General features: G+C 68.0%; 53 protein-coding genes and 1 pseudogene. 18 read left to right on the top strand and 36 right to left on the bottom strand.

Going from position 1 to position 52,443, the window contains the following annotated elements; translation table 11 throughout:
- The first annotated feature begins 178 nt into the window (after nucleotides 1-178).
- Nucleotides 179-1,735, top strand: a complete 1,557-nt coding sequence (locus B2Y21_RS13185) for a L,D-transpeptidase family protein (RefSeq protein WP_292060305.1) — start codon at nucleotides 179-181, stop codon at nucleotides 1,733-1,735.
- A 42-nt stretch (nucleotides 1,736-1,777) separates the two neighbouring features.
- Here the strand turns inward: B2Y21_RS13185 and B2Y21_RS13180 are convergent, their stop codons facing one another.
- A complete protein-coding gene (locus B2Y21_RS13180) occupies nucleotides 1,778-2,284 on the bottom strand; it encodes a DUF1465 family protein (protein WP_409410811.1) in 507 nt (168 codons plus the stop codon).
- 106 nt (nucleotides 2,285-2,390) lie between these two features.
- Nucleotides 2,391-2,594 carry a DUF1192 domain-containing protein gene (locus B2Y21_RS13175; RefSeq protein ID WP_024353289.1) on the bottom strand — a complete coding sequence of 68 codons (204 nt, stop codon included), beginning with the start codon at nucleotides 2,592-2,594 and terminating at the stop codon, nucleotides 2,391-2,393.
- A 92-nt stretch (nucleotides 2,595-2,686) separates the two neighbouring features.
- Here B2Y21_RS13175 and B2Y21_RS13170 point away from each other — a divergent pair, with 92 nt between their 5' ends.
- Nucleotides 2,687-3,658: an NAD(P)H-quinone oxidoreductase gene (locus tag B2Y21_RS13170; RefSeq protein ID WP_292060315.1), complete on the top strand. Its 972-nt coding sequence runs from the start codon at nucleotides 2,687-2,689 to the stop codon at nucleotides 3,656-3,658.
- Nucleotides 3,659-3,715: 57 nt separating this feature from the next.
- On the opposite strand, the gene B2Y21_RS13165 is transcribed toward B2Y21_RS13170, so the two are convergent.
- Entirely contained in the window at nucleotides 3,716-4,378 is a 663-nt protein-coding gene (locus B2Y21_RS13165; protein WP_292060304.1) for a beta/gamma crystallin-related protein, read from the bottom strand.
- 216 nt (nucleotides 4,379-4,594) lie between these two features.
- Here B2Y21_RS13165 and B2Y21_RS13160 point away from each other — a divergent pair, with 216 nt between their 5' ends.
- Entirely contained in the window at nucleotides 4,595-5,260 is a 666-nt protein-coding gene (locus B2Y21_RS13160; RefSeq protein WP_125900051.1) for a DUF1013 domain-containing protein, read from the top strand.
- Between the two features lie 78 nt (nucleotides 5,261-5,338).
- On the opposite strand, the gene B2Y21_RS13155 is transcribed toward B2Y21_RS13160, so the two are convergent.
- Nucleotides 5,339-5,512, bottom strand: a complete 174-nt coding sequence (locus B2Y21_RS13155) for a YdcH family protein (protein WP_125900050.1) — start codon at nucleotides 5,510-5,512, stop codon at nucleotides 5,339-5,341.
- A gap of 127 nt (nucleotides 5,513-5,639) precedes the next feature.
- Here B2Y21_RS13155 and B2Y21_RS13150 point away from each other — a divergent pair, with 127 nt between their 5' ends.
- From B2Y21_RS13150 to B2Y21_RS13135, 4 genes are all read left to right on the top strand, one after another.
- Nucleotides 5,640-6,245, top strand: coding sequence for a UbiX family flavin prenyltransferase (locus B2Y21_RS13150; RefSeq protein WP_292060314.1), 606 nt, complete (start codon nucleotides 5,640-5,642; stop codon nucleotides 6,243-6,245).
- On the top strand, nucleotides 6,242-6,712 hold the full coding sequence (locus B2Y21_RS13145; RefSeq protein ID WP_292060303.1) for a TIGR02444 family protein: 471 nt from the start codon (nucleotides 6,242-6,244) through the stop codon (nucleotides 6,710-6,712). The genes B2Y21_RS13150 and B2Y21_RS13145 overlap by 4 nt, the downstream gene beginning before the upstream one ends.
- Nucleotides 6,713-6,752: 40 nt before the next feature.
- Nucleotides 6,753-6,977 carry a YdcH family protein gene (locus B2Y21_RS13140; protein WP_292060302.1) on the top strand — a complete coding sequence of 75 codons (225 nt, stop codon included), beginning with the start codon at nucleotides 6,753-6,755 and terminating at the stop codon, nucleotides 6,975-6,977.
- A 77-nt stretch (nucleotides 6,978-7,054) separates the two neighbouring features.
- Nucleotides 7,055-7,318: a hypothetical protein gene (locus B2Y21_RS13135; RefSeq protein ID WP_292060301.1), complete on the top strand. Its 264-nt coding sequence runs from the start codon at nucleotides 7,055-7,057 to the stop codon at nucleotides 7,316-7,318.
- Nucleotides 7,319-7,362: 44 nt separating this feature from the next.
- Here B2Y21_RS13135 and B2Y21_RS13130 read toward each other — a convergent pair whose 3' ends face one another.
- The 4 genes from B2Y21_RS13130 to B2Y21_RS13115 form a co-directional block, all read right to left on the bottom strand.
- Nucleotides 7,363-7,836 (bottom strand): Lrp/AsnC ligand binding domain-containing protein, encoded by a 474-nt coding sequence (locus tag B2Y21_RS13130; protein WP_003165692.1) that lies wholly within the window; start codon nucleotides 7,834-7,836, stop codon nucleotides 7,363-7,365.
- A 118-nt stretch (nucleotides 7,837-7,954) separates the two neighbouring features.
- Nucleotides 7,955-9,748 carry a DUF885 domain-containing protein gene (locus tag B2Y21_RS13125; protein WP_292060300.1) on the bottom strand — a complete coding sequence of 598 codons (1,794 nt, stop codon included), beginning with the start codon at nucleotides 9,746-9,748 and terminating at the stop codon, nucleotides 7,955-7,957.
- A gap of 87 nt (nucleotides 9,749-9,835) precedes the next feature.
- Nucleotides 9,836-12,790 carry a TonB-dependent receptor domain-containing protein gene (locus B2Y21_RS13120; protein WP_292060299.1) on the bottom strand — a complete coding sequence of 985 codons (2,955 nt, stop codon included), beginning with the start codon at nucleotides 12,788-12,790 and terminating at the stop codon, nucleotides 9,836-9,838.
- Nucleotides 12,791-12,866: 76 nt separating this feature from the next.
- Complete coding sequence (locus tag B2Y21_RS13115) at nucleotides 12,867-14,447, bottom strand: amidohydrolase family protein (RefSeq protein ID WP_292060298.1); 1,581 nt, start codon at nucleotides 14,445-14,447, stop codon at nucleotides 12,867-12,869.
- 481 nt (nucleotides 14,448-14,928) lie between these two features.
- Between B2Y21_RS13115 and B2Y21_RS13110 the strand changes: the two genes are divergently transcribed.
- Nucleotides 14,929-16,329, top strand: a complete 1,401-nt coding sequence (locus B2Y21_RS13110) for an amino acid permease (RefSeq protein ID WP_292060297.1) — start codon at nucleotides 14,929-14,931, stop codon at nucleotides 16,327-16,329.
- Nucleotides 16,330-16,372: 43 nt separating this feature from the next.
- Here the strand turns inward: B2Y21_RS13110 and B2Y21_RS13105 are convergent, their stop codons facing one another.
- The gene (locus B2Y21_RS13105; protein ID WP_292060296.1) at nucleotides 16,373-16,975 is read right to left on the bottom strand and encodes a GGDEF domain-containing protein; all 603 of its coding nucleotides are present in this window, start codon (nucleotides 16,973-16,975) and stop codon (nucleotides 16,373-16,375) included.
- Between the two features lie 126 nt (nucleotides 16,976-17,101).
- Between B2Y21_RS13105 and purE the strand changes: the two genes are divergently transcribed.
- Nucleotides 17,102-17,608, top strand: a complete 507-nt coding sequence (purE, locus tag B2Y21_RS13100) for a 5-(carboxyamino)imidazole ribonucleotide mutase (protein ID WP_292060295.1) — start codon at nucleotides 17,102-17,104, stop codon at nucleotides 17,606-17,608.
- Nucleotides 17,608-18,681 (top strand): 5-(carboxyamino)imidazole ribonucleotide synthase, encoded by a 1,074-nt coding sequence (locus tag B2Y21_RS13095; protein WP_292060294.1) that lies wholly within the window; start codon nucleotides 17,608-17,610, stop codon nucleotides 18,679-18,681. Before purE ends, B2Y21_RS13095 begins: the two co-directional genes overlap by 1 nt.
- 77 nt (nucleotides 18,682-18,758) lie before the next feature.
- On the opposite strand, the gene B2Y21_RS13090 is transcribed toward B2Y21_RS13095, so the two are convergent.
- Together B2Y21_RS13090 and B2Y21_RS13085 are read right to left on the bottom strand one after the other, a co-directional pair.
- The gene (locus B2Y21_RS13090) at nucleotides 18,759-19,112 is read right to left on the bottom strand and encodes an endonuclease domain-containing protein (RefSeq protein ID WP_292060293.1); all 354 of its coding nucleotides are present in this window, start codon (nucleotides 19,110-19,112) and stop codon (nucleotides 18,759-18,761) included.
- A 115-nt stretch (nucleotides 19,113-19,227) separates the two neighbouring features.
- Nucleotides 19,228-19,893, bottom strand: coding sequence for a COQ9 family protein (locus B2Y21_RS13085; RefSeq protein WP_292060292.1), 666 nt, complete (start codon nucleotides 19,891-19,893; stop codon nucleotides 19,228-19,230).
- Between the two features lie 189 nt (nucleotides 19,894-20,082).
- Here B2Y21_RS13085 and rpsU point away from each other — a divergent pair, with 189 nt between their 5' ends.
- Nucleotides 20,083-20,316 (top strand): 30S ribosomal protein S21, encoded by a 234-nt coding sequence (gene rpsU, locus B2Y21_RS13080; protein WP_087139870.1) that lies wholly within the window; start codon nucleotides 20,083-20,085, stop codon nucleotides 20,314-20,316.
- Between the two features lie 222 nt (nucleotides 20,317-20,538).
- On the opposite strand, the gene B2Y21_RS13075 is transcribed toward rpsU, so the two are convergent.
- The 7 genes and pseudogenes from B2Y21_RS13075 to B2Y21_RS13050 all read right to left on the bottom strand — a co-directional run bounded on the left by B2Y21_RS13075 (nucleotide 20,539) and on the right by B2Y21_RS13050 (nucleotide 28,293).
- Complete coding sequence (locus tag B2Y21_RS13075; RefSeq protein WP_292060291.1) at nucleotides 20,539-21,981, bottom strand: ABC transporter permease; 1,443 nt, start codon at nucleotides 21,979-21,981, stop codon at nucleotides 20,539-20,541.
- Complete coding sequence (locus B2Y21_RS13070; RefSeq protein ID WP_292060290.1) at nucleotides 21,981-22,943, bottom strand: ABC transporter ATP-binding protein; 963 nt, start codon at nucleotides 22,941-22,943, stop codon at nucleotides 21,981-21,983. The genes B2Y21_RS13075 and B2Y21_RS13070 overlap by 1 nt, the downstream gene beginning before the upstream one ends.
- A 109-nt stretch (nucleotides 22,944-23,052) precedes the next feature.
- Nucleotides 23,053-23,679, bottom strand: a complete 627-nt coding sequence (locus B2Y21_RS13065) for a M23 family metallopeptidase (RefSeq protein ID WP_292060289.1) — start codon at nucleotides 23,677-23,679, stop codon at nucleotides 23,053-23,055.
- 194 nt (nucleotides 23,680-23,873) lie between these two features.
- Entirely contained in the window at nucleotides 23,874-25,676 is a 1,803-nt protein-coding gene (locus B2Y21_RS13060; protein WP_292060288.1) for an autotransporter domain-containing protein, read from the bottom strand.
- Nucleotides 25,677-25,775: 99 nt separating this feature from the next.
- Nucleotides 25,776-27,005, bottom strand: coding sequence for a phosphoglycerate dehydrogenase (serA, locus tag B2Y21_RS13055; RefSeq protein ID WP_349679425.1), 1,230 nt, complete (start codon nucleotides 27,003-27,005; stop codon nucleotides 25,776-25,778).
- 135 nt (nucleotides 27,006-27,140) lie between these two features.
- A pseudogene (locus B2Y21_RS15895) lies at nucleotides 27,141-27,665 on the bottom strand (HAD family hydrolase); the annotation flags it as partial.
- Between the two features lie 97 nt (nucleotides 27,666-27,762).
- Entirely contained in the window at nucleotides 27,763-28,293 is a 531-nt protein-coding gene (locus B2Y21_RS13050) for a hypothetical protein (RefSeq protein ID WP_292060286.1), read from the bottom strand.
- A gap of 203 nt (nucleotides 28,294-28,496) precedes the next feature.
- Between B2Y21_RS13050 and B2Y21_RS13045 the strand changes: the two genes are divergently transcribed.
- Nucleotides 28,497-29,429 carry an Hsp33 family molecular chaperone gene (locus B2Y21_RS13045; protein ID WP_292060285.1) on the top strand — a complete coding sequence of 311 codons (933 nt, stop codon included), beginning with the start codon at nucleotides 28,497-28,499 and terminating at the stop codon, nucleotides 29,427-29,429.
- Between the two features lie 4 nt (nucleotides 29,430-29,433).
- Here the strand turns inward: B2Y21_RS13045 and B2Y21_RS13040 are convergent, their stop codons facing one another.
- The 7 genes from B2Y21_RS13040 to B2Y21_RS13010 form a co-directional block, all read right to left on the bottom strand.
- Entirely contained in the window at nucleotides 29,434-30,153 is a 720-nt protein-coding gene (locus B2Y21_RS13040; RefSeq protein WP_292060284.1) for a CPBP family intramembrane glutamic endopeptidase, BDIM_20840 family, read from the bottom strand.
- 312 nt (nucleotides 30,154-30,465) lie between these two features.
- Complete coding sequence (phoB, locus tag B2Y21_RS13035; RefSeq protein ID WP_003165711.1) at nucleotides 30,466-31,155, bottom strand: phosphate regulon transcriptional regulator PhoB; 690 nt, start codon at nucleotides 31,153-31,155, stop codon at nucleotides 30,466-30,468.
- A 43-nt stretch (nucleotides 31,156-31,198) separates the two neighbouring features.
- A complete protein-coding gene (gene phoU, locus B2Y21_RS13030) occupies nucleotides 31,199-31,945 on the bottom strand; it encodes a phosphate signaling complex protein PhoU (protein ID WP_087139817.1) in 747 nt (248 codons plus the stop codon).
- Nucleotides 31,946-31,955: 10 nt separating this feature from the next.
- Nucleotides 31,956-32,828 (bottom strand): phosphate ABC transporter ATP-binding protein PstB, encoded by an 873-nt coding sequence (gene pstB / locus B2Y21_RS13025; protein WP_128115911.1) that lies wholly within the window; start codon nucleotides 32,826-32,828, stop codon nucleotides 31,956-31,958.
- A gap of 5 nt (nucleotides 32,829-32,833) precedes the next feature.
- Nucleotides 32,834-34,129, bottom strand: a complete 1,296-nt coding sequence (gene pstA / locus B2Y21_RS13020; RefSeq protein WP_200215808.1) for a phosphate ABC transporter permease PstA — start codon at nucleotides 34,127-34,129, stop codon at nucleotides 32,834-32,836.
- Nucleotides 34,122-35,552 (bottom strand): phosphate ABC transporter permease subunit PstC, encoded by a 1,431-nt coding sequence (gene pstC / locus B2Y21_RS13015; RefSeq protein WP_292060283.1) that lies wholly within the window; start codon nucleotides 35,550-35,552, stop codon nucleotides 34,122-34,124. The genes pstA and pstC overlap by 8 nt, the downstream gene beginning before the upstream one ends.
- Nucleotides 35,553-35,715: 163 nt before the next feature.
- Nucleotides 35,716-37,113 (bottom strand): sensor histidine kinase, encoded by a 1,398-nt coding sequence (locus B2Y21_RS13010; protein WP_292060282.1) that lies wholly within the window; start codon nucleotides 37,111-37,113, stop codon nucleotides 35,716-35,718.
- 143 nt (nucleotides 37,114-37,256) lie between these two features.
- On the opposite strand from B2Y21_RS13010, the gene B2Y21_RS13005 reads away from it, so the two are divergent.
- The gene (locus B2Y21_RS13005; protein ID WP_422653069.1) at nucleotides 37,257-39,113 is read left to right on the top strand and encodes an MHYT domain-containing protein; all 1,857 of its coding nucleotides are present in this window, start codon (nucleotides 37,257-37,259) and stop codon (nucleotides 39,111-39,113) included.
- Nucleotides 39,040-39,750, top strand: coding sequence for an ATP-binding response regulator (locus B2Y21_RS13000; RefSeq protein WP_292060313.1), 711 nt, complete (start codon nucleotides 39,040-39,042; stop codon nucleotides 39,748-39,750). The genes B2Y21_RS13005 and B2Y21_RS13000 overlap by 74 nt, the downstream gene beginning before the upstream one ends.
- A 28-nt stretch (nucleotides 39,751-39,778) precedes the next feature.
- Here B2Y21_RS13000 and B2Y21_RS12995 read toward each other — a convergent pair whose 3' ends face one another.
- Together B2Y21_RS12995 and aceA are read right to left on the bottom strand one after the other, a co-directional pair.
- The gene (locus B2Y21_RS12995) at nucleotides 39,779-39,988 is read right to left on the bottom strand and encodes a hypothetical protein (protein WP_292060280.1); all 210 of its coding nucleotides are present in this window, start codon (nucleotides 39,986-39,988) and stop codon (nucleotides 39,779-39,781) included.
- A gap of 29 nt (nucleotides 39,989-40,017) precedes the next feature.
- The gene (gene aceA / locus B2Y21_RS12990; protein ID WP_292060279.1) at nucleotides 40,018-41,295 is read right to left on the bottom strand and encodes an isocitrate lyase; all 1,278 of its coding nucleotides are present in this window, start codon (nucleotides 41,293-41,295) and stop codon (nucleotides 40,018-40,020) included.
- A gap of 169 nt (nucleotides 41,296-41,464) precedes the next feature.
- Between aceA and B2Y21_RS12985 the strand changes: the two genes are divergently transcribed.
- Entirely contained in the window at nucleotides 41,465-42,895 is a 1,431-nt protein-coding gene (locus B2Y21_RS12985; protein WP_292060278.1) for a helix-turn-helix domain-containing protein, read from the top strand.
- Between the two features lie 33 nt (nucleotides 42,896-42,928).
- On the opposite strand, the gene B2Y21_RS12980 is transcribed toward B2Y21_RS12985, so the two are convergent.
- The 3 genes from B2Y21_RS12980 to B2Y21_RS12970 all read right to left on the bottom strand — a co-directional run bounded on the left by B2Y21_RS12980 (nucleotide 42,929) and on the right by B2Y21_RS12970 (nucleotide 46,464).
- Entirely contained in the window at nucleotides 42,929-43,762 is an 834-nt protein-coding gene (locus B2Y21_RS12980) for a universal stress protein (RefSeq protein ID WP_292060277.1), read from the bottom strand.
- Between the two features lie 79 nt (nucleotides 43,763-43,841).
- Nucleotides 43,842-45,278, bottom strand: coding sequence for a hypothetical protein (locus tag B2Y21_RS12975; protein WP_292060276.1), 1,437 nt, complete (start codon nucleotides 45,276-45,278; stop codon nucleotides 43,842-43,844).
- Nucleotides 45,279-45,480: 202 nt separating this feature from the next.
- The gene (locus B2Y21_RS12970) at nucleotides 45,481-46,464 is read right to left on the bottom strand and encodes a helix-turn-helix transcriptional regulator (RefSeq protein ID WP_292060275.1); all 984 of its coding nucleotides are present in this window, start codon (nucleotides 46,462-46,464) and stop codon (nucleotides 45,481-45,483) included.
- A 93-nt stretch (nucleotides 46,465-46,557) separates the two neighbouring features.
- On the opposite strand from B2Y21_RS12970, the gene B2Y21_RS12965 reads away from it, so the two are divergent.
- Both B2Y21_RS12965 and B2Y21_RS12960 read left to right on the top strand, forming a co-directional pair.
- Nucleotides 46,558-46,797, top strand: coding sequence for a hypothetical protein (locus tag B2Y21_RS12965; protein WP_191743326.1), 240 nt, complete (start codon nucleotides 46,558-46,560; stop codon nucleotides 46,795-46,797).
- Nucleotides 46,798-46,887: 90 nt separating this feature from the next.
- On the top strand, nucleotides 46,888-47,463 hold the full coding sequence (locus tag B2Y21_RS12960; protein WP_292060274.1) for an HdeD family acid-resistance protein: 576 nt from the start codon (nucleotides 46,888-46,890) through the stop codon (nucleotides 47,461-47,463).
- Here B2Y21_RS12960 and B2Y21_RS12955 read toward each other — a convergent pair.
- The 3 genes from B2Y21_RS12955 to B2Y21_RS12945 are packed head-to-tail and all read right to left on the bottom strand — an operon-like array spanning nucleotide 47,441 to nucleotide 49,746.
- Nucleotides 47,441-48,907, bottom strand: coding sequence for an amidohydrolase family protein (locus B2Y21_RS12955; RefSeq protein WP_292060273.1), 1,467 nt, complete (start codon nucleotides 48,905-48,907; stop codon nucleotides 47,441-47,443). The two genes, B2Y21_RS12960 and B2Y21_RS12955, sit on opposite strands and share 23 nt — an antisense overlap.
- A gap of 39 nt (nucleotides 48,908-48,946) precedes the next feature.
- A complete protein-coding gene (locus tag B2Y21_RS12950) occupies nucleotides 48,947-49,360 on the bottom strand; it encodes a DUF1801 domain-containing protein (protein WP_292060272.1) in 414 nt (137 codons plus the stop codon).
- 14 nt (nucleotides 49,361-49,374) lie between these two features.
- A complete protein-coding gene (locus B2Y21_RS12945) occupies nucleotides 49,375-49,746 on the bottom strand; it encodes a cupin domain-containing protein (protein ID WP_292060271.1) in 372 nt (123 codons plus the stop codon).
- A gap of 144 nt (nucleotides 49,747-49,890) precedes the next feature.
- Here B2Y21_RS12945 and B2Y21_RS12940 point away from each other — a divergent pair, with 144 nt between their 5' ends.
- Nucleotides 49,891-50,502 (top strand): hypothetical protein, encoded by a 612-nt coding sequence (locus tag B2Y21_RS12940; protein ID WP_292060270.1) that lies wholly within the window; start codon nucleotides 49,891-49,893, stop codon nucleotides 50,500-50,502.
- Here B2Y21_RS12940 and B2Y21_RS12935 read toward each other — a convergent pair.
- The 3 genes from B2Y21_RS12935 to B2Y21_RS12925 form a co-directional block, all read right to left on the bottom strand.
- Nucleotides 50,451-50,915, bottom strand: a complete 465-nt coding sequence (locus tag B2Y21_RS12935; protein ID WP_292060269.1) for a hypothetical protein — start codon at nucleotides 50,913-50,915, stop codon at nucleotides 50,451-50,453. The two genes, B2Y21_RS12940 and B2Y21_RS12935, sit on opposite strands and share 52 nt — an antisense overlap.
- Before the next feature lie 10 nt (nucleotides 50,916-50,925).
- Nucleotides 50,926-51,648: a hypothetical protein gene (locus B2Y21_RS12930; protein ID WP_292060268.1), complete on the bottom strand. Its 723-nt coding sequence runs from the start codon at nucleotides 51,646-51,648 to the stop codon at nucleotides 50,926-50,928.
- Between the two features lie 72 nt (nucleotides 51,649-51,720).
- On the bottom strand, nucleotides 51,721-52,443 hold a 723-nt coding region (locus tag B2Y21_RS12925), incomplete at its 5' end, for an NAD(P)(+) transhydrogenase (Re/Si-specific) subunit beta (protein WP_292060267.1).

The raw sequence follows: 52,443 nt of genomic DNA, 5'->3' as shown, positions 1-52,443 counted from the left end.
GTTCGGCGGCTTCATCAAGAAGTAAGCCACGCTTGGTGCGACAAGTTCGCCACAAAAGCGCCGGTCCCAGGACCGGCGCTTTTTTGTTGCCCGGAACACCGTTAACATGGGCGCGTTCGATTACTTGGGGCGTGGACGTTGGGTCCGGGCCGATATCGGACCACAAGAGTTACAGACGATGAACCGACGGGAATTGGGCCTTGGCGTCGCCACGACGAGCCTGACGCTGGCAGCCGCGAACGGGGCGCTGGCCCAGACGCGCACCACGGACCCGCAAATCTTCATCGCCGGCTTCGACGCCCAGGCCGGGCGCCTGCCCGCGGCCCAGCAGGCCGATGTCCGCGCTGTCTATCAACTGACCGGCGGCAAGCCGATCTGGACCGCCGACCGCCTTCGCGTGCTGCAGGAGGTCGCCGCCGGCGCCGAGCGCCACGGCCTGCCCGGCGGGGACTTCTTCGACTTCGTCGGCCTGGCCGCCGACCGCGAGACGGCTGAAATCCGCACCACCGCCGCCGCCCTGGCCTACGCCAAGGTTCTGTCCGAGGGCCGCGTCCGGCCCGAGACGGTCGAAGAGCTGTGGGAGATGCAGAAGAACAGCGTCGACCTGCCGCGCGGCCTGGTCGACGCCGTGGCCGCCAACAAGCTGAGCCAGTGGTTCGACGCCCTGCCCCCGACGGACCTGGGCTACACCAATCTGTCGGCCGGTTACGCCCGCTATCGCCGCATCGCCCGTCAGGGCGGCTGGCCCGCCTTCCGTATCGGCGGCACCATCGAGCCGGGAACCAGCGACCCGCGCATCCCGGCCCTGACCGCCCGCCTGGCCGCCGAGGGCGACCTGAGCGCCGCCGCCGCCGAACGCCTGAAGGGCAACCTGTCCTACGGCCCGGACCTCGAGCAGGCGGTCCGCAGCTTCCAGACCCGTCACGGCCTGGGCGCCGACGGCCGCATCGGCGGCGCCACCCAGCGCTCGCTGACCGCCACGGCCGAGGATCGCGCCCGTCAGATCGCCCTGAACCTGGAGCGCCGTCGCTGGCTGAAGCGCGACCTGAATCCCGAGCGGATCGAGGTCAACACCGCCGCCGCCATCATGGTCTACTGGAAGGACGGCAAGCCGGTTCACTCCAACCGCGTGGTCGTCGGCACCGCCGCCAACCAGACCCCCAGCCTTGAAAAGCCCTTCGCCTCGGTCGTAGCCAACCCGCCGTGGACCGTGCCCATGGGCATCGCGCGCCGCGAAATCCTGCCGAAGGGCCCCGGCTACCTGGCCGCCAACGACATGTACGTCAACGCCGACGGCTGGGTGGTGCAACGCGCCGGGCCGAAGTCGTCGCTGGGCAATGTGAAGTTCGAACTGCAGGACAGCTACGCCATCTTCCTGCACGACACGCCGGCGCGCGGCGCCTTCAACCTGTCGGTGCGCCAGCGCAGCCACGGCTGCGTGCGGGTGCAGGACGCCATCGGCTTCGCCCGCCTGCTGCTGTCGCCCGATCCCGAGCGTCTGGCCCTGTTCGATGCGGCCCAGGCCAGCGGCGAGACCAAGCGCGTGACCACCGGCCGCAACATCGGCGTGCGCCTGCTGTACTGGACCGCCTTCGTCGACGGTCAGGGCCGCGTCGCCTTCCGCGAGGACGTCTACAAGCGCGACGCCAAGCTGGCCGACGCCCTGGGCATCGCCGTCAACCTGCCCCAAGTCATCGCCGACGCGCCGATCGATCCGGATGAAGTGACGCCGTAGGGCGCCCTGCCTTCTCCTCCCCATGAAATGGGGAGGTGGAACTCAGCCGAAAGCGGCGCGCAGCAGGTCCATCTGGTTCAGGACGGGATTGGTGGGCGCCTCGGCGGGCTCGACGTACATCTGGCGGTCCAGATGCAGCACACGGTCGTACAGCTTCTCCGCCCGCACGGCGTATTCGATCAGGGCGATCGGCAGGTCGCCGCGACGCGGCTCGGCGTCCATGCGGCGATCGGCCAGGCGATAGCGGGGGTCGCCCGCCGCCTCGGCGCTCATGTCCTGCTCGCGCACGGCGCGCTGGACCAGAAGCCAGGACGCGATCTGCATCAGCCGCGTCGTCAGCTTCATGCTCTCGCCCGCATAGGACAGGGCGGCCGCGCGCGACAGCAGGCGCGAATCCTGCCGCCCGTCGCCGTCCAGATAGGCGGCGGTCTCCTCGACCAGCTCCATGCCTTCGCGGAAGGTGCGCTCGAACAGCTCCGAGCGTGCGAAGTCCAGCACTTCGGCGCTGGCGAGGCGCGTCGGGGTCAGATCGGCTTCGATGGCTGTCACGGGCGTCTATCCATGCATCTCATGCATCCGCTGGGTGCAATCGTCATGCCACGGAAGCTGATTCTGCGGGAGAGGGCCGTCGAAACCGTCCCCAACCGTCCGCCCCTCAGCGGAAGTTGAACAGCGCGTCGGCCGCGCTGCGCTGCGAGGACTTGCCGTCGATCGCCGCGCGGGACCGGGCGATCTCGGCCTCCAGGGCGGCGATCCGCTCCTGCAGTTCGTCCACGGCGTAGAGGTCCAGGTCTTCGCGCCCCAGGGCGGAGAGGGCCTCGCCGCGCTGCGGCCGGGGCTCCAGATCTTCGAAACTCATCCTCGCCTCCTTGGCCATTTCGAGCATGAACCCCTATGTGAACGCCGCATTGATCCGGAATGCAAGCCAGGGGAGCCGCCGTGTCCGCAACCATGAAGGCCATTGAGATCGAGAACGGGCGCGGCCCCGCCGACGCCCTGCGCCTGGCGACACGCCCCCTGCCCGCGCCTGGGCCCGGCGAGATCCGCATCCGCGTGCGGGCGGCGGGCGTGAACCGTCCCGACATCGTCCAGCGCGAGGGGCGCTATCCGCCCCCGCCGGGCGCTTCGGACATCCTGGGACTAGAGGTCGCGGGCGAGGTCGACGCCGTAGGCGATGGCGTGGCACGCTGGGCCGTCGGCGACCAGGTCTGCGCCCTGTTGGGCGGCGGAGGATACGCAGAGTACGCCGTGGTCGACGATCGCCCCGCCTTGCCGATCCCCGACGGCCTCGACTTCACCCAGGCCGCCGCCCTGCCCGAGACCGCCTTCACCGTCTTCGCCAACGTCTTCGAGGGCGGCGGGCTGAAGGCGGGCGAGACCCTGCTGATCCACGGCGCCACCAGCGGCATCGGCGTCATGGCCATACAGATGGCCAAGGCGGCGGGCGCCCGCGTCATCGCCACCTCACGCGGCGCCGCCAAGGCCGAGGCCGCCCGCGCCCTGGGCGCCGACGTCAGCCTGGACGCGACCGAACACGATCTGGCCGCCGCCATCCAGGAAGCGGGCGGCGCCGACGTGGTGCTGGACATGGTCGGCGCGGCCTATGCCGAACTGAACCTCAACGCCCTGAAGCCTGGCGGGCGCTGGGTGGTGATCGCGACCCTGACCGGAGCCAAGGCCGAGGTCGATCTGATGCGGATCATGCTGAAGCGGATCATCCTGACCGGCTCGACCCTGCGCAGCCGCCCGGCCGACGAAAAGGCCCGCCTGGCCGCGGCGGTCGAGGCGACGGTCTGGCCCTGGGTCGCGTCCGGCGCCGTCAAAGCTCAGGTCGAGGCGACCTTCCCCCTGGCCGAAGCCGCCGCCGCCCACGCCCATCTGGAAGCGGGCGCCCACGTCGGCAAGGTCGTTCTGCTGCCCTAAAAGAAAAGGGCGGGAAGCCGCAGCCTCCCGCCCTCACCTTCCGAACAGGCCGGTGTTTTACCAGCGACCGCCGCCGCGCGCCGGGCGCAGGGACGAAATCCGGTCGTTCATACCCGTGCTGGCCAGGTTCCGCATATCGCCGCGCACGATCTCGCAACGGCCGCGATAGTTGGCGTCCTCGCAGACTTCCCAGGTTCCGCGCGACAGGCGGATCGAGCTGATCGCGTCGTTCATGCCGACGTTGCGCAGGTTCGGCACCTCGCTACGGAAGCTCATCGACTGACCGCGGTAATCGGCGTCGCGATAAACGGTGATCGAGGACTGACCCCAGCCGCCGTTGCCGGGACGGCCATCATCCCAACCGCCGCCGGGGCGACCCGGACGACCGTCATCCCAGCCGCCGCCCGGACGGCCGGGACGGCCGCCGTTCTCGAAATCGCCCTGGAAACGGCCGCAGACCAGGCGTCCGTCGCGGTTGGCGATTTCTTCGCTGGAGCAGCGCGCCAGTTCAATCGAGGTTTCGCGCATATTGCCCCGCATGTCGCGGCAATCGGCATAAAGGCGCCCCTGGTTCACATACGACCCAGTGCAGCTCTGCGCATACGACCCACGCGGCGCGCCACGCTGCATCACCTGCGCTTCCGCCGTGCTCACGTTGATGACGGAGAAGCCCCCCGCCGTCATGGCCAATCCTGCCGCTGCAATCACGAACTTCTTCATGAAACGGTCTCCTTCGAGGTTTCTCTCGGCGCACAACGCGCCCTGGCCCCCAATGTTCATCACGACAGATGAACCTTCGCTGTATGACAACGACAGACGACGTTTTCATTTCGGCCAAGATCACCTATAAAGGCCTTCTCGCGCCCGGCCGAAAAGGTCGGGCGCCGTCGATTCAAACGCCCGTTTTTCGGGCCGCAACCGCCGGGATCCATGCCCATGACCGACATCCTGATGCCCAAGGCCACCGCGGTCTGGCTGGTGGACAACACCTCGCTCTCGTTCGAGCAGATCGCCGACTTCTGCGGCCTGCACCCGCTTGAGGTGCGCGGCATCGCCGACGGCGACGTGGCGCGCGACATCCGCGGCGCCGATCCCATCGTCAACGGCCAGCTGACCCGCGAAGAGCTGGACAAGGCCCAGAACGACGAGAACTACCGCATGAAGGCCGTGGTCAGCCGCCACGCCGAACTGCTGAAGCCCGCCAAGTCGGGCCCGAAATACACGCCGGTCTCGCGTCGTCAGGACCGCCCTGACGCCATCATGTGGTTCGTCCGCAACCACCCCGAAGTGACCGACGCCCAGATCGCCAAGCTGCTGGGCACCACCAAGGCCACCATCGAGAGCGTGCGCAACCGCACCCACTGGAACTCGGCCAACATCAAGCCGGTCGACCCGGTGACCCTGGGCCTGACCGGCCAGCTGCAGCTGGACGAAGTGGTGCGCAAGGCCGCCGACAAGAAGGCCAAGGACGACGCCAAGAACGGCGTCCTGCAACCCATCGAGCCCGAGGCCGAACCGGAAGTCGCCGTGGAAGAGCCCGAGGAAGAATACGGCCTGGGCGCCGAACCCACCGCCGAGTCGGTGTTCGGCTCGCGCGACTGATCCCAGCCAGCGCCTAGAGACAAAACGGCCCCGGAAGATTGCTCTTCCGGGGCCGTCGTTATTTCAGGTGGGAAACCGTCAGTGGCTTCGGGCTTCCAGACTGTTGATCTCTTCCTTAAGTCGCAGTTTTCGCTGCTTCAGCTCCCTGAGGTGTGTCGGGTCCGCGGTGGGGCGTCGCATCTCCTGCTGGATAGTGTCATCCAGCGACCGATGCCGATTACCCAGTTCGCGAATACGAGCCTCGATGGTCATGGCTTGCGCCTCCATGTCTAAGGGACCACTACACTGAGCGCCCGGTTCGGCGGGGTGTGGAATCACATTGCAGTGACCCCGCGCCGCTCCGGACACGGACAGGTTGGAGACGAATTTGGCCGATGTTGTGAACACGACCGTTCGGGCGCCGGCGCCCCTTCGGCTAGTCGTTGGAATCTCTGGCGCTTCGGGCGTCGTCTATGGCGCGCGCGTGCTGGACGCCCTGCGCGAACTGGGGGTTGAGAGCCACCTGGTCGTCACCCGCGCCGCCCTGCTTACTTTGTCGCAGGAGACGAATCTCACCCCTGACGACCTGACGGCCAAGGCGGATGTGGTCCATCGGCTGAACGACGTGGGGGCGACCATATCCTCCGGCTCCTTCCGCACCCTGGGCATGATCGTCGCGCCCTGCTCGGTGCGGACCATGAGCGAGATCGCCACCGGCGTGACCTCGACCCTGCTGACCCGCGCCGCCGATGTGACGCTGAAAGAGCGCCGCCCCCTGGTGCTGATGGTGCGCGAGACGCCGCTGCACCTGGGCCACCTGCGCACCATGACGGCGCTTGCCGAGATGGGCGCCGTCATCGCCCCGCCCCTGCCCGCCTTCTACGCCAAACCCGATAGTCTCGAGCAAATGATCGACCAATCGGTCGGGCGGGCGCTGGACGTCTTCGGCCTGGACTGGTCCGCCGTGCGCCGCTGGGAAGGCCTGAAGGGCGGAGCTGAGGCATGAGCGACGATCTGTGGACCTGGGCCTGCGCCGCCTACGCCGCGCCGGGCGTGGCTGACGCCTGCCTGTCGCTGCAGGACTATCACGAGCAGAACGTGCCCCTGCTGCTCTGGGCCGCCTGGACCGCCGCCACTGGCCGCCGCCCGGACGAAGAAACGATCGAGGCCGCCTGCGACACCGCCCGCGCCTGGCAAACCACGACCATCGCCCCCCTGCGCGCCGTGCGCCGCACGCTGAAGACGCCCGTGCCGGACCTGGAGACCGACGCCCGCCTGGCCGTGCGCGAACAGGTGAAGGCCGCCGAACTGGCCGCTGAGCGTCATCTGCTGGAAGGGCTTCAGGCCCTGTCTCCGGAATCTGCCGGGACGCCGCACCCGCCCATCGACGCCATGGCCGCCGCCGCCCGCCTGTGGGACCGCGTGGTGCCTCGTCCAGCACTGCGAACCCTGGCCGACCTGCTTCCGGCCTGACGCCAGCTCAGCTATAACGTCACCGCTGCGGGGCCTGACGATGAACGACGACGAACCTTACCTGTCCGAAGAAGACAAGGCGCTGCGTGCGCAGCTCTCCCTGCTGTTGCAGGAGCACGCGGACCTGGACGCCTCCATAGAGGCCCTGGCCCTGCTGCCCGCGCCCGATCAACTCATGATCGCCCGCCTGAAACGCAAGAAACTGGCCCTGCGTGATGACATCGTGAAGCTGCAGGATCGCATCCTGCCCGACATCATCGCATAATCACATAACGTCGGTCATTGACTCTTGTGTCGTTAACGGTGGAGATGACATCGTCACCCACTGGCAGGAGAGAACCGATGCGTTTGCGTAAGATTCGTAATGCCGTGCTTCTGGCGTCCGTGGCGGCGGCGACGTCATTGCTGTCCGTCGGAGCCGGAGCGCAGTCCCCCGGCGTCATGTACCATCGCACCTTCTACAGCGACGCCACACTGACGGTTCAGGTGGGCTGGTATATCGACCGCTGCGCGAACGGCCGCGTCGTCGCGGCGCCGGTTCACGGGACCACCTCGCCCTACTACACGCTAGAGGCGGTCGGCAGCTGCCCCGGCGGTTACTGGTGAACCTGCTGCGGGGGCGGCGCAAGGCCGCCTCCGCAACCTCTTCCCTACAGCGGCAGGACGGAGGTGTCCTTGACCTCTTCCATCACCGCGTAGGTACGGGTCTCGCGCACGCCCGGCATGACGATCAGGGTGTCGGCCAGGAAGATGCGGTAGGCCGCCATGTCCTTCATCCGCACCTTGACCAGATAGTCGAAGCCGCCCGCCACCATGTGGCACTCCAGCACCTCGGGCGAACGACGGATGCGCTCGGCGAACTGGTCGAAGATGTCCGAGGTCGTGCGGTCCAGCAGCACTTCGATGAAGATCAGCAGCTCACGCTCGGCGAACTTCGGATCGATCAGGGCGGTGTAGCCGGTGATCACCCCTCGCTCACGCAATCGCCGCACGCGCTCGAAACAGGATGACGCCGACATGTTGCAGGCGGCCGCCAGATCCTGATTGGTGATCCGCCCGTCCTGCTGCAGCACCCTCAGGATGCGGCGGTCGGCGTCGTCCAGCTTGTATTCCCCAGCGCTCATGCGCTCTTCCCCCTATACGCTTTACAGAATCCCGACACTGACAAAGCCGTCGGCGATCTGCAACGCGCGTCTGTCAGCGATGGAAGGCCGACGCCCTCCGACGTCGGCCCGGTGTCAATTACTGCCCAGATCGCTTCGCCGCGGCGGCTTGCTTGCTCTGGGAGATGAAGGCTTCCATCTCGGCGGTCATGGCCGGAATGGTGGCGACCCCGATGGCCAGCAGGTGATCGTGGAAGGCCTTGATGTCGAAGTCAGCCCCGAGCTCCGCCTCGGCCAGACGACGCAGGCGCACGATCTCGATCTCGCCCAGCTTGTAGGACAGGGCCTGCCCCGGCCAGGTGATGTAGCGGTCGATCTCGGTGCCGACTTCATGGTCCGACAGGGCGGTGTTCTCGCTCAGGAAGGCCACGGCCTGCTCGCGCGTCCAACCCTGCGAGTGGACGCCCGTGTCGATGACCAGACGCGCCGCCCGCCACATCTCATAGGTCAGGCGGCCGAAGTCCTCATAGGCGTCTTCATAGATGCCCATCTCGACCGCCAGCTTCTCGGTGTAGAGGGCCCAGCCCTCGCCGAAAGCCGAGATGTAGGTCTGGGCGCGATAGTCGGGCATGGGCTCATGCTCGCGGCGCAGATTGCCCTGCCAGGCGTGGCCGGGGTTGCACTCGTGCACCGTCAGCGCCGGGATGTTGTAGCGCGGCCGCGACGGCAGATCATAGGTGTTCAGCAGGCAGACGCCGTTGCCGCCTCGTCCAGCCGTATAGAAGGGCGCGATCGCGTCCGGCACGGGGATCAGGCTGAAGGTGTCGCGCGGCTTCAGGTTGAAATACTGACCGATCTTGCCGTCGACCTTCTTGATGACCCAGGCGCCGTGCCACAACAGGTGCTCGGGCTTCTCATAGTGGAACTGCGGGTCGGTCTTCAGGAAGTGGATGAACTCGGCGAAGGTGCCGGTCCAGCCCGTGCTGCGCATCACCGTTTCCATCTCGGCGCGAATGCGCGCGACTTCGCTGCGGCCGATGGCGTGGATCTGATCCGGGGTCAGGTTGACGCTGGTGTATTGGCGAATCTGCGTCTGATAGAAGTCGTCCCCGTCCGGCAGGCGGTTGGCGCCCAGGGTCTCGCGCGCGCCCGGCATGTATTCGTCGCGGATGAAGCTCAGCAGGGTGCGGTGCGCCGGCACGACCTGCTGCTGGATCGTCTGAACAGCCGCAGCTTGCAGGCGCTGCTTGTCCGCCTCGGCCATGGTCGCGGGCATGGTCAGGAAGGGCTTGTAAAAGGGGTTCTGGGTGACGTCCGTCGGTTCCGTCACCGCCAGGATCGACACGTCCCGACCGACCAGCGAGGCCTTGGGCTGGGTGAAGCCGCGCGCCAGGCCGGCGCGCATATTGGTGATCTGCTGGTCGAAATAGCGCGGCACGTCCCGCATCTGGGACAGATAGCGCTCATAGTCCTCGACCGAAGTGAAGGTCGCATTGCCCATGCCCGTCAACGACGACCAGAAGGCGCTGTCCGAGTTGAACGGCATCTCATACAGGCGGTGGCGCCCGTCATCGACGAAGTTGTCGATCTGATGCTTGTAGACGGCGTAGTTGGTGTGCTGGTTCGGCGACAACTGCTCGGGCGAAATGGCTTCAAGACGACGCTGAATGGCGGTCCAATATTCCAGACGACGCTGCTGGGTGGCGGCGCTGACGTCCGGCAGGGTGCTGGGCTTGGAGGCGCGCGAGGGCATCTCCTTCTGGCGCCAGGCCCATTCCTCGGCGGCGATGGCTTCGAACTGGGCGTCCAGCGCCGACGGCGCAGCGGCTGAAACGGCGCTCGCCGTGAGGGCGAAGGTCGGCGTCGGGGCGGCGGTGAAGGCCATCAGGCCGACGGCGGCGGCGATAGCGCTGTATGCGGTCAGGGTCTTCATCGTCTCTCCCCCAAAAATGAAGTCAGACGCCCCAGGGCGTCTCCAAGGTGAGAAGCCGCCCGAGACCGGACGGCTTCCCATTCTGGATTAGAACTGGGCGTTCACGCCAATGTACACGTAACGGCCAAGGTTGTTATAGATGCTGGCGTTGAAGCCGTTATATAACGACGTTCCAGTCCAGGTGAACGGCGTCTGCGGCGGATCCTCATCGGTGAAGTTGTTGACGCCGCCGAAGACAGAGAAGCGGTCGAACCGATACTCGGCGCGAAGGTCGTGGGTCGTCCACGACGGAGCCTTCCACACTTCATACGAGCCGACAGAGTCCTGATTGCTGCGCACGACGCTGCTCAGGTACCGGTTGGCGTAGGACAGCGACAGCTTGTCGTAGTCCCACGACACGCGGAAGTTGACCCGGCGCTTGGGATTGGGCGCCTCGCCAGCCTGTTCGTCACGCACGCTGGCGTCGCCCGGAACCGGATCATAGGTCAGCTCGTCCAGGAAGCCCGCCGCCACGTTGAACGACAGCGAGCCGTAGGGCGGCAGGCCCAGCGCTTCCAGGTCCGTGCGGTACGACGCCGTCACGTCCCAGCCCGAGTTGGTGTATTCGGCGACGTTCATCACCTGGTTGATGACGCGGCTGATGTTGCCGTCGGCGCCGCGCATGACATTGCCGCAGAACGGATTGTCCAGGGTCGGGCTGTCGACGCAGTTGTTGATGATCGTACGTGCGCCGAAGGAGGCGATGACGTCGCTGATCTTGATGTCGTAGTGGTCGACGGTGACCGCCAGGCCCGGCAGGAAGGTCGGCGTCAGGACGACGCCCAGGGTCAGGGTTTCGCCTTCTTCCGGGTTCAGGTCCGGGTTGCCCTTGCTGACGGACGGCTTGGTCGCGATCGACTGGGTGAACTCCGGCGACAGACCCAAGGCCGCGCAGTTCGCCTTACGGTTGGCGGGATAGTTGCCCAGGTTCAACCGCGTCGCGTCGCAGGGATCGTCGAACAGGGCGAAGCCTTCACTGCCGCCGTCGAACAGTTCGCTGATGTTCGGCGCACGCACAGCCTTGGCGTAGTTGGCCCGGAACCGGATGTTGCGGTCGACCGTCCACTCCATGCCCAGGCCATAGCTGCTGTCGCCGCCCGTGGTGGTGTAGTCCTGGAAGCGATAGGCCGCCGTCAGGTCCAGGTACTGGATGAAGGGCACGTCGGCCATCAGCGGCAGATTCACCTCGCCGAAGATTTCCTTCGACTCATAGGCGCCCTCGGTTCTCGCCTGGGTGTTCTGGAAGATCAGCGCCTTTTGCGAACGAATGTCCGGCACGGAGGTGCTTGCTTCCTTGCGCCATTCCACGCCCGCCGCGAAGGCGACCGGCAGGCTGGTGCCGCTGAACAGCGACGGATAGGAGAACAGTTCGCCGTTGACGCTGGCCACCGCGTTCCACTGACGGATGCGGTCGTTGCGGGTGGTGTAGATATAGGAGTAGTCGATCGCCTCCTGAGAACCGAGATAGGCCCCGAACAGGTTCAGCGGCTGACAGCCCCGCGCCCGCGCATCCGCGCTGCGGCAGACGATCTGGTTCGTCGACGGATCGCGCCAGGCGTCGATCGACTCATAGAACTCCTTCTGCAGGCGGTCGAAGTTGGTGAACTCCGATTCCGTCTGGCCGTAGTTGACGTAGGCCTCGAACCGCCAGCCGTTGCTGAAGGCGCCGTCCACCCCGGTCACGAACCGCGTGGTGTCGTAGACGCTTTCCGTGGTGCGGATGCCGATGTCGGTATCGATCCGGCTGATGTCGAAGAACGTCATATTGGCCTGCGCCAGCATGGTCTTCAGTTCATCGGGCAGGAAGGCGTTGTCCGCCTGGATGCGATAGGCGTTGCCCGTCGACATGCCCGGCGAACTGTCGGCGAAGGTGCCGTTCCGCGCCTGGCTGCTGGCCTCCATGTGGAAGTATTTGGCTTCAGCGAACAGGTTCAGTTCGCTGATGAAGTCGCCCGAGGGCTGGAACTGGTGGCGCAGCTGCAACTCGCCGCCGAAACGCTCGACCGGGGTGCGCAGCATGTCGTCGCGCAGCTTGAAGCCGTCGCCGCCGATCGACAGCTTCTGCTCGCGTCCGGCGCCGTCGTACAGGATCTGGCCACGGTCGAACGGGACCAGCTTGCCGTCCGGCGTGAAGGTCAGGGCGAAGGCCTTGTTGGCGCCGATCGGCGTGACGATGACCGGCGTGAAGAAGTCGTTCTGGGTGTTGGTGTAGACATCCCGCGCCATGATGAAGGACGGCAGGCCGTCGTTGGCGCTCTTCTTGTTCGGGTTCGGGATCTCGGCCAGGGAGCTCATGGCGTAGTCGCGCTCGTGGCGGAACAGCCCCTCGGACTTGTCATAGGTCAGCGCGCCCATGATGTTGGTCCGGTCGTCATTGAAGTTCCGACCCACGGCGACCGAGCCGTAGTAGGTGTTCGGACCATCGGCCGAGCCATACTGCGTCTGGATGGCGATGCCGTCGAAGTCCTGCTTGGTGATGAAGTTGACCACCCCGGCCACGGCGTCCGCGCCATAGACCGCCGAAGAGCCGCCCGTCACCGTGTCGATGCGCGCGATCGTCGTCTTCGAGATGGAGTTCACGTCCACCGCGCTGGTGCCCGCCGTGCCGGCGACGTGACGACGACCGTTGACCAGCACCAGGGTGCGGCTCGATCCGAGGTTACGCAGGTTCAGCGTGGCCAGCCCTTGCCCCGCGACCGAGTTGGTCGTGCTGGACGCCGAGGAGCCCAGGCCGACCTGCGGCTGGCGCGACATGGCGTCGATCAGGTTGGTGACGCCGGTGTTCTCGATCTCCTGGGCGTCGACGACGTTGACGGGCGTCGCCGCCTCGACGTTCGGACGGCGGATACGCGAACCCGTCACGACGATGTCGGCGACGGCGCTGGCTTCCGGATCGGAGGCCGGCGTTTCGGATTGGGCCCAGGCAGGCTGGGCGGCGGCGGCGGCCGTGACGGCCAGACCGGCGATAATCGTGCCGGTCTTCAGGTACGCAGACAGTCTCATTCGATCACCCCTCGTTTTTGATCTGAAACCCAGGCGGGCCGTCCCCATTCGGCGTCGCCTGCGTCACTGTTTTGGATCAGCGCCCTCCTTGCGCCTCCCCTCGTTCGGCTTTTTGCCGATCGACCATCGCCCGCACGTCGGCCAACAAGGCCGGCGCGTCGTAGGCGACCCCGCGCGCCACCGTCCAACGCACGCCGCCGACCGTCTCGATGCGGTTCTCGGGGCTCAGGCGCTCATGTCCGGTGCCGTACAAGGTCTTGAAATTCGCCAGCGGATTCTCGGTCGTGATGACCAGATCCGCGCTCATGCCCGGCCGCACGACGCCGAAGGTCGGCGCCTTGCCGGTCGGCTCAGCCAGGGTCGTCGCCCCGTCCATCGTCGCGGCGCGCACGATCTCCAGCGGGTGGAAGCCCGCCTCCTGCAGCAGCTCCAGCTCCTCGATGTAGCCGAAGCCGTACAGCTTCCAGATGAAGCCCGAGTCCGAGCCCACCGTCACCCGGCCGCCGACCTTCTTGTAGTCGTTCACCAGGCGCATGAACCGCTCGTAGAAGCGGCGCCACGCCACCTCGTTCGAGGTCGTCCAATCGAAGAAGTAGCTGCCGTGATTGTCGCGCGTGGACTGGAAATAGTCCGCCAGCGCCGGCAGCGTATAGGTCTGGTGCCAGGGCGCGTTGCGCGCCCGCATCAGGTCGCGCGACGCCGCATAGATGGTCATCGTCGGATCGAAGACGACGCCCGTCTTCTTCTGCGCTTCCAGATAGGCGTACCATTGCGCCGAACCCGGCTCGACCTCGTCCCAGATCTCGGCCGCTTCGCCGAAGCGCTTCTGCTCGTCGTAGAAGTTGTAGTCGGTCGGATAGTCCTGGATCGTCCGCCCGCCCAACAGCGACTCGAAGTGGCCGTAGAAGTGGGTGATGGTCCCCAGACCCGCCGCCGCCAGCTGTTCGGCGTTCAACTGGGCCACGCCCGGCTGGGCGATGTGGGCGACCGTGCCCATGTGGTTCTTCTTGGCCTCGTCGATGGCGGCCAGGACCACCTCGGGCGTCTCGTCGCCGCGCAGGAAGAATTTGATCCCGTCCACGCCGTTGGCCGCGCCCCAGCGCACCCATTCGCGCGCCATTTCCGGGTTGCGGATACGGCCGCGCGACCAGCCCGAGCCGAGGGTCTGGTAGTTGTAGATACGCGGCGCGACGATCTCGCCGCGCGCCGAACGAGCCTTCTCCGACACGGCGATGTCGTGCGGCGCCAGGCTGACGCCGCGCACGGTCGTCACGCCGTGCGCCAGCCACAGCTTGTAGACATACTCCAGGTCCGGCGCCTTCTGCGGGCTGCCGCCGTGGGCGTGGGCGTCGACGAAGCCGGGCATGACGTACATGCCGCGCGCGTCGATCTCATGCGCGGCGTTCAGCGGCCGGCGGTTCTCCTGCTCCGGCATCCCCGGCCATCCGGCCTGGATGACGTCGGTGATCTTGTCGTTCTCGATGACGATGTCGACCGGCCCCATGGGCGGCGCGCCCGTGCCGTCGATCAGCATGGCGCCGCGCACCACCATCAGCGGATATGGGCCGAACCCCTCGTCGGCGCGTCGCGGCGGCGCAGGGTTGAGCGTGGCGCGCGCCTGAGCCGCCTGCGCCTGGTTCTGGGGCGTTTGAGCCACAGCCGCGCTCGGCGCTCCCGTCGCCAATAACAGCGCCGCCGCACAGACAGCCCCCGCCCCCATAAGGACAGCCTTCACCCCTAGCGTTGTCCGCAAGCTGCAATCCCTCCCAAGATTGAGGGCCGAAGCCCCTGCAAGCGCTTGTCCGGCGTTTGACCGACCCTTGAATCGCTAGCACCCGGAAGGAAGCATGAGCTTCGGATATTGCCGGTACGACGAAATATAATTCACACGAACGTCGAAAAACTGAGCCATCTTCGAAATACGCATTTTGGGGCCAAATGCAGGAACGAAGCGTTGTTTCTGCGGCAAATCTGAATTTATGATCCAATGATCAGGATATGAAGCGGCCTTTCAGGGTCGTTTTTTCTGTTGCGGCATAGCTTGACGGCCCCAAGCCTGCGCCAACAATGCTACGGAAAAACACTGTTATTCCGAATATATTTACATTCGCCGTCAAGGGCCGCCTGGGGGAAGACGCATGAGTTTCGTGACACGCCGCAAGGCCCTGCCTGCGCTGGGAGGGCCGCCCAAGGCTCATGGGCTGAAACCCACCCTGTCCTGGCCGCATCTGGTCGCCCTGGGCGTCGGCGCCATTGTCGGCACCGGCATCTACACCCTGATCGGCGTGGGGGCCGAGCGGGCCGGACCGGCGGTCATGCTGGCCTTCGTCATCGCCGGGATCGTCTGCGTCTGCGCCGCCCTGGCCTACGCCGAACTGGCGACCATGATCCCGGAGTCGGGCTCGGCCTACACCTATTCCTACACCACCCTGGGCGAGGGCGCGGCCTGGATGGTCGGCTGGAGCCTGATCCTGGAATACACCGTCGTCTGTTCGGCCGTGGCCGTGGGCTGGGCGGGCTATTTCTCGGGCATGATGGAAGGGATCGGCATGGGCCTGCCCGCCATGCTGACCTCGGCCCCGTCGCAGGGCGGCATCGTCAACCTGCCCGCCGTCATCATCGTCGCCGCCGTGGCGGGTCTGCTGGTCGCCGGCACCAAGGAAAGCGCCTCGATCAACGCCGTGCTGGTGGTGGTCAAGATCGCCGCCCTGATCGCCTTCGTGGCGATCGCCCTGCCCCACTTCAACCCGGCCAACCTCAAGCCCTTCATGCCCTACGGCTTCTCGCACGGCATCGGCGCCGAGATGGGCGTCATGGCGGCGGCGGCCATCATCTTCTTCGCCTTCTACGGCTTCGACGCCGTGGCCACGGCGGCCGAAGAGACCCGCAATCCCGCCCGCGACCTGACCATCGGCATCATCGGTTCGATGGTGGCCTGCGTCATCATCTACATGGCCGTGGCCATCGCCGCCCTGGGCGCCATGCCCTTCACCGACTTCATGAAGTCGCCCGAGCCCCTGTCCCACATCATCCGCACGGTCGGGTCCGACCTGTGGGCCACCCTGATCGCGGGCGCGGCGGTCGTCGCCCTGCCCACCGTCATCCTGGCCTTCATGTTCGGCCAGAGCCGCATCTTCTTCGTCATGGCCCGCGACGGCCTGCTGCCGCGCAGCCTGGCCCATGTGTCCGAGCGTTCGGGCGGCCCGGTGCGCGTGACGGCGGGCACGGCCGTGCTGATGGCGATCATCGCCGGATTCATTCCACTGGGCGACCTGGCCGCCCTGGCCAACGCCGGGACGCTGGTGGCCTTCGCCTCGGTCGGCCTGTGCCTGATCGTGCTGCGCCGTCGTGAGCCGGACCGTCCGCGCGTCTTCCGCGCCCCGGTGTGGTGGCTGGTCGGACCCGTAGCCATCGCCGGCTGCGTCTATCTGTTCTTCAGCCTGCCCGCCTCGACCCAGATCAACTTCGTCATCTGGAACGTGATCGGGGTGGCGGTCTATCTGCTGTACAGCCGCCGCAACAGCCTGCTGAACAGCTAAAACAAAGGGCGCCGAGGATGACCTCGGCGCCCTTTTCAATTCTTCAGCGCGTCGCCTCCGGCCGCGCCTTCTTCCTCAGCCACATGGCCGCGTCCGCCTCGGACAGCCAGACCTCCGCGTCCGTCTGAGCCGCATAGGCGCGCACGCCGAACGAACCGCCCAGCGCCACCCGCGTCTCATCCCAGATGAATCCTTCGCTCTGCAGCGCCTCGCTCAGCCGCCGCGCCTTCTCGCGCCCTTCCTCGGCGCCGGCGTTCATCAGCACCACGGTGAACTCGTCTCCGCCCATGCGGCCGACGGCGTCGGATTCGCGCACGTTCGCCAGCAGCAGCTCGGCCACCGCGATCAGGGCTGCATCGCCCGCCGCATGGCCCAGGCCGTCGTTGATTCCCTTGAACCCGTCCAGATCGAGATACAGCAGCGCCGCCTCGACCCCGTGGCGGCGGCAATAGGCCAGGTTGCGCGTCAGCACCGTCATGAAGCCGCGCCGATTCAGCGCGGGCGTCAGCACGTCGTGGTCCGCCAGGGCCTCGGCCCGCTCCGCCCGTTCGGTCAGGGCCGCCACCTCGGCGCGCAGGCGCGCGATCTCGGCGCGCAGTTCCGCATCGTCGCCCGCAGCGGTCGTCTGTTCGGCCAGGTGGTTCAAGGCGGGCTCCGACGTCGCATTCCGGCCGACTCAAGGCCCCGCGACGCGCCGGAGTCTAGCGTCCTCGGTTGCGGGCGCAACGCGGGTGCTGTAACGGGCCGCTTTCCGCTTGGGGAGCCTTTGCGCATGACCGCCTCCACGCCGCCGGCCACGACGCCTCCTGTCGCCATCATCATGGGCAGCCGCTCCGACTGGCCCACGATGAAGCTGGCCGCCGACCGCCTGGATCAGCTGGGCGTCGCCTGGGAGGCCAAGGTCGTCAGCGCGCACCGCACGCCCCAGCGCCTCTATGACTTCGCCACCACGGCCAAGGCGAACGGCTTCAAGGTCATCATCGCCGGCGCCGGCGGCGCGGCTCACCTGCCCGGCATGGCCGCGTCCATGACCGATCTTCCGGTGCTGGGCGTGCCGGTCCAGTCCAAGGCGCTGAAGGGCCTCGATTCCCTGCTGTCCATCGTCCAGATGCCCGGCGGCGTGCCCGTCGCCACCCTGGCCATCGGCGAGGCGGGCGCCGCGAACGCCGGCATCCTGGCGGCGCAGATCCTGGCCTTGTCCGATCCCGCCCTGGCCGAGCGCCTGTCGGCCTTCCGCGCCGCCCAGACCGAATCCGTCGCCGAAAGCGTCGAGGACTGATGCCCGATCTTCCCCTGCCCCCCGGTTCGACCCTCGGCATTCTCGGCGGGGGCCAGTTGGGCCGGATGCTGAGCCAGGCCGCCTCGCGCCTGGGCTTCGACGTGGTCATCCTCGATCCCCAGCCCGACAGCCCCGCCGCCCGCGTCTCGCGCGCCCAGATCACCGCGCCCTATGACGACCCCGATGCGCTGCAGGCGCTGGGCCGCCTGTGCGACGTCGTCACCTTCGAGTTCGAGAACGTCCCCGCCGCCTCGGTCGAGACCCTGGCCGAAGCGGGCGCCCTGGTCGCGCCGGGACCGACGGCGCTGGCCGTGGCCCAGGACCGGGTGGACGAGAAGACCTATCTCAACGCCGTCGGCGCCCCGACCGTGGCCTTCGCCGCCGTGACGACGCTGGATGACCTGACCGCCGCCATCGCCGCGCTTGGCCTGCCCGCCCTGCTGAAAACCCGGCGCGAGGGCTATGACGGCAAGGGCCAGGTCTGGATCCGCGACGCCGCCGAGGCCGAGGCCGCCTTCGACGCCATCGGCCGCCGCCCCGCCGTGCTGGAGGCCGCCGCCGTCTTCCAGCGCGAGCTGTCGGTCATCGCCGCACGTGGCCGCGACGGCGCGGTCGCCGTCTATCCCCTGGGCGAGAACGTCCACAAGAACGGCGTGCTGAAGACGACCACCGCTCCCGCCGCCGTCGACCCCGCCACGCAAGGCCGCGCCGAACAGATCGCCGCCGCGGTGCTGGACGGCCTCGACTACATCGGCGTCATGGGCATCGAACTGTTCGACATGGGAGAGGGCGAATTGCTGGTGAACGAGGTCGCCCCGCGCGTCCACAACACCGGCCACTGGACCCAGGACGGCTGCGTCTGCGACCAGTTCGAGCAGCACGTCCGCGCCGTCGTCGGCTGGCCGCTCGGCCCGACGAATGCCCACGCCCGCATCGAGATGACCAATCTGCTGGGCGCCGAGGTCGAGGACTGGCGCGCGCTGGCCGCTCAGCCCGACGCCCGCCTGCACCTCTACGGCAAGCACGACGCCCGGCCGGGCCGTAAGATGGCCCACATCAACCGCATCCTTTAACCCTCTCCCGATGGGAGAGGGCTTGAGCGCACGAGAGCGCAGCGATCGTTCTTGCGCGAAAGGGTGAGGGTCGGCGTTCAGCCGTTCAGACGCTGCGCATGCGTCTTCACCGCTTCAACCAAGAACTCCGGCGCCTCAAAGACCTGATCGTTCGTCACCCGGATCACGGTCCAGCCCAGCGCCTCAAGCGCCTGCTGCCGCTGAACATCGCGCGCCGCCACTTCGTCCAGCCAATGCACCCCGCCGTCGATCTCGATTATCAGACGCAGCCGGTCGCAGGCGAAGTCCGCAAAATACGGCCCGGCAGGGTGCTGACGACGAAACTTATGGCCTTCGACCTTCGCCCCGCGCAGAACCGCCCAGACGCGCTCCTCCGCACGCCCGGACGTCTGGCGCAACCCACGCGCACGGTCGGTTCGTGAGGATGTCATAAAGGGACTGTGCGAGCCGCGAGAGGGAACGGCAAGCCGGGAACCCTCACCCTTTCGCCTTGCCAATCGCTGCGCTCTTGGAGGCTCAAGCCCTCTCCCATCGGGAGAGGGTTTCCTATGCCTTGGCGCCGTACCGCAGCCGGCCCAGCACGTCGGTGATCGTCCGCACCGGGGCGTCGAAGTCCTTGCCCGCCTTCCACTTCTCGAAGGCCATGACGTTGTCGATGCGGCGGGCGACAAAGCCTTCCGCCGCTTCGCGCCCGTCGAACCAGCGCATGGTCAGAGCGGGAATCAGGATGCCCCCCAGAATCGCCCGCTTGGAGTAGTGATTCTGGTCCGTCGCCGTATCTCCGGCCCAGCGCCACAGATGGTCCGCCGTCTCCCAGGCCAGCTTGAAGCCCAGGTCGACGTTGGTCGGCAGGCTGAGGAAGCCCGCGCAGCGCTTGGCCGCCTCGATGTCCTCAGCCCCCGCCTCCATCCGCGCCGAGACGGCGGCGGCGATTCGCTCGCGAATCTTCATCGTGGACGCGGGCGTGGCTTCCAGCGCCTTCAGCGCGCGCGCGTCATGACGACGCGACAGCAGGACCGCCAGATCGCGCGCGCCGTTGGGCAGCAGCAGTTCCTGATCGCCCAGCGACAGGCCGCAGGCCTCGCACGCGGCGCGCGTCAGGCGCGCGTTCCAGCCCAGCGCGGGCGCGCGTTCTATGGCTGCGTCCAGAACGGCCTGTTCTGTGCGGTCGGCCCAATCGCCTTTCGGAGCGGTGTCGGCTGTCTCGGTCATGGGCCATACGATACGCCCATCCGGCGGGCGTTTCGAGCCATCACGATTAGGCGCGACGATCTGGACACGCCCCCCCCGATCATGTATCAGCGCGCCTTCACTTGGGAGGCCTCCTCTCGAGCGTGGTTTTGTTTTGTCTGCCCGTCTCCCTTGGAAAGGACGCGGCGGGCGGCCAAAGGAGAGAGACCCCTGGTTCAGATTTTTGTCCGCGACAACAATGTCGATCAGGCGCTGAAAGCCCTGAAGAAGAAGATGCAGCGCGAAGGCAGCTTCCGCGAAATGAAGCGTCACGTGCACTTTGAAAAGCCGTCGGAAAAGCGCGCTCGCCAAAAGGCTGAAGCCGTCCGTCGCGCCCGCAAGCTGGCCCGCAAGCGCGCCCAGCGCGAAGGCCTGCTGCCGGCCCCGAAGGGTCGCGGTCGCTAAGACCCGCTGACGCCTGAAAGATCAAAGGCCGCCCCGGATCGCCGGGGCGGCCTTTTTCTTTGTGCATTTTGTCTCCGCTCACCCCGGCGGAAGCCGGGGCCCAGTGAGAGCGCCTGTCTGAGGCCTACATTGATCGCAGCGCGTTGAAGCCAAGGCACTGGATCCTGGCTTCCGCCGGGATGAGCGGGAGAGAGGCACGCACGCGCCTCCCTCCCCTTAGCCTCACCGGCCCGTCACGGCCCCCATGAAGCTCTTCCAGCTCAGCTTCACGTCCGACAGGGCGCCGGCGCGGAACGCGCGGCCCGCCGCCCAGATCATCAGGGCCGCGAACAGGAACATGCCGATCAGGCCGCCAATGATCTCGATCAGGGGCGGCCCGCTGGGCGCGCGCGCGGCCATGACGAAGGGAGTGAAGGGCGGGATCAGGCTGATCACCTTCACCACCATGGCGTCGGGGGTGCGGATGGCCATCTGCATGACCAGGATCGGCACGACCAGCACCATCATGATCGGGCCCATCAGAGTCTGGGCGTCGCGCGGCGTGTCGCAGAAGGCGCCGATGGCCGCGAACAGCACCGCGTACATCAGATAGCCGCCGACCAGGAACAACAGGAAGTAGACGAACAGACCGTCGGTCAGCAGCACCGAGCCGATATCCCGCGCCACATCGGGCACGGTGGCGATCAGGCCGATGGCGCCGATGCCGCCCCAGGCGCCCAGCACGGCCAGGGTCAGCAGGGCCACGCCCAGCACCTTGCCCGCCAGGATCTCGGTCGCCGAGGCCGAGGACAGCAGCACCTCCAGGATCTTGTTCGACTTCTCCTCCATCACGCTGTTCAGCAGGATGGACGCGCCGGTGATGATCAGCGACCACAGGATGAAGCCCACCGCCAGGCCGACGATCACCGGCAGCTTATCGCGAAACGACACCTCGCCCCCCGACGCCGCGCGCGGCGAGAAGACCGAGACTTCCGGCCGGAACTTCTCCGTGTCCGACACCACCGCCGGATCGATGCCGCTGGCGACGAAGACGCGGCTGCGGTTGGCGGACTTCAGGGCGTCGCGAATGGCGTCCTCGACCACGTCGTCGGTAGCGCGGCCGGTCCAGACGCGGGCGCCCGGCTTGCCCTCGGCCTCGGTCAGGAAGACCACGGCGTTCAGCTTCTCGCCCTCGGGCGCGTCCTTGTCGACATAGCGGCGGGCCAGGGCGTCGCGGGCCTCGCCCGGCGCAGCGGCGGTCAGGGCGGCGGGCGCCTCGACCAGTTCAAAGGCGCGCTTGGGCGTCTTGAAGCCTACGGCGGCGCGCGGGGCCTCCTTCTTCAGCGCCTCCAGCCCGGCGTCGAAACCACCCTTCTCGGCAGCTTCGCGTACGCGGTCGCCGCCCGCCGTTCCAGCCTCAGGCACGGCGGCCATGCGCAGGGCGGCGATGTCGGCGCGTCCGCGCTCCATCTCCAGCGCCTGACGCACGGCGGCGGCCAGGCCGGACCCGGCCGGGGTCTCGTCAATGATGACGGCCTCGCGGACCGGCTCGGCGTGGTTCATCAAGGCAGGAATCGCCCCGCCCAGCACGGCGAACAGCGGAAAGGCCAGCAGCGACAGCCAGAAGCCGACCGTCTTGGCGTAGGCCAGGAACTCGCGGCGCGCGATCAGAAGAATCCGGTTCATCAGGCGGCTCCCGCTTTGTCGGTCTTGGAGACGGACTGATCTTCGTCCGGGTGGTCGCCGGTCAGGGCGATGAAGGCGTCGTGCAGGGTCGGCTCCTTCATCTGGAAGCGCCGCACGTCCAGCCCGCCCAGGAAGGCGGCGCGCAGGGCGCTTTGCGCCTCCGCCCCCGGCGTCAGGCCGACGCGCAGGGTGCTGACGGGGCCATCCTCAGCCAGAATCTCGATGCCGCCGACGCCCGGCAGGGCGGCGACCGCGTTCCGGTCCAGCGCCCCTTCCAACTCCAGAAAGCGCGGCGAGGTCGCCCGCGCCTCGTCCACCGTGCCCTCGAACGCCTTACGGCCGCGGGCCAACAGCACCACCTTGTCGCACAGGCGCTCGGCGTGCTGCATGACGTGGGTCGAGAACAGCACCGTCGCTCCATTGTCGGCCAGGGCGCGGATCATGGCCTCCAGCCCCTGCTGGTTCATCGGATCGAGGCCCGAGAACGGCTCGTCCAGGATCACGAACTCCGGCTGATGCACCACCGAGGCGATCAGCTGGACCTTCTGGGCCATCCCCTTGGACAGCTCCTTCATCTTCTTCTTGCTGGCCTCGCCCAGGCCCATCTGCTCCAGCATCTCGCGGCCGCGACGGCGGCCTTCGGGCAGGGGCAGGCCCTTCAGCCCGCCGAAGAAGGCGATGGCGTCCACCGGCGTCATCTTCTTATAGAGGCCCCGCTCCTCGGGCAGGAAGCCGATCCGGTCGCGCACCTTGCGCCCGTCGTCGGCGCCCAGAATGTCGATGTGGCCGCTGGTGGCCGGCTGCAGCCCCAGAATCATCCGCAGGGTCGAGGTCTTGCCCGCCCCGTTCGGCCCCAGGAAGCCGCAGATCGAGCCCTTCTCCACCTGGAAGCTCAGGTCGGAGACGGCCTGAAAGCCGCCATATCTCTTGCTGATTCCGTCCAGCGTCAGCGCCGCGACCATTCGGTCCCCCTGCAAAAAGCCCAAGGATCGAATCTAACGACAGCGCGCAGATAATGGAAAGGGTATTTTACATTACGGTTTGGTCATGATGCCGCGCCGCCTGACGCGGTCAGGCCGGGGCCTTCACCCGGATGTCGAAGCTCTGGCCGACGATCTTGGCGGGGTCGATCTGGCCGCCGTTGCGGCGCACCTCAAAGTGGAGGTGCGGGCCGGTCGAATAGCCCGTCGAGCCGACCAGGCCGATGCGCTCGCCGGCCGCCACCACCTTGCCCGTATGCACGTCGATGCGGCTGAGATGGCCGTACAGGCTGGTCATGCCGTTGGGGTGCTGCATCTCGATGAAGTTGCCGTAGCCGCCCGCCTGATAGCCGGCGCGCAGCACCTTGCCCTCGGTCGTGGCGAAGACGCCGGTGCCGGTCGGGGCGGCGATATCCACGCCCTTGTGCGCCCGCGCCTTGGCCTCGATCGCCAGCTTGCGCAGGCCGAAGGGCGAGTTGATGCGATAGCCCTTCAGCGGGGCCTCGAAGACGATCTTGCGGGTGACAGGACCGGCGGGTTCAGCCACCGCCTTCACCGGCGGGGCGATGGGGGCCGAGATGTCGACGACCTTCTCGGGCGCGCCGGAAATCATGCCCACTGGCGCGGCCGCCATAGCCAGAACCGCCAGACCGGCCAGGACGCCCGTCTGGCCGAAACGGATCACATGCGGCCGCACGGCCGGAGGAACTAAACGCATACTCTAACGACTCATTCTGAGCGCTTGGTCAGCGCGGAGGAGCCGTCAGGAAGGCGCGAAACACGCGCACGGATGGCGAAACTCAACGTCGCCGACGGCCGGAATTGACCGTCTTTTGCAATTTCACCGGGACATGAATGGGGCGCTCCGAGGGCGACACGGGGTCGCACCTCGGAAACCTTCGTTTTCCAGACCTACAGCGGCAGGCTCAGCTTCACCGCCGCCATATGGCTGTCGGCATGATCGCCGAAGCGGCCCTTGTAGCCGATCGACACCTTCAGCTGCTCCATGACCGTGCCCTCGATCCCGGCGGCGGCCAACACCTGCCCGCCGAACGGCAGGTCGACATCGCGGGCCAGAACCTGGGCGGGATTGCCCAAGATGCCCGTGCGCACGTCGTCGCTGTCGTCGCTCAGGCTGTCGCGATAGCCGCCCTCGGCGTAGAAACGTATCCGCTCGGTCCCGCCCTCGGCGCGCAGGGCGATCTCGGCCGTCGTCGCCTGCACCGAGCGGTCGGCATAGGCGTATTGCGCCGCCGGTCCCTGCTCGTTGAAGCCGTCCACGTCAGCGTTGATCCAGGCCACCGCCGCGCGCGGCGACAGGGCGAAACCGCCCAGATCGAACCACATGCCGCCCTGCAGGCGCGCGCCCGTCGAGACGCCGCGCGTCGAACCGCTGTGGACGATCGGCGCCAGGCTGGTCAGGCGGTTGACGTCGTTGAAGTCGTCCTGGGCCACGCCCGCCGCCGCATTGACGAACAGGTCGCCCGAGCGCCAGCCGCCGTAGACGTCCAGCCCGAAGCTGTCGACGTCGGCGCGCAGGGCGCCCGCGTCCACGTCTGCGTTGCGGTAAGAGCCGGCCAGGCCGAAGCGCAGGCTCTCCGTTCCGCTTTCCAGCGCAATGCGCACGCCGTAGCCGTCGGAGGTCGCCTCGCCGATGGCGCCGCGCGCGTCGGTCTCGGTCTTGTCGGCCAGCCCCTCGACCGAGATCGAGGTTCCGCCCGTCCACGCCTCACGCCCCGACAGGGCGGCGGTCGAGTTGTCCAGCGCGTCCTCGCGGTGCCGCCAGGCCGTCTCGCCCAGCACCGCCGTCTGGCTGCCCAGATCGCCGTAGTAGAGATAGTCGTTCGCCAGGCGCGCGATCACCGCATGCCCCTTGGCCGTCGGGTGAACCCCGTCGAAATAGAAGTAGTCGTCCGGGTTGGAGCACAGCGTCACGCCGTTGAAGCAGGCCTGGGTCACGTTCGACACGCCGAAGGCGCTGGGGTTGGCCGAAATCACGTCCCCGACCTTGAACAGGTCCATCAGGATGATGTTCGTCCCCGGCCGCGCCGCCGCCGTCGTGTTCAGCCCGGTCAGCAGGGCGCCGTTGAACGTCGTGACGGCGTAGTCGGCCAGCGGCGCGGCGGGCGTGCCTCTGAACTGCGGCGTCAGGCTCAGCTTGGGCAGGTTGGTGACCAGCACGGTCCCCGCCCCGGCCTCGGCGATGCCGTTGACGATGAAGTTGATGTCCGCCGCCGCGCTCTGCGCCACAGGGGCGATGGAGCCGGTCGGGTTGGGCGAAGCCCCCGCCGCCGGGAGGCCCTGGAAGATGTTGTTCGCTCCGCCCAGCACGCTGACCAGATCGCCCGCGCCGAACTTGCCGCCGCGCTGCAGATACTGACCCAGTTGCAGCCGCATCCCCAGCGGCGCCGTCTGGCTGTCGGTGCGCGCCCCGCCGAAGGCGTAGTTGATGCTGCCCGTCACCGGCCCCATGAAGTTGGCGGCGGTGAAGCCCAGCCTCTCAGTGAACACAGGTCCGTTGGAGAATCGCCCCGCGCCATAGGGGGGCGAGGTCGGCGTGGTTCCGCCCGTCGCCAGATACAGGTTGCCGTTGTCCGACAGGCTGTCGCCGAACACCACCAGACGGTTGTAGCTCTGGGCCGAGGCGGCCCCGGCGGCGGATACGGCGGCCAGGCTCAGAGCGGCCAGCGCCGCTCCGCGAAGAAGACGAGACATCGATTTCCCTCCCATCGACCGTCCGTATGCGGTCGTTACCCCGCACTCTGCGCCGCTTTTCGCAGGACGCAAGATGACGCGACGGAAGGTGATCGACGATCAGTGCAGCCGGCGGAAGCGGATCGTGCCGGGAAGTTGCTTCAGCGCCGTCAGCGCCTCGCGGTCATAGTCGCGGTCCACGTCGGTGATGACATAGCCCGTCCGCTCGTCCGTCTTCAGGTGCTGGCCCAGGATGTTCAGGCCCGCATCCGACAGCGCGCGGTTCAGCTCGGCCAGCACGCCCGGCTGGTTGCGGTGGATATGCAGCAGGCGGTGCGCGCGCGTCACCTCGGCCAGTTGCACGTTCGGCAGGTTGACGCAGAAGGTGGTGTCGCCCCGGTTCAGATAGCCCAACAGACGCTCGGCCGCGAACTCGGCGATGGCCTCCTGCGCCTCTTCGGTCGAGCCGCCGATGTGCGGGGTCAGGATGGTCTTATCCAGACCGACCAGAGGGCTGTCGAACGGGTCGGCGTTGGTGCGCGGCTCCTCGGGGAAGACGTCAACCGCCGCCCCGCCCAGACGACCGGACTTCAGCGCCGCCGCCATCGCGTCCACATCGACCACATGGCCGCGCGACAGGTTCAGGAACAGGGCGCCCGGCTTCATCCTGGCGAACTGGTCGGCGCCGATAATGGCGGTGTTTTCCTTGCGGCCGTCGACATGCAGCGTCACCACGTCCGCCTCGGCCAGCAGGGCGTCCAGCGAGCGCATCCGCCGCGCATTGCCCAGCGCCAGCCGCTCGGACAGATCGTAGAACAGCACCCGCATGCCCAGGTTCTCGGCCAGAACCGACAGTTGGCTGCCGATCGCGCCATAGCCGACGATGCCCAACGTCTTGCCGCGCACTTCGCGCGATCCCGTGGCCGACTTGTTCCACACGCCCTTGTGCATCTCGCGCGACTTGTCCGCCACGTCTCGCATCAGGACGATCATCATGCCGATGGCCAGTTCGACCACCGAGCGGGTGTTGGAATAAGGAGCGTTGAACACGGCCACGCCCTTGTCCGCCGCCGCGTCCAGATCGACCTGATTGGTGCCGATGCAGAAGGCCGCCACGGCCATCAGCCGGTCCGCCGCGTCCAGCACCTTGCGGCTGACATTGGTCTTGGAGCGGATGCCCAGAACGTGCACGCCTTTGATCGCCTCGATCAGGTCGTCCTCGTCCAGCGCGCCCTTCATCGTCTCGACGCTATAGCCCGCCTCCTCCAGCCGCTCGACGGCGGCGGGGTGGACGTTCTCCAGCAGCAGCATGCGGATGCGGTTGCGCGGATAGGACCAGCGCCCGGCCACGCCCTCAGCGTAGAGCACCTCGTCCAGAGAGGCGGCGACGGCGTCGGCGGCCTCGATCACCTTGGCGCGGCTGACGATCTCGGTGAAGGCGTAGAAGCGGTCGGCCGCGCCCTGGATCTTGACCTCGGCGTCGGTCCAGCCGTCGCCGACCATGACCACGGGGCCGCCCAGGTTCAGCGCGCGGATCACCTCGGGCTTGCCGTTTTCGCGCGACAGGGGGTTGGCCGTATCCACGCCCGTCACGCGGCCTTCGTCGTCATAGATCAGATCATTGGCCAGGACATGATCGGCCGCCACGCCCAGCCGTTCGGCCAGGGGGGCGATCACTTCGCGGAAGCCGCCCGACAGGATGTAGATACGCTCGGCGTTACGCTGGAAGAAGTCGACGTTGCGGCGGATGGAGACCGTCGCCTCGTCCAGAATTCGGTCGGTCAGCGCCTCGACGTGTTCACGGCGCAGCGCCAGCAGATCCAGCCGCTGTTTCAGCGCCTCGCCGAAGCCGATGCGGCCGTTCATGGCGTCGTCGGTCAAGGCCGCGATCCGGGCCTTGCGCTCGGCGGCGTCGGGCGCGTCTTTCAGCGCCAGGTCGGCCAGCGCCTCCAGCGTCTCGATGCGAACCAGGGTGGAATCGAAGTCGAAGATGAAGACAGGCGAGATCATGCGCGGGCTCTAGACCCTCTTCGCATTCGCAGCAATGAAAAGGGGCGCCGCAGCACCCCTTTCCGCATGATTTTTCTATTTGCCGCTGAAAACCGGCTCAGCGGCCGCCGTTTCCGCCCCGACGGCGGCTTTCCAGGGCCGCCGCGCCGATCATTGCGGCGACGGTGGCCACGGCCAGAAGGGCGCCGCCCTCCTTGGCGTGATCGCGGGCGAAGTCGCCGGCGTCCTCGGCATAGCGGCGCGCCTGCTTGGTGTAGCGGCGCATCGGACGGCGCGATTTCTTCTTGGTGCGGCGATACCATTCGTCAGCCCGATCGCGCGTCTCGGCGCCGAAGCGACCGGCGCGCTCCTGGGCGTAGTCGCCCAGATCGGCCGCGCGGTGGGTCAGATCGTCCGCCCCTTCACGCACGCCGCGCGCGATGTCGTCAAAGCGGTGGCGCAGGGCCTCGGCGTCGAACCAGCCGCGCGGGTCGATGCGCGTCTTGATCCGTTCATAGCGGGTCGGGCCAGAGCGCTGGTTCAGCAGGATGGTCGCCAGGCCCACGCCCGCCAGAACGGCCACGACGCCCGCAGTGATTCCGGGGTGTTTGCGGACCTCGTCCACGACGTTGAACTCACGATCCATCATGTCAGACCTCTTGGGGAAGGAAGCGGTTTCGGTTCCTAAGGGAGCGAGCTTCAGCACAAAGAGTTCCCTGCGTCCGGTCAAGCTTGCCGAACCGCACGTTAAACCGCACGGGGCCGTGGCGCGGGCGACACGCCCTCCCCTTACCAAGCGGGCTTCGGCTCCCTATGTTGCGCCGCTTCCGACAGTTTTTAGGATTTCACGCCGTGACCGATCACGCGCCCGACGCCCCCATCGCCGCCCCGACGGACGACTTCGCCGCCGCCTTCCAGATCGAAGGCTGGCCGGTGCGCGGCCGCCTGGTCCGCCTGGGCGAAGCGGTCGACAAGATCCTGTCGGCCCACGCCTATCCCGAGCCGGTCGCCGCCCTGCTGGGCGAGGCCTGCGTCCTGGCCGCCATCGTCGGTTCGGCGCTGAAGTTCGACGGTCGCCTGATCGTCCAGGCTCAGGGCGACGGCCCGGTGCGCTATGTCGTCGCCGACTACGGCACGGACGGCCATCTGCGCGGCTTCTGCCGCTTCGACCCGGAAGAAGTGGCCAAGGCGTCCGAAGGCTTCGCCCGCCCCGGCGCCAAGACCCTGCTGGGCGGCGGCGTCTTCATCATGACGGTGGACCGCGGCGCCGACTTTGAACGCACCCAGGGCGTGACCCCCATCGAGGGCGAGAGCCTGTCGCTGTGCGCCGAACACTACTTCTCCCAGTCCGAACAGGTGCCGACCAAGGTGCGCCTGGCCGTCGGCGAGGTCGAGACCGACGCGGGCCGCACCTGGCGCGCCGGCGGGGCGATGATCCAGGTCATCGCCGGCGACGAGTCGCGCGGCTCGACTGAAGAGGTGTGGGAGCGCACCCGCGCCCTGTTCGCCACCCTGGGCGACGACGAGCTGATCGACCCGACCATCAGCGCCGAGACCCTGCTGTATCGCCTGTTCCACGAAGACGGCGTGCGGCTGGAAGGCGCCAAGACCCTGGCCGCCGTCTGCCGCTGCTCGAAGGACCGCATCGCCGGTGTGCTGCAGTCCTTCCCGGCGGAAGAACGCGCCGAAATGGTCGAGGACGACGGCAAGATCCGCGTGACCTGCGAATACTGCTCGACCGCCTATGAGATCGACCCGGCCGAGCTGGAGACGGCCGAGGCCTGATACCTCAGATCAGCATGAAGACGGCGTTGCCGTAGTTATGCAGCAGAACCGGCAGCAGCACGCTGCCGGTCTTCTCACGCAGCCAGACCAGCAACAGGCCCGCCAGCCCCGTCGTCGCCATCGGCGCCCAGTCGAAGGTGAAGCCCCCGTCCTGATAGCCCAGCGCGTGGGTCAGGCCGAACGCCAGCGCCGTTAGAACCGCGCCCCAGCCCATTGGCGCGCCCAGCACGCGGACCGGCCGCCCGAACGCCTCGTTCAGGATCAGCAGTAGCACCCCGCGATAGAATATCTCCTCGTCCAGCCCCGGCATGGTCAGCTGGAAGGCCAGGCTGTCGGCGTCGAACACTTCACCCGGCGCCCAGATCGCCAGACCGAGGAACAGCAGGACCAGAAGACCCGACAGGATCAGCGCCCCCTTCAGCCCCTGCCGGTCCTGATGCAGGGTCAGGCCGCTGCGTCGCCATCCGACGACAGGCAGGCTGGCGACCGCCAGCGACAGCAGCACGGCCAGCGTCTTGCCCTCCCAGTTCCAGCGCGAGAGTCCGAAATCCAGCGGGATATGGCCATAGCCGCGCGTCAGCACGACGTCATAGACCGCCATCAGCAACAGGCCCGCGACCAGCCAGCCCCAGCGCACCTTGCCGCGCGACAGCACGGCCGCCGCCCCAGCCGCCAGCGCGACGGCGCCGACCCAGCCCAACATGGCGATCACTGCGTCCGGCATGACTTCCCTCCCCCGATGCGACGTCGTCGTTCAGAGGCGGCGGCAGGGGCGAGCGGATGCAGATGAAGAAAAGTTAAGCTCCTGCTCCCCGCCGCCACACGCCCGGGCTTCGCCCCATCCGCGCCGTTTCCCGCCTCTACACGCCGTCATCTTCGGGCTTGACCCGAAGATTCAGGGCAACGGCGCGCTCACCCGTTCAACGCCGTGCAGGCGGAAGGCTGGATCCTCGGGTCAAGCCCGAGGATGACGGCAGGGGATGGGGAGCCGTGGTGCGTCGTAGAGCGGCGTGGCCCGCGCCGCAGGAGTCACCGCCTAGTTATTCAGGTCCAGCGAATAGCCCGCCGAACGCACGGTGCGGATCGGGTTGACCGTGCCTTCGACGTTCAGCGCCTTGCGCAGGCGGCCGACGTGGACGTCCACCGTGCGGGCCTCGACATAGACGTCCGAGCCCCAGACCGCGTCCAGCAGCTGTTCACGGCTGAACACCCGGCCCGGATGCTTCAGGAAGTGGTCCAGCAGGCGGAACTCCGTCGGGCCCAGATGCACCTCGCGGCCCGCGCGGCTGACGCGGTGGGCGACGCGGTCCATGATGATGTCGGCGTGATTGACCCGATCGTCGGCCAGACCCGGACGGATACGGCGCAGCACGGCGCGGATGCGCGCGGTCAGCTCCGTCATCGAGAAGGGCTTGGTCATATAGTCGTCGGCGCCGGTGTCCAGACCGCGCACGCGGTCCGTCTCCTCGCCGCGCGCGGTCAGCATGATGATCGGCAGGTTACGCGTCTCGGCCCGGCCGCGCACGCGACGGCACACCTCGATGCCCGACAGCTTGGGCAGCATCCAGTCCAGCAGGATCAGGTCGGGGGTGCGCTCGTCGATCTGCAGCATCCCCTCCTCGCCGTCGGCGGCGACGGCCACGTCATAGCCTTCCTTCTCCAGATTGTACTGGAGCAGGGTGGCCAGGGCGTCCTCGTCTTCCATCACCAGGATATAGGGTTGCACGTCAGCCTCTCCGGTTCGTCGAAGTCGTCAGCGATGTAGGGTGTCAGTCGTCCGCCGCGTCGGGCGACGCAGGCAGATGCGGGGTCGGCGTCGGCTCTTCGCCGGGACCAGGCACGGCCTTCGGCCGCTCGCCCAGCATGTCCTCGCCCGTGATCTCATAGTGGACCGTCTCGGCGATATTGGTCGCGTGGTCGCCGATCCGCTCCAGGTTCTTGGCCATGAACAGCAGGTGGGTGCAGGCCGTGATCGTGCGCGGGTCGCCCATCATATAGGTGAGCAGTTCGCGGAACAGGGCGTTGTAGTGCTCGTCCACCTCGTCGTCGGTCTGCCAGACCGACAGGGCGCGCTCGATCTCCGACGCCGTATAGGCGTCCAGCACGTCGCGCAGGCGGTTCGACACCAGCCGCCCCATCCGCTCGATCGAGCGGGTCAGCGGCTGCATCGGCTCGGCCTCGGCCAGGATCAGCGCCCGCTTGGCGATGTTCTTGGCCAGATCGCCGGTCCGCTCCAGGTCCGAAGCCAGCTTCATCGCCCCCAGCGTCCGGCGCAGGTCGCTGGCGACCGGCTGGCGCAGGGCGATCAGGCGGATGGCCTTCTTCTCGATGTCGCGATGCAGGGCGTCCAGGCGGTTGTCGCGCTCGACCACCGCCTTGGCCAGAGCCACGTCGCGGCGGGCGACGGATTCGATGGCGTCCGCCACCTGCGCCTCGGCCAGGCCGCCCATGCGGACCACCTCGGCCGTCAACTGGTTCAGCTCGTCGCCGTAAGCCTTGACCGTATGCTGGTTCATCGTCGCGTCCTCAGCCGAAGCGGCCGGTGATGTAATCGAGCGTGCGCTTTTCGCGCGGGTTGGTGAAGATCTCTTCGGTGTCGCCGGTCTCGACCAGCTTGCCCATGTGGAAGAAGGCCGTGCGCTGCGACACCCGCGCCGCCTGCGCCATCGAGTGGGTGACGATGACGATGCAGTAGCGCTCGCGCAGTTCGTCGATCAGCTCCTCGATCTTGGCCGTGGCGATCGGGTCCAGCGCCGAGCAGGGCTCGTCCATCAGGATGACTTCGGGTTCGACCGCGATGGCGCGGGCGATGACCAGACGCTGCTGCTGGCCGCCCGACAAACCGGTGCCCGGCGAGTGCAGGCGGTCGGCGACCTCGTCCCACAGACCGGCGCGCTTCAGAGACTTCTGGACGATCTCGTCCATCTCGCCCTTGGTCGAGGCCAGGCCGTGGATCTTGGGCCCATAGGCCACGTTCTCATAGATCGACTTGGGGAAGGGGTTCGGCTTCTGGAACACCATGCCGACCTGGGCGCGCAGCAGAACCGGGTCGATCTTCTTGTCGTTGATGTCCGCGCCGTCCATGTCGATCCGGCCGGTCACGCGAGTGCCGGGGATGGTGTCGTTCATGCGGTTCATGGTCCGCAGGAAGGTCGACTTGCCGCAGCCCGACGGACCGATCAGCGCCGTCACCGTCTTGTCCGGAATCTCCAGCGAGACGTCGAACAGGGCCTGCTTCTCGCCATAGAAGACGCAGACGTCGCGCGCGGCGATCTTGATCGGGCCCAGCGGCGCCGAGGCGTGGGCGCCGACGGCCGGGGCGGTCGACAGGGTGGCGGCTTCAGAGGAGGCAGCGCCGGTCGAAGAGCCGTCGGGAGCGCGGAAGATGCGGGACTTCATAAGATTTACCACCGGCGTTCGAAGCGACGGCGCAGCAAGACTGCGGCGGCGTTCATGACGATCATGAAGGCGAGAAGGACAAGGATGGCGGCCGCCGTCCGTTCGTGGAAGGCGCGCTCGGACGCATTCTCCCAGATGTAGATCAGCGACGGCAGGGCGCCGACAGGCTCGTCTATGGCGTGCGGCACGCCCGGCACGAAGCTGATCATGCCGATCAGCAGCAGGGGCGCCGTCTCGCCGAGCGCGTGGGCCATGGAGATGATGGCGCCGGTCATCACGCCGGGCATGGCCAGCGGCAGGACGTGGCCGAACACCGTCTGGGTGCGGCTGGCGCCCATGGCCAGGGCCGCCTCGCGGATCGACGGCGGAACCGCCTTCAGCGACGAGCGGGTGGCGATGATGATGGTAGGCAGGGCCATCAGCGCCAGCACCAGGCCCCCGACCAGCGGACTGGCGCGCGGCAGGTGCATGAAGTTGATGAACAGCGCCAGACCCAGCAGGCCGTAGACGATGGACGGCACGGCGGCCAGGTTGTTGATGTTGACCTCGATGATCGCCGTGATGCGATTGCGGGGGGAATACTCCTCCAGCCAGACGGCGGCGCCGACGCCGACCGGAATGGCGATCAGAGCCGTCACCATCAGCATCAGGGCTGAACCGACCACGGCGCCCAGCAGGCCCGCCAGCTCCGGCTGGGTCGAGTCGCCCTTGGTGAACAGGGCCGCGTTGAAGTGGGCGCGCACCGCGCCCGAGGCCTTCATCCGGTCCAGCCAGTCCATCTGCTCATTGGTGACGCGGCGTTGGTCCTCGGGCTGATCGCGGGTGATCTTGCCCTTCAGATACATCTCGGCGTCGTCCGACAGCGGCGCGGCGACCGGAACGGTCTGGCCCAGCAGGCCGGGCTGGCGCGCGATCATCTTGGCGGCCTGGAACTTCAGCTCCGAGGACAGCAGGGCCTTCATGGCCGAGGCCTTGGCGCCCTGTTCATCGTCCTGGATTCCCAGGCGGCGGATCTGCTGCTCGGCGACGATCTGCTCGAAATTGGCGCCCTGCGGATAGGAACGGTCGATCCGCGCCGGGTCCATATAGACCGGCAGGGTCACGGTATGGGCGTAGAAGGCGGTGTAGCCCTGGGTGACGATGCTGCCGAGCAGGATCACCAGGAAGGTCAGGGCCACGCCGATGGCCGCGCGGCCGTACCAGCGGAAGCGGGTCTCACGCGCATAGCGGGCGCGCAGGCGGCTCTTCAGGCGCTGGGTGCGCGGGCTGACGCCGGTCGAGGGAGAGGCGGCGTCAGTCATACTGTTCCCGATAGGCTTGCACGATGCGCATGGCGACGATGTTCAGCATCAGCGTGACCACGAACAGCGTCAGGCCCAGGCCGAAGGCGGCCAGGGTCTTGGGACTGTTGAACTCCTGGTCGCCGGTCAGCAGGGTGACGATCTGGACGGTGACGGTCGTGACCGTCTCCAGCGGATTCAGGGTCAGCTTGGCGGCCAGGCCGGCGGCCATGGTCACGATCATGGTCTCGCCGATGGCGCGCGACACGGCCAGCAGCAGAGCCCCGGCGACGCCCGGCAGGGCGGCGGGCAGCAGCACCTTCTTGATCGTCTCGGACTTGGTGGCGCCCATGGCGTAGGAGCCGTCGCGCAGCGACTGCGGCACGGCGTTCAGAATGTCGTCCGACAGGGAGCTGACGAAGGGGATCAGCATGATCCCCATGACCGCGCCCGCCACCAGGGCCATCTGGTTCTGGACCAGCGACAGATAGAGGCCCAGATCGTTGAACGGCCCGCCGATCAGCATGTCGCCGATGCCGTTGAAGAAGACGCGCAGCGCCGGACCCACCGTCAAGGCGGCGAAGAAGCCGTAGACCACGGTCGGCACGCCCGCCAGGACTTCCAGCGCCGGCTTGACCAGGGCGCGGGTCTTCTTGCCCGAATACTCCGACAGATAGACCGCCGAGAACAGGCCGATCGGCGCCGCCACCGCCATGGCGATGGCCATGATCAGGAAGGTGCCCGCGAACAGCGGCACGGCCCCGAAGGCGCCCGACGACCCGACCTGATCCGCGCGGATGGCGATCTGCGGGCTCCACTTGGTCCCGAACAGGAACTCGGTGATCGGCACCATGCTGAAGAAGCGCAAGGAATCGATCACCAGCGAGAAGATGATGCCGACCGTGGTCAGCACCGCCACCGCCGAACAGGCGAACAGCACGCCGGTGATCCAGCCCTCGACCTTGTTGCGCGCGCGCAGGTCCGGGCGGATGCGGGTGAAGACGAACAGGCCGCCCAGCACGGCGGCGATCAGGGCGGCGACGCCCCCGCCCCAGTTCAGGGCCGCGGCGATGCGGTGGGCGCGACGCCCCTCGGCCGGCAGCTCTTCGGCATAGGGCGCGGGCCAGATCTGGCGCGCCTCCTGCCCCGCCCCGACCAGACGGGCGTCGGCGAAGAAGGCCTCACGGCGGAACGGCTCCAGCTGGGTGACGCTGTCAGGCGCGCCCGCCCGCATCATCTGCTGCTCGATGGAGGTCGAGAAGACCGAGGCGGCGATCAGCATCGCCAGCGCCGGAACCCCGACCCAGATCAGGGCGTAAAGCCCGTGTTGGCCAGGACGCGAATGCGACTTCGCCCCCTGGCTCCGGCGAACGGCCAAGGCCCGCCCGGCCACATAGGCCAGGACGGCGAAGGCGATCAGCAGCAGCAGGAAAATCCAGATCATCCGGTCCGATCAGCGCAGGAATCAGGAACGCGCCGGGTTCGGTGCGTTTCGGCCGGGAAACTGCCTGCGATACGTCAGCGGATTAAGACGACTGGATGACAGTTCTGTTACGACGCCCAGCCGCAATGTCGCAGGTCCATGACGATCGGTCCGAACCCGGACTTCACGCTTCGGATGGCGGAGCCAGGGGGAAACAGGCCGCGAAGATCGCCCCATGCCCCGGCGCGCTGTCCACGGACAGGCCGCCCCGGTGGCGGATGATGATGTGGCGCACGATGGCCAGGCCCAGGCCCGTGCCCTGCCGATCGCCGCTCTTCTGGCCCTCGACGCGATAGAATCGCTCCGTCAGGCGCGGCAGGTGCTCGCGCGCCATGCCCGGCCCGTGGTCGCGCACGGTGACGACGGCGTAGCGCTGGCCCGTCTCGCGGTCGGGGGTCGCCAGGGACAGGCGGTTGCCCTCGCTCATCCGCGCCGCCATGGCCTCGTCCAGGGTGCGGTCGATCTCGATGCCGACCTCGATGGTCCCGCCTGCGCTGGAATATTTCAGAGCGTTGTCGATCAGGTTCTGCACCACCTGGGCGATCTCGTCCCGGTCGCCGGTCACGGCCGCGCCGCCGTGCGGCAGCTCCGCACGGATCGTCACCTGCCGCTCGCTGGAGATGACGCTGACCGCATCGACCACATCGGCCGTCGCCCGCGCCAGGTTGACCCGGCCCAGGGGCGCGATGTGTTCGTTCAGCTCGATCCGGCTCAGCGACAGCAGATCGGCGACCAGCCGCCGCATCCGGTCAGCCTGCACCGCCATGATGTCGAGGAATTTGTCGCGCGCCTTGGGGTCGTCCTTGGCGTGGCCCTTCAGCGTCTCGATGAACCCCGACAGCGACGCCAGCGGCGTGCGCAGTTCGTGGCTGGCGTTGGCCAGGAAGTCGACGCGCATCTTCTCCATGCGGCGCACGTCCGTCTCGTCGCGCAGCGCCAGCAGCGTCAGCGCCCCGCCGCCCCAGGCCGAAGCCTCGCGCGTCGGCAGAGGACGCACGAAGGCTCGCCAGTGCCGCTCCTGAACGCCGCCGCCGACATAATCGACCTCGGCGCCGACGCCTTCGAACAGAGCCTCGTCCACCGCCTCCAGCACGCGCGGCTCGCGCAGCACCGAGACCAGCAACCCCCCGCCCGTCCCGTTCAGCTTGAACAACTCGCGCGCCGCCGCATTGGCCAGGGCGATGCGGCGTCCGGCGATGTCGTCCGCCTCGCCGCCGCTGATGATCAGCAAGGGATCGTCCAGCGCCTCGAACACATCGCCCAGCAGGGCCGCATCAGGCCCCAGATCGACCGCGCCCGGCTCGAATTCCATCTCATCGGCGGCCGCCGGCGGATTGCGGTTCACCAGCCAGGTCGCCAGCGCGACCGCGACGGCCCCCGCCGCCAGCCAGCCCGCCAGCTCCGGCTTCATCACCGCCAGGACCGCCATCACCAGGATGGCGACGCCTCCGCTGGCGCCGGCGGTCCACAGCCGGGACGACGCCGTAGGCGCGACAGGTGACGGAGAGTGATCGTAAGGCATCTAGACCGACGTTATCTCATTATTCAGCAGCACGACCTATGGTTCGTCGGCAGCCCGCTGAGTCGGCCGGATCGACGCACGGGATGTGTAGCTTGGTTTCTTCACGGATTTACGGCGGAACGGCTAGGGGCTGAGGGAGCATCATGATGGGCGGCGTTCTGAGCTGTCTGGTTGAACGCCACGACTGGCGAATCGCCTCCCTGGCCATCCTGGCTTGCGTCTTCAGCATCGGCATCGCCCTGCTTCTGTCCGAACGCGCCCGTCGCCTGTCGCCCCGTGCGCGTCGTCCCTACACCCTGTCGGCGCCGCTGGTCGCCGGACTGGGCGTGTGGACGACCCACTTCATCGCCATGCTGGCCTACGACGTTGGGGTGGATATCCGCTACGATCCCTTGCAGACCTTCCTGTCGCTGGTGATCGTCACGGCCGCCTTCTGGGTCGCCATGCAGTTGCATCTGATCGGCGCGACCGAGGCAGGCTGGCGGCGCCGCTCCGCCCTGTCCGCCGGCGCCGTCATCACGGCCGGAGTCGCCGCCATGCATTTCGTCGGCATGGATGCGATGCGCCTGTCCGGGGCGGTCCTGACCTGGAACGCGCCGCGGGTCGTTCTGGCCGTGGCGGGCGCGCTTGTCCTGTTCAGCGCGGTCGCCTGGCTGCCTGCGATGAACAAGTGGCGCGGTCTGGCCGCCGCCACGGCCCTGTCTTCCGGCGGCGTCGCCTGGCTGCACTTCGTCGCCATGACGGCGGTAAGCCTAACCCCCGCGCCAGGCGTGCTTCTCAGCCAAGGGGCGAGCGCCGCCGTCGTCACCTTGTGGATCGCCCTCGGCGTGGCTCTGACCCTCAGCGTGGCCGCCTTCTTCACCGGCATGATCTGGTGGTCGCGACGCAGCGTCCTGGGGCAGCTTCTGGAAGCCGTCCAGGCCATGCCCGACGGCGTCGGCGTCTATGACGCCGATGATCGCCTCGTCATGTGGAATCAGCGCTACAGCGAGATTCACCCGCATCTGGCCCCCGTGCTGCGGCCCGGCGTCTCCTTCCGCGAAGTGCTCGAGGTCGGCATCAGGGCCGGCGTCTACGCCGACGCCATCGGTCGCGAAGAAGCCTGGATCTCGGAGCGCTTGACCAGCCGCCGAACGCTCCTCGCGCCGCGCGAAATGCAAGTCGCCGGCCGCTGGTTGCGCGTCCAGGACCGCCCCACCGTCGGCGGCGGCGCCGTCACCGTCTGCTCGGACATCAGCGACCTGAAGCGCAACGCCGACGCCCTGGCCGAGGCGCGCGACGCCGCCGACGCCGCCAATCGCGCCAAGAGCCGCTTCCTGGCCAATATGAGCCATGAAATCCGCACGCCCCTGAACGGCGTGATCGGCGTGGCCCAGGCGCTGACGCGCACCGAACTGTCGCAGCACCAGCAGGAAATGCTCGAGCTGATACAGTCGTCAAGCCGCACTCTCCAGACCCTCCTCAGCGACATTCTGGATCTGGCCCGCGTCGAATCCGGTCGACTGGAGCTGAAGGAGGAACCGCTCGACCTGGCCCGCACGGTGGAGGAAGCCGCCCTCCTCTACGCCGCCGCCGCCAGGGACAAGGGCCTGCAGTTCATTGTCGAGGTCGCGCCCGAGGCCCAGGTCTGGACCTATGGCGATCCGGTACGCCTGAAGCAGGTGCTGACCAACCTCGTCTCCAACGCCGTCAAGTTCACCGCCTCCGGCTTCGTCAGCCTGACCGTCGACGCCGTCCCGGCCGAGGCGCCCCAGACCCTGCGCTTCGTGGTCCAGGACACCGGGATCGGCTTCGACGCCCAAACACAGGCCCGCCTGTTCAACCGCTTTGAACATGCCGACGGCGACATCANNCCCCCCCACTCTCCCCCCCCCCCCCCCCCTCACCCTCACCGGCGCCCCCGTCCCCGCCGAGGCCCCCCAGCCCCTGCGCTTCGGGGTCCAGGACCCCGGGTTCGGCTTCCACCCCCAAACACAGCCCCGCCTGTTCCACCGCTTTGAACAGGCCGACGGCGACATCACCCGCCACTACGGCGGTTCGGGCCTGGGACTGGCGATCTGCCGCGAGCTGGCGGCCATGATGGGCGGCGACCTGGGTTGCGAGAGCGAGCCGGGCGCGGGCGCCGCCTTCATTCTCAGCCTGCCGCTCAAGCCGGCCCAGGCGCCGCCCGTCCCCCTTCGCCCCGCCCCGAAGGACGCGGTCGCCGCCGCGCCGGCCGCAGAAGCCGCGCCGCGCCGCCTGCGTATCCTGGCCGCCGACGATCATCCGACCAATCGCCGCGTCGTCGAGCTGATCCTGGACAGCACCGCCTTCGATCTCGTCTCGGTCGAAAACGGCGCCCAGGCGGTCGAGGCCTATCGCGCCCAGACCTTCGACCTGGTGCTGATGGACATGCAGATGCCGGTCATGGACGGCCTGTCCGCCGTGCGGGAAATCCGCCTGCACGAGACGGTCATGGGCCTGCCGCACGTTCCCGTGGTCATGCTGACCGCCAACGCCCTGGCCCAGCATCTGGACGAGGCCCTGGCCGCCGGCGCCGACCGCCATATGGCCAAGCCCTTCAGCGTCGAAGACCTGCTGGCCATGGTCTCGGACCTGACGGCACAGACGCCTCAGGCCGCGGAATTCGCGGCCTGAGGTCTCCTTCTTTCAATGCCGACGCGGCTCACTCGTAGCCGTGCGCCGCCTCGTTGATGACCTGGCTGGGCATGGTCGAGAAATCCACGCTCAGCGGACGGACCGCCTTGGCCTCGAAGGTCTTGAGCACGTGCTCCAGACGGCGGCGCACCTCGCGCTCGGCCTCGCTCGCTCCGTCCAGCGCCAGCGGCGCCAGGCAGAAGTCGATGATGGCTTGCGGACGGGTCATGGGCTCCATGTCATTTCCTTTCCTGTGAGGCGTGGAACTCAGGCGGCGTGGAACTGGGCGGTTTCGGTCGAGTCTTTCAGGGCCGTCGTCGAGGACTGGCCCGAGGAGATGACCGTGGCGACATCGTCGAAATAGCCGGTGCCGACCTCGCGCTGGTGGCGCGTGGCGGTGTAGCCGATCGCCTCGTTGGCGAACTCGCGCTGTTGCAGCTCCGAATAGGCCGCCATACCGCGATCGCGGTAGCCCGAGGCCAGCTCAAACATGCCGTTGTTCAGGCTGTGGAAGCCTGCCAGCGTCACGAACTGGAACTTGTAGCCCATGGCCCCCAGCTCGCGCTGGAACTTGGCGATGGTGTCCTTGTCCAGCTTGGCTTCCCAGTTGAACGAGGGCGAGCAGTTGTAGGCCATCAGCTTGCCCGGATGCTCCTTCTGGACCGCCTCGGCGAACTTCTTGGCGTCGTCCAGATCGGGGTGTGACGTCTCCCACCACAGCAGGTCAGCGTATTTCGCATAGGACAGGCCGCGTGCGATGCAGTGATCCAGACCCGTGCCCGGCTTCAGACGATAGAAGCCCTCGGGCGTACGGTTCTCGCGGTCGATGAAGGGGTGGTCCCTCTCGTCGATGTCCGAGGTGATCAACTGGGCCGACTCGGCGTCGGTGCGCGCCACCGTCAGGGTCGGCGTGCCGCAGACGTCGGCCGCAAGGCGCGCCGCGATCAGGTTGCGCTCATGCGCCTGGGTCGGGATCAGCACCTTGCCGCCCAGGTGGCCGCACTTCTTCTCGGACGCCAGCTGGTCCTCGAAGTGGACGCCCGCGGCGCCCGCCTCGATGAAGGCCTTCATGATCTCGAAGCTGTTCAGCGGTCCGCCGAAACCGGCCTCGGCGTCGGCGACGATGGGGGCGAACCAGTCGCGCTTGGCGCCGCCCTCGGCGTGCTCGATCTGATCGGCGCGCTGCAGGGTGCGGTTGATGCGGCGGCACAGTTCCGGCGCGGCGTTGGCCGGATACAGCGACTGGTCCGGATACATGGCGCTGGCCGTATTGGCGTCGGCCGCGACCTGCCAGCCCGACAGATAGATCGCCTTCAGGCCCGCGCGGACCATCTGCATCGCCTGATTGCCGGTCACGGCGCCCAGGGCGTTGATATAGGGCTCGCTGTGCAGCAGCTCCCACAGGCGGTTGGCGCCGCGCTCGGCCAGCGTATGGGTGACCGGCACCGAGCCGCGCAGACGCAGGACGTCTTCCGGCGAATAAGGGCGCTCAATGCCGTCGAAACGGCCGGCGGGCGAAGGAACCAGATCGGCGAAGGTCGTCATGTTCGTCTCGGTCTCGATAAGGCGCGGCCCCAAGAAGGAAGAATGGGCCGCCGTCCCGAAGACCTGAACACGCCGTCGTCACGATTGACACAGCGACGGCCGCATTATTCAAGTCAAACAGTCACATCATGACACTTGTCAGAAAGTCATGATGTGACATGATCGCGCCATGAACGCCGCCGTTGATCGCAAGCTGTTTCTGGGCGGCCGCCTCAAGCGGCTGCGGCGCGACCTTGATCTGTCACAGACGGCGATGGCGGCGGATCTGGGCGTCTCGCCGTCCTATCTGAACCATATCGAGCGCAACCAGCGGCCGGTCTCGGCCCAGCTGCTGCTGCGGCTGGCCGAGACCTATGACGTCGACCTGCGCAATCTGGGCCAGTCCGGCGGCCCGGCGTCAGAGGCGGAACTGGCCGAAGTCTTCGCCGACCCCCTGCTTCAGGGGCTGGCCGTGCCCCGCCACGAGATCATGCAACTGGCCGAGGATCAGCCCGCCGCCGCCGACGCCGTGCTGCGCCTCTATCGCGCCTTCACCGACCGCCGCGTGCGCGACCGCGCTGAGGTCGAGGCGGGCGGCGGCGCCGCCCCGACCGACAGCCCGTCTGAATGGGTGCGCGAATACGTCCAGTCCCGCCACAACCACTTCCCCGATCTCGACGCCCTGGGCGAGGCCCTGCACGACGCCCTGCGCGCCGAAGCCCCCGCCCCCGACGAAGGCTTCGAGGCCCTGACTCGCGCGCGCCTGTTCGCCCGCCACGGCCTGACGGTCCGCACCCTGCCCGCCGAGGTCATGGTCGAGTGGACCCGCCGCTTTGACCCACACCGGGGGCGGCTGCTGCTGTCCGATGCGCTCGGCCCGTCGTCGCGCGCCTTCGCCGTCGCCAACCAACTGGCCCTGATGGAGCACGGCGCCGAACTTCAGACCCTGACAGACGCAGCGAACGCCCCCGACGCCCCGACGCGCAACCTGCTGAAGGCCTCGCTGGCCAACACCCTGGCCGCCGCCGTGCTGATGCCCTACGCCGCCTTCCAGCGCACGGCCGAGGAAACCGGCTACGACTTGGCCCGGCTCCAGGCCCGCTTCGGCGTCGGCTTCGAGCAGGCCGCCCACCGGCTGACCACCCTGTCGCGGCAGACGGCGCGCGGCGTGCCCTTCTTCCTGATGCGGGTGGATCAGGCGGGCAATGTGTCCAAGCGTTACGCCTCCGGAGCCTTTCCCTTCTCGCGCTTCGGCGGCGCCTGTCCGCGCTGGCGGCTGCACTCGGCCTTCCGCACGCCGGGCCGCATCGTCACCCAGATCATTGAGACTCCCGACGGCGGCCGCTGGTTCACCCTGGCCCGCACCGTCGACCGCCAGGGTCAGGACGCCTTCACCGAGGGGCATGACCTCGCCATCGGCCTCGGCTGCGAACTGAAACACGCCCACCGCCTGATCTATGCGCGCGGCCTGGACCTGCAGAAACCCGAGGTCACCCCCATCGGCCCCGCCTGCCGCCTGTGCGAGCGCCACCCCTGCGCCGAACGCGCCGCCCCGCCGGTCGGCCGCGCCCTAACGGTTGACGACTGGTCCAAGTCGGTCAGCCCCTACCCGTTCGCCTAATTTCTCCTTCTCCTACAAAGGGGAGAAGGAAAGTCAGTGCGCCAGCATCAGCGCCACGGGCGCTTCGTTCAGCAAGGTCTGCGTCACCCCGCCGAAGATCCATTGCCGCATCCGCGCATGCCCCCAAGCGCCGGAGACCATGAGCCCCGCCCCCATCTCATCGGCGCAGCCGATCAGGCGACGGCCGTGCGTGCGGTCGTCGTGGGCGCGAGCGTCCGGCTCGGCGGCGACGCCGTGCCCTGCCAGCCAGCGCGCGACATCCTGCGTCCGCAAGCGGGCGCCGTCCGTATCGTCCGGGTCGCACAGCTCGACCACACGCACCCCGTCGGCGCGTTTCAACAGGGGCAGGGCGGCCTGCGCCGCCAGGCGGCTCTCGCGCGTGTCGGTCCAGGCCAGCAGCACCGGCGCATCCACCATCGAACGTATCGGGTTGGGTGGCAGCACCACCACCGGCCGTCCCGCGCGCATGGCCAGGTCCGCCGGGTGCGGCGCGCGCCAGGCGCTGGCCCCGCCCGCGTCGCGCCCGACCAGAGCCGCGTCCGCCGCCCGCAGGCAGCCCAGCGTCAGGCCCGTCGGATCGCCGACGTCGCCGCGCCACTCGCCCTCGACGCCCGCCGCCTCAATCGCGCCGCGGAACCGCTGCTCGGCCGACTTCAGCGTGGTTTCGTTGCGCGCCTGCTGGGCCGCCATCACCTCGCCCAGCAGTATGCCCGCCCCATAGGCGTCGGCCACCGGCGTCTCGGGCGCGCAGCCCGACACCCCGATCAGCCGCGCCCCATGCGCGCTGGCCAAGGCGCAGGCTTCGGTCAGGCGGGCGGGGTTGTCGGCTTCATCGTCGACATAGACGATCAGACTGGTCCAGGGCATGGCGGCCTCCTGTTTCAGGATACGCCCCATCAACGCGCCAAACGCCGTTCCGCGCCTTGAGCAGGATCAATTCGCCCGATCAGTTCATCAGAATGACGCGACCGCCCTCGACCCGGTGCGGCACGCCCGCGCGGCGGAACAGGCCGGCGATCTCGGCGGACGGATCGGCCGCGCCCTGATCCAGCATCCGCCCGATGTCGGCCGCCAGCGTCGGATCGCCCGAAACGCGCGTCAGGGCGTTCAGCCATTCGGCGCGGCTCAACACCCCGTCCCGGCGGTTGGCGTCCAGCAGAGGCCGCAGGAAGCCGAACCAATCGCCGCCGTCGCGCCGCTTCTGCGCCCCCTCAGCCGTCATGGCGAAGACCGCGCCGCAGGCGTAATAGGCGCGGTGCTCGCCGCGCTCGCCCGCCTCGGCCACGCCGCGTCCCTGGCTCAGGGTCACGCAGTCGTCGACCTCTTCCTGCAGGGCCTTGCGGTCGTCATAGGCCGGGTCCAGCGCCTTCAGCGCCCGCACCGCCATCAGATCGGCCCCACCCTCAGTGATCCAGGCGTCGCGGGCGAATTCGTACCTCACGGTCTGGCCCAGCCAGAAGTGGGCGCTCTCATGGCCGATGAACCAGCGGGACACCCGCTCCATCTCCGCCGTCGGCCGGGTCACGCCGGTCCCCTCGAACGACATGACGATCAGGCCGGGCAGGACGCTGCCGCCCATGCTGGTCATCCGCTCGGTCGGGCCGTTCCACGACACCATGACCACCGGATTGTCGCCGCCCGAGCCGGGCCGTCCCAGGCGTTGCAGGTAGAACTGGCCCACGCGCGGGGCGAAGTCGCGGATCTTCTCGCCGATCCAGGGCGGCAGATTGGGGTCCATGACCGTGGTCAGCCCCTCGCCCGGCGTCACCCGGGCCTGTCCCAGCAGGACATAGGACCGCTCGCCCGTCGTTGTCAGTTCCGCGTGGCGCTCGCCGTTGAACAGCACCGGCCCGTCCAGGTCGCGCCAAGTCACGCGCGACGCCCCGCCGTCCAGATTGACGCCGTTGAGATCCGCCGGCATCGCCTCCGCCGCCTCGGGCGAGCCGAGGGCGAAGACGTCCATCTGCCGCGTCGGCAGGGCCACCGCCCCGTCCGAAAAGACCAGGGTCTTGTATTCCGCCTCCAGTTCGACCGCCTTGGGCGTCACGCTGAAACGGACATGGCGCGGCACCGGGCCGCCGTCCATGCTGCGGATGATGTCGTAGTGGCCGCGTCGCTCCATCACCACGCCGGGCGTCTCGACCGTCCACTGACGCGGCCGCCACGGCTCGCGCACCTCCGAAATCAGCGCCGAGTCCATGAAGGCCCAGACCACGGCGTCGCGATTGAAGACATAGTCGACGGACAACCGCCCATCCTCGCGCGTCACCGTCACCTGCGGCGCCGCCTCGACGTTCCAGGGGCCGGGCGCAGGGCTCGCGGCGCAGGCGGTCAGCAGGATGGCGGCCGCGACGGCCGCCGTGGACAGGACTTTCAGACGCACGCACGGCTCCCGTTCTGTATAGTCCGCCGTCATCCTCGGGCTTGACCCGAGGATCCAGACCCTCGACGGCAAGACGTTCAACCGTCGCGCCCAGACGCGAACCGGCGTGTTTATGGATCCTCGGGTCAAGCCCGAGGATGACGGCGGAGGGGATAAGCTAACGCTTCCATTCGCCGCCCGTCATCTTACGCTTTGCTCAGCTTTACGCCCGTTCGAGGGCGCGGCCCGCCGCAGCAAGCTCCTCGGCCATCACCGCCTTCAGCCGCTCGGGCCCCAGGATGGTCGCCCGCTCGCCCCAGGTGAACAGGTGCCAGGCCAGTTCGCGCATGCCCGAGGCGCGGAACCGCACCACGACTGATCCGTCGGCCTGATCCTCGATCGTCTGGGTCGGGTGCCAGCGCCAGCCGCGCGCCTCATCCGCGCCCTCGGGCGTGATACGGACGGCGACCTCCTCGATCTCGTCCTGATAGATGCCGAAGGACTGGCTGGCGAAGGCCCCCAGATCGAAATCGGCGGGCGGGCGGGCCGTCCCTTCGCCCGCCTCGACCGCGCTCATCCGGTCCAGACGGAAGGTCTGGATGCGCCCGCTCTCGCGGTCGGCGGCCACCAGATAGTTGGCCCGCCCGAACATCAGGCCGCACGGCGTCATGGTGCGTGTGCGCGCCTCGGCGCCGGGCCGGGCGTAGATGAAGTTCAGCGGCCGCTCGGCCAGCACCGCCCCGCGAATCTCGGCCAGCACCGTCTCATCGGCGCTGGGGCGCGGCCCAGCCTGGACGGCGATGGTCTCGGCCCGGACCAGGGCCTCCAGATCGGGCGCCATACGGTTCAATGTGGTCGAACGCATCGCCGCCTTCACCTTGCGCTCAAGGCTTTCCAGCGCCGCCGCCCGCGCCGGTTCGCCCGCCGCGCGCAGGGCCGCCGCCGCCTTGGTCAGCTCCAGCATCTCGGTCGCCGTCGGCGCCTGTTCAAAGGCCGACAGCCCGCCCCGGATGCGCCAGCGCTTGGTCGGCGGATCCGACACCTCCTCGACCTGCGGGAACAGCATCAGCACGGCGTCGCGCATCCGCTCGGCCGTGCGGCGCCCGACGTTCAACTGGGCCGCCATCTCGTTCAGCGTCAGCCCCTCGGCGCTGGCCGCCATGCCCCGCGCCAGATCGATGACCAGGGCCGCCTTGTCGTGCCGCAAATGACTTCTCCACAGAGATACGTCCGAAACTGGCGCAATGCTGTCGCATCCTCTCATCATCAGCAAGAGGCAATCGCTTCAGGAGATCACGACATGGCCTTCGCCCGCACCCCGACGGTTCAAAAGCCCGCCCGCAAGACCTTCGCCGACCGCTACATGATCGTGCCGTGCGAAACCGAGAGCGATCTGGCCGTCATCTGGGACCGTCAGGAGGAACAGGTCGTGGACGTCATCAGCGCCTCGACCAGCCGCTACACCAACGAAGACGCCCTGTGGGACGAGTTCCACACCCCGCCGTTCAACGCCCGCTCCGACTGGCGCGCGGCGGCCTGAGCGGGAAAGCAGGTTGAGGAACCCTCCCCCACGCGCCCGCGTTGGCCCAGCGTGGCCGTATCGCCGCCACGCCCAAGGGGAGCTGAACTCATGACGTCGTCCAACGCCGCGCCTTCACTGGAAGGCTTCGTCAAATCCGCCCTGCATCGGTCGTGGTGGCTGTTGTTGTTGCGCGGGATCGCCGCCGTGGCCTTCGGCGTGCTGACCTTCGTCTGGCCGCAGATCAGCCTGCTGACCCTGATCATGGTCTATGGGATCTACGCCCTGGCAGACGGGATTCTGGCCTTGATCGCGGCGATCCGCGGCGGCGGCATGGTCCCCCGCTGGTGGCTGGCCCTGGGCGGCGTGGTCAGCATTCTGACCGCCGTCATCGTCTTCGCCTGGCCGGGTCTGACGGCCCTGGTCCTGGTCTATCTGATCGGCTTCTGGTCGATCCTGCGCGGCGTGCTCGAGATCATCGGCGCCATCCGCCTGCGTAACGAGATCGCCAATGAGTGGACGCTGGGCGCCGCCGGCGCCCTGTCGGTGATCTTCGGCCTGATCCTGGTCTTCATGCCCGGCGCCGGGGCCATCGGCCTGCTGTGGTTGATCGCGACCTGGGCCGTACTGTTCGGCCTGCTGCTGATCTGGGTCGCCTTCAAGGTCAGGACGCTGGCGAAGGCGTAAAGCTGGCGTTGCGCGCCGCGACCCGCGCGCGGATCTCGGCGCGCATCCGCTCCAGCTCAGCCGCGTCGATCAGGCGGCCGCGCAGCACCACGGCCTCGGCGTCGCGCGTGGCGCTGACGTCAGCCAGCGGGTCAGCTTCCAGCACCAGCAGATCGGCCGACTTGCCCGCCGCCACCGCGCCGTAACGCTCGCCCTGGTTCAGGAAGCGCGGTCCGTCCACGACCGAGCCCGCCAGGGCTTCGCGCGGCGTCAGACCCAGCGACACATAGAGCTCCAGCTCGTCGTGCAGCGAAAAGCCCGGATAGTTGAACGAGTTGAGGAAGCCCGCGTCCGTCCCGGTCAGAATGGTCACGCCCGCGTCGCGCAGCATGGGCAGGGTGCGTGCGGTGACGTCCTTGACGAAGTGGCGGTCCTCGACCTGCTGCGGCGTAGCCTGGGCGGCGCGCTGGACGCGCCAGTCATAGGTCGCCCGGATGCCCGGCCCGACATAGGCCAGGCCGTCGTCGTGCGAATGGTCGTCCTTGTCCAGATTGGCCAGGGTGGTCGAGCCGTAGAGGGTCGGCGACACGGCCGTGCCCAGCTCCGCCAGCCGCGCATAGACCCGGCGCGCCGTCTCAACGTCGAAGGTGTCGGCGTAGCGGCGCATGGTCTGGGCGTAAGTGTATTTGCCCGCCAAATAGTCGGCCGCGATGGCGGCTTCATCGCGCGATCCCGCCTTCATGGCGTAGTCGAGGTGTTCGATCGACGACAGGCCCGCCTCGGCCGCCGTCAGCACGGTGATGCTGGCCGGAATGTGGGCCGAGGTCTTCATGCCCCGCTTCTTCGCCTCGCGCACGGCGTAGAGGAAGAGCTCGGGCGTCAGGGTGTTGTCGGTGATCTTGACGAAGTCGACGCGCAGGGCCTGAAGCCGGTCCAGGGCGGCGTCCACGTCCGCCTCGCTGCCGGTCTCGATCACACCCTTCCAGACGGGGGCGATGCCCTCGATCTTGGGGCCGGAGGTGAAGATGCGCGGCGCATCGGCGGTCGGCGGCGTATCGCGCCAGTCCAGCACCTGCTGCGCCAGGTCGCCCGCCGCGTCGCGCACCGCCACCACGCCGTTGACCACGAACAGCGGCATCAGCTCGGCGTTCTCCTCGATCAGGGTCTCGCCGCCGCCGAAGTGAACGTGCATGTCCCACAGGCCCGGCATGACGTAGCGGTCGCCCAGATCCTGGGTCCGCGCGGCCCGATAGCGGCCCGCCTCGCCCTCAGGCCCCACGGCCACGATGTCGCCGCCGCGCACGGCGACCAGCTGATCCGGCGTCGTCGTCCCCTTCTCGACATCAACCACCGTGGCCGAGGTCAGCAGCAGGTCGACCGGCTGGACCGGCGTTTCGGCGGCGGCCAGCGGCGCCAGGGCGCAGGCGGACAGCAGGGCGGAGGCGGCGATCAGAAAGGTGCGCATGAATCCGCTATAATCGGTTCGCCGCCGTCGGCAAGCCAATCACGGATAGCGGCGTTTCATCTCGTCCCAACTGGCGACGCAGAGCGCGCGCAGCACGCCCATGTCCGCCTGATCCAGCCGCTTGATGTAGAGGCAGGCCACACTGGTCGTGTGCGGACCCAGCCGCGCCAGCATCGCCTCCGTCTGCGGCGTCGAGGCGAGATAGAGGGTCAGCGCCGCCTTGCGCGGCGAGAAGCCCATGCGCGGCCAGTCGGCGCTCTTGCCGTCGGCGGTGACGTTGGCGTAGCGGCCGAAGCCGACGATGGACGGCCCCCACATCACCGGCGCCTCGCCCGAAACCGCCTGCATCAGGGCGCAGAGCGTCCGCCCCTCCTCGCGTCGCCGCGCCGGTTCGACCGCCGCCAGAAAATCCTCAACCGAGGCGTCGGTGGGCTTGGTCTTCGGTTCGCTCATTCCCGGCCTCCCGCTCAGGACAGGCCGCCACCTTGCGCCTGTCCGATCCGCCCCGCCAGACACCATCCGCCGAGCGCGCGCGTTCTCAGCCAGCCGCCCGCGGGAACCGTGACCCACTGACCCGATCCGGCCGCCAGGGTCTCGCGCCGCACGCCCGTCTCCGTGGCCAGCTCGACCTGAAGCGCCGCGCCCATATAGGCGGTCCACAGCTCCTCGGCTTCGGTGGCGCGCCAGTCGTCCGACGCCTCGGGCGTCAGCAGGCGATAGGCGCCGACCGCCTCACCGCGCGCGGCGGCGTCCGCCCCCGCCATGGGCCGCCCCCAGCCGCCCTCGACCAGCGGCCGCAGCCCCAGGTTCTCGACGACCTCATCCACAGTGAAATCCACTTCCCCTCGCCAGCCACGGAGGTTCGACACGAACGCGAAGCGCTTGATGGCGCGCTTCGCCTGTCAGGCCAATGCCCCCTGCAATACAGCCACATTTCAAACACAGAACATCGTTCTCATGACCAGACGTTCAGGGGGCTCTCAATGCTGATCGTTCTCATGTCGCTGGCTATCGCACAGTCCGCGCCTTCTTCAGTCAGCGAGACCTGCTCTCACGATCGGGCGGCGCTTCTCGCGCTGCCGCCCGCCGCCTTTGACCAGGATATTCAGGGCGGCTGGCGCCCCTTGGCTGAAAAGCCCGAATGCGCAGCCGTCGCCGCTGACCTGCTGGCCGACTATCGCAAGGCGCGTTGGAGCGACCTAACGCCGAGCGAACTCCACACCAACTACTGGCATGAGGGCCAGCTCCGTGCGGGGCTGGGCCAGACGCAGGCGGCGACGCGGCTGATGATGGCCGGAGTGAATCCTGACATGTCTCGCAGTGGCTTTTCCGATTATGCGCTTGGGACCATCGCCTTCCTTCACCAGGACCGCGCAGGCCTGATCGCCGCAAGAGAGCGGCTGGCCGCCCTGCCCAAGCCGCCCGATTTTGATCAGGCGGCAGCGCGTTTCAAGGCACAGTACGGCTTCGATCTGGAATGGCCGGTCAACCTCAAGGTTCTCGACGGCTTCGTCGCCTGCTTCGATCGCCCGTATAGTGAGGCCTACGGCTCCTGCCCGACAGCAGCGGACAGCCCGCCTGCCGGACGCCACTGACCATTCTCGAACACCACCTCATCCCCGCCGCGCCAGGGCACGCGGCTCAACGGCCCGCCGGTCAGGCCGTAGCCGACGATCGCGTATCGCACGCCCGGTTTCAGCGCCGCCGCCTCTACCGTCGTTTCGAACCCCTCGGGCGTCTCGCCATAGACCACCTGCCTCAGGCCCCGGCAGTCGCGGCCGCGCGCCTCGATCGACCAGACCGGGCGCATCATGGCGTTCGACCGCTCATGCACGGCGATGCCGCCCAGGCAGGCCTTCTCGGGCTTGGCGGGATCGACGCCGAAGGTCGCGACCGGCCGTTCCAGCCCGCCGCTGATGTTGACCGGGATCATCGCCGAGCACGCCGCCAGGACGACGGCCGCCGTCCCCAGCGCCGCCCCGATGCGCCAAACCGCGCCGCGCTTCATCGCGTCGCCCTCAGCAGCGGCCGTAGGGGACGTAGCCGACCTCGATCTCGTCGATGCGGACGGCCTTCAGCTCGCGCACCGCCATTTGGTCGAAGTCCGCGCTGCAGTTAAAGGTCGTGTCGATCACATAGTCCTCGCCCTTGGCCGCCTTGATAGCGTCGCGGATGCGGAAGGAGGCGTCGATCGTGGCGTCGCTGACCATCACGGCCGAGGTGCGAATGCCCGGCGAGACGCGCGGGCCGGCGCTTTCCAGATAGAGCCAGGGATCGGCCGCATTGCCGCACAGCATCAGGCAGTCGGCCTTGAAATCGGCGTTGCCGCGCGCGGCGGCGAACTCGCCCATGGTCAGGTCGATCTTCTGCGGCAGATTATAGTCCTTCAGCGCCGCCAGCGCCTGGGTCGAGCAGGCCGGCGTCATCGGCACGGCGTAGCCGACGACCTCGTCGCTCTCGGCGCGGACGCGGACCGTGCAGCCGCCGATCTCATAGGTGCGTTCCTTGTCCTGAACCGTGCGGGCCGGACCCAGCTTGGATTCCAGATAGGCCACCTGCACGCCCATCATCTGGTCGATGGTCGGCGCGCCGCCCGTTGCGGGCGCGGCCTCAGCCGCCGCCTGGGTCGCCTCGGCGGGGGCGTCAGCCTTCTCGGCCGTCTTCTCCGCCTGACCGCAAGCGGCCAGTCCGGCCAGGACGCCCAGCACGGCGACGGTTTTCAGTCCTTGGAATGCGGTCATGATCTCTCCACAGCTCAGGTTGAGCGTCGCAAGCCAACGCACCGCCGCGCGAAGGGTTCTCGCGCACGAACGTCAAAGGGCCTTCACGATCCCTTCGACCATCTTCTTGGCGTCGGCGAACAGCATCATGGTGTTGTCGCGGAAGAACAGCTCGTTCTCGACCCCCGCATAGCCGCTGCCCATCGACCGCTTGATGAACAGGACCGTGCCCGCCTTCTCCACGTCCAGCACCGGCATGCCGTAGATGGGCGATTGCGGATCGGTCTTGGCCGCCGGATTGGTCACGTCGTTGGCGCCGATGACGAAGGCCACGTCCGCCGAGGCGAACTCGCTGTTGATGTCCTCCAGCTCGAACACCTCGTCATAGGGCACGTTGGCCTCGGCCAGCAGGACGTTCATATGCCCCGGCATCCGGCCCGCGACGGGGTGGATGGCGTATTTCACCTCGACGCCCTCTTCCTTCAGCGTGTCGGCCATTTCGCGAAGGGCGTGCTGGGCCTGGGCCACCGCCATGCCGTAGCCGGGCACGATGATGACCTTGGAGGCGTTCTTCATGATGAAGGCGGCGTCCTCGGCCGAGCCCTGTTTGACCGGCCGCGTCTCGACCGCCCCGCCGCCCGCCGCCGCGCCCGCCTCGGCGCCGAAGCCGCCCAGGATGACGCTGACGAAGCTGCGGTTCATCCCCTTACACATGATGTAGCTGAGGATCGCGCCCGACGACCCGACCAGGGCGCCGGTGATGATCAGGGCGATGTTCTCCAGCGTGAAGCCCAGCGCCGCCGCCGCCCAGCCGGA

The organism is Brevundimonas sp. UBA5936 (assembly GCA_002430835.1).
Classification (GTDB): Bacteria; Pseudomonadota; Alphaproteobacteria; order Caulobacterales; family Caulobacteraceae; genus Brevundimonas.
This window is presented reverse-complemented; position numbering and strand designations above follow the sequence as displayed.

What these genes read in the sequence shown, in the direction of transcription:
- B2Y21_RS13185 (WP_292060305.1), top strand. Translation starts at nt 179, where the DNA reads ATGAACCGACGGGAATTGGGCCTTGGCGTCGCCACGACGAGCCTGACG.
- B2Y21_RS13175 (WP_024353289.1), bottom strand. Translation starts at nt 2,594, where the DNA reads ATGAGTTTCGAAGATCTGGAGCCCCGGCCGCAGCGCGGCGAGGCCCTC.
- B2Y21_RS13170 (WP_292060315.1), top strand. Translation starts at nt 2,687, where the DNA reads ATGAAGGCCATTGAGATCGAGAACGGGCGCGGCCCCGCCGACGCCCTG.
- B2Y21_RS13165 (WP_292060304.1), bottom strand. Translation starts at nt 4,378, where the DNA reads ATGAAGAAGTTCGTGATTGCAGCGGCAGGATTGGCCATGACGGCGGGG.
- B2Y21_RS13160 (WP_125900051.1), top strand. Translation starts at nt 4,595, where the DNA reads ATGACCGACATCCTGATGCCCAAGGCCACCGCGGTCTGGCTGGTGGAC.
- B2Y21_RS13155 (WP_125900050.1), bottom strand. Translation starts at nt 5,512, where the DNA reads ATGACCATCGAGGCTCGTATTCGCGAACTGGGTAATCGGCATCGGTCG.
- B2Y21_RS13145 (WP_292060303.1), top strand. Translation starts at nt 6,242, where the DNA reads ATGAGCGACGATCTGTGGACCTGGGCCTGCGCCGCCTACGCCGCGCCG.
- B2Y21_RS13140 (WP_292060302.1), top strand. Translation starts at nt 6,753, where the DNA reads ATGAACGACGACGAACCTTACCTGTCCGAAGAAGACAAGGCGCTGCGT.
- B2Y21_RS13135 (WP_292060301.1), top strand. Translation starts at nt 7,055, where the DNA reads ATGCGTTTGCGTAAGATTCGTAATGCCGTGCTTCTGGCGTCCGTGGCG.
- B2Y21_RS13130 (WP_003165692.1), bottom strand. Translation starts at nt 7,836, where the DNA reads ATGAGCGCTGGGGAATACAAGCTGGACGACGCCGACCGCCGCATCCTG.
- B2Y21_RS13125 (WP_292060300.1), bottom strand. Translation starts at nt 9,748, where the DNA reads ATGAAGACCCTGACCGCATACAGCGCTATCGCCGCCGCCGTCGGCCTG.
- B2Y21_RS13120 (WP_292060299.1), bottom strand. Translation starts at nt 12,790, where the DNA reads ATGAGACTGTCTGCGTACCTGAAGACCGGCACGATTATCGCCGGTCTG.
- B2Y21_RS13110 (WP_292060297.1), top strand. Translation starts at nt 14,929, where the DNA reads ATGAGTTTCGTGACACGCCGCAAGGCCCTGCCTGCGCTGGGAGGGCCG.
- purE (WP_292060295.1), top strand. Translation starts at nt 17,102, where the DNA reads ATGACCGCCTCCACGCCGCCGGCCACGACGCCTCCTGTCGCCATCATC.
- B2Y21_RS13095 (WP_292060294.1), top strand. Translation starts at nt 17,608, where the DNA reads ATGCCCGATCTTCCCCTGCCCCCCGGTTCGACCCTCGGCATTCTCGGC.
- B2Y21_RS13090 (WP_292060293.1), bottom strand. Translation starts at nt 19,112, where the DNA reads ATGACATCCTCACGAACCGACCGTGCGCGTGGGTTGCGCCAGACGTCC.
- B2Y21_RS13085 (WP_292060292.1), bottom strand. Translation starts at nt 19,893, where the DNA reads ATGACCGAGACAGCCGACACCGCTCCGAAAGGCGATTGGGCCGACCGC.
- B2Y21_RS13075 (WP_292060291.1), bottom strand. Translation starts at nt 21,981, where the DNA reads ATGAACCGGATTCTTCTGATCGCGCGCCGCGAGTTCCTGGCCTACGCC.
- B2Y21_RS13070 (WP_292060290.1), bottom strand. Translation starts at nt 22,943, where the DNA reads ATGGTCGCGGCGCTGACGCTGGACGGAATCAGCAAGAGATATGGCGGC.
- B2Y21_RS13065 (WP_292060289.1), bottom strand. Translation starts at nt 23,679, where the DNA reads ATGCGTTTAGTTCCTCCGGCCGTGCGGCCGCATGTGATCCGTTTCGGC.
- B2Y21_RS13060 (WP_292060288.1), bottom strand. Translation starts at nt 25,676, where the DNA reads ATGTCTCGTCTTCTTCGCGGAGCGGCGCTGGCCGCTCTGAGCCTGGCC.
- B2Y21_RS13050 (WP_292060286.1), bottom strand. Translation starts at nt 28,293, where the DNA reads ATGATGGATCGTGAGTTCAACGTCGTGGACGAGGTCCGCAAACACCCC.
- B2Y21_RS13040 (WP_292060284.1), bottom strand. Translation starts at nt 30,153, where the DNA reads ATGCCGGACGCAGTGATCGCCATGTTGGGCTGGGTCGGCGCCGTCGCG.
- phoU (WP_087139817.1), bottom strand. Translation starts at nt 31,945, where the DNA reads ATGAACCAGCATACGGTCAAGGCTTACGGCGACGAGCTGAACCAGTTG.
- pstB (WP_128115911.1), bottom strand. Translation starts at nt 32,828, where the DNA reads ATGAAGTCCCGCATCTTCCGCGCTCCCGACGGCTCTTCGACCGGCGCT.
- pstA (WP_200215808.1), bottom strand. Translation starts at nt 34,129, where the DNA reads ATGACTGACGCCGCCTCTCCCTCGACCGGCGTCAGCCCGCGCACCCAG.
- pstC (WP_292060283.1), bottom strand. Translation starts at nt 35,552, where the DNA reads ATGATCTGGATTTTCCTGCTGCTGCTGATCGCCTTCGCCGTCCTGGCC.
- B2Y21_RS13010 (WP_292060282.1), bottom strand. Translation starts at nt 37,113, where the DNA reads ATGCCTTACGATCACTCTCCGTCACCTGTCGCGCCTACGGCGTCGTCC.
- B2Y21_RS12995 (WP_292060280.1), bottom strand. Translation starts at nt 39,988, where the DNA reads ATGGAGCCCATGACCCGTCCGCAAGCCATCATCGACTTCTGCCTGGCG.
- aceA (WP_292060279.1), bottom strand. Translation starts at nt 41,295, where the DNA reads ATGACGACCTTCGCCGATCTGGTTCCTTCGCCCGCCGGCCGTTTCGAC.
- B2Y21_RS12985 (WP_292060278.1), top strand. Translation starts at nt 41,465, where the DNA reads ATGAACGCCGCCGTTGATCGCAAGCTGTTTCTGGGCGGCCGCCTCAAG.
- B2Y21_RS12980 (WP_292060277.1), bottom strand. Translation starts at nt 43,762, where the DNA reads ATGCCCTGGACCAGTCTGATCGTCTATGTCGACGATGAAGCCGACAAC.
- B2Y21_RS12965 (WP_191743326.1), top strand. Translation starts at nt 46,558, where the DNA reads ATGGCCTTCGCCCGCACCCCGACGGTTCAAAAGCCCGCCCGCAAGACC.
- B2Y21_RS12960 (WP_292060274.1), top strand. Translation starts at nt 46,888, where the DNA reads ATGACGTCGTCCAACGCCGCGCCTTCACTGGAAGGCTTCGTCAAATCC.
- B2Y21_RS12955 (WP_292060273.1), bottom strand. Translation starts at nt 48,907, where the DNA reads ATGCGCACCTTTCTGATCGCCGCCTCCGCCCTGCTGTCCGCCTGCGCC.
- B2Y21_RS12950 (WP_292060272.1), bottom strand. Translation starts at nt 49,360, where the DNA reads ATGAGCGAACCGAAGACCAAGCCCACCGACGCCTCGGTTGAGGATTTT.
- B2Y21_RS12940 (WP_292060270.1), top strand. Translation starts at nt 49,891, where the DNA reads ATGCTGATCGTTCTCATGTCGCTGGCTATCGCACAGTCCGCGCCTTCT.
- B2Y21_RS12935 (WP_292060269.1), bottom strand. Translation starts at nt 50,915, where the DNA reads ATGAAGCGCGGCGCGGTTTGGCGCATCGGGGCGGCGCTGGGGACGGCG.
- B2Y21_RS12930 (WP_292060268.1), bottom strand. Translation starts at nt 51,648, where the DNA reads ATGACCGCATTCCAAGGACTGAAAACCGTCGCCGTGCTGGGCGTCCTG.